67 protein-coding genes and 2 riboswitches (2 of these 69 only partly in view) are annotated in these 56221 nt (G+C 46.7%); of the genes, 8 read left to right on the top strand and 59 right to left on the bottom strand.

What is annotated here, in order from left to right:
- The 8 genes from gudB to ACNFN4_RS04145 all read right to left on the bottom strand — a co-directional run.
- Positions 1–1008, bottom strand: partial view of an NAD-specific glutamate dehydrogenase gene (gene gudB, locus ACNFN4_RS04180; RefSeq protein ID WP_003153413.1) — the 5' portion only. It extends 267 nt beyond the left edge of the window; 1008 of the gene's 1275 nt are visible here — the first part of the coding sequence; it begins with the start codon at positions 1006–1008; its stop codon lies off the left edge, out of view.
- A 160-nt stretch (positions 1009–1168) separates the two neighbouring features.
- Complete coding sequence (locus ACNFN4_RS04175) at positions 1169–1753, bottom strand: genetic competence negative regulator (RefSeq protein ID WP_003153412.1); 585 nt, start codon at positions 1751–1753, stop codon at positions 1169–1171.
- Between the two features lie 151 nt (positions 1754–1904).
- A complete protein-coding gene (locus ACNFN4_RS04170) occupies positions 1905–2693 on the bottom strand; it encodes a metallophosphoesterase (RefSeq protein ID WP_151140298.1) in 789 nt (262 codons plus the stop codon).
- A gap of 86 nt (positions 2694–2779) precedes the next feature.
- Positions 2780–3238: a YpbF family protein gene (locus ACNFN4_RS04165; RefSeq protein WP_007409443.1), complete on the bottom strand. Its 459-nt coding sequence runs from the start codon at positions 3236–3238 to the stop codon at positions 2780–2782.
- A gap of 68 nt (positions 3239–3306) precedes the next feature.
- A complete protein-coding gene (locus tag ACNFN4_RS04160) occupies positions 3307–4077 on the bottom strand; it encodes a LysM peptidoglycan-binding domain-containing protein (RefSeq protein WP_448200010.1) in 771 nt (256 codons plus the stop codon).
- Positions 4055–4642, bottom strand: coding sequence for a CPBP family intramembrane glutamic endopeptidase (locus ACNFN4_RS04155; RefSeq protein ID WP_007409441.1), 588 nt, complete (start codon positions 4640–4642; stop codon positions 4055–4057). The genes ACNFN4_RS04160 and ACNFN4_RS04155 overlap by 23 nt, the downstream gene beginning before the upstream one ends.
- Before the next feature lie 14 nt (positions 4643–4656).
- Positions 4657–6147 carry a RecQ family ATP-dependent DNA helicase gene (locus ACNFN4_RS04150; protein WP_014418273.1) on the bottom strand — a complete coding sequence of 497 codons (1491 nt, stop codon included), beginning with the start codon at positions 6145–6147 and terminating at the stop codon, positions 4657–4659.
- Complete coding sequence (locus ACNFN4_RS04145; protein WP_280156970.1) at positions 6140–7198, bottom strand: helix-turn-helix domain-containing protein; 1059 nt, start codon at positions 7196–7198, stop codon at positions 6140–6142. Before ACNFN4_RS04145 ends, ACNFN4_RS04150 begins: the two co-directional genes overlap by 8 nt.
- Before the next feature lie 268 nt (positions 7199–7466).
- Between ACNFN4_RS04145 and ACNFN4_RS04140 the strand changes: the two genes are divergently transcribed.
- Positions 7467–7715: a ferredoxin gene (locus tag ACNFN4_RS04140; protein WP_003153403.1), complete on the top strand. Its 249-nt coding sequence runs from the start codon at positions 7467–7469 to the stop codon at positions 7713–7715.
- Positions 7716–7850: 135 nt separating this feature from the next.
- Here the strand turns inward: ACNFN4_RS04140 and ACNFN4_RS04135 are convergent, their stop codons facing one another.
- Positions 7851–8423 (bottom strand): ECF transporter S component, encoded by a 573-nt coding sequence (locus ACNFN4_RS04135; RefSeq protein ID WP_003153402.1) that lies wholly within the window; start codon positions 8421–8423, stop codon positions 7851–7853.
- Between the two features lie 147 nt (positions 8424–8570).
- A riboswitch (FMN riboswitch) is annotated at positions 8571–8705 on the bottom strand.
- A gap of 207 nt (positions 8706–8912) precedes the next feature.
- Here ACNFN4_RS04135 and serA point away from each other — a divergent pair.
- Positions 8913–10490, top strand: a complete 1578-nt coding sequence (gene serA, locus ACNFN4_RS04130) for a phosphoglycerate dehydrogenase (protein WP_003153401.1) — start codon at positions 8913–8915, stop codon at positions 10488–10490.
- Positions 10491–10536: 46 nt separating this feature from the next.
- Here the strand turns inward: serA and ACNFN4_RS04125 are convergent, their stop codons facing one another.
- The 14 genes from ACNFN4_RS04125 to ACNFN4_RS04060 form a co-directional block, all read right to left on the bottom strand.
- Positions 10537–11601 carry a sugar dehydratase gene (locus ACNFN4_RS04125; RefSeq protein WP_448200025.1) on the bottom strand — a complete coding sequence of 355 codons (1065 nt, stop codon included), beginning with the start codon at positions 11599–11601 and terminating at the stop codon, positions 10537–10539.
- On the bottom strand, positions 11576–12160 hold the full coding sequence (gene sigX, locus ACNFN4_RS04120; protein WP_014418276.1) for an RNA polymerase sigma factor SigX: 585 nt from the start codon (positions 12158–12160) through the stop codon (positions 11576–11578). Before sigX ends, ACNFN4_RS04125 begins: the two co-directional genes overlap by 26 nt.
- A gap of 191 nt (positions 12161–12351) precedes the next feature.
- A complete protein-coding gene (locus tag ACNFN4_RS04115) occupies positions 12352–14133 on the bottom strand; it encodes an ATP-binding protein (protein ID WP_007409435.1) in 1782 nt (593 codons plus the stop codon).
- The gene (gene resD / locus ACNFN4_RS04110; protein WP_003153397.1) at positions 14130–14852 is read right to left on the bottom strand and encodes a DNA-binding response regulator ResD; all 723 of its coding nucleotides are present in this window, start codon (positions 14850–14852) and stop codon (positions 14130–14132) included. The genes ACNFN4_RS04115 and resD overlap by 4 nt, the downstream gene beginning before the upstream one ends.
- An 81-nt stretch (positions 14853–14933) precedes the next feature.
- Positions 14934–16109, bottom strand: coding sequence for a c-type cytochrome biogenesis protein CcsB (gene ccsB / locus ACNFN4_RS04105; protein WP_003153395.1), 1176 nt, complete (start codon positions 16107–16109; stop codon positions 14934–14936).
- Between the two features lie 18 nt (positions 16110–16127).
- Positions 16128–17756 carry a cytochrome c biogenesis protein ResB gene (gene resB, locus ACNFN4_RS04100; protein ID WP_448200009.1) on the bottom strand — a complete coding sequence of 543 codons (1629 nt, stop codon included), beginning with the start codon at positions 17754–17756 and terminating at the stop codon, positions 16128–16130.
- Positions 17753–18292 (bottom strand): thiol-disulfide oxidoreductase ResA, encoded by a 540-nt coding sequence (gene resA / locus ACNFN4_RS04095; RefSeq protein ID WP_014418277.1) that lies wholly within the window; start codon positions 18290–18292, stop codon positions 17753–17755. Before resA ends, resB begins: the two co-directional genes overlap by 4 nt.
- An 84-nt stretch (positions 18293–18376) precedes the next feature.
- On the bottom strand, positions 18377–19111 hold the full coding sequence (rluB, locus tag ACNFN4_RS04090) for a 23S rRNA pseudouridine(2605) synthase RluB (RefSeq protein WP_007612296.1): 735 nt from the start codon (positions 19109–19111) through the stop codon (positions 18377–18379).
- A 93-nt stretch (positions 19112–19204) separates the two neighbouring features.
- Positions 19205–19741, bottom strand: coding sequence for a spore maturation protein SpmB (gene spmB / locus ACNFN4_RS04085; protein WP_003153387.1), 537 nt, complete (start codon positions 19739–19741; stop codon positions 19205–19207).
- A 4-nt stretch (positions 19742–19745) separates the two neighbouring features.
- A complete protein-coding gene (locus ACNFN4_RS04080) occupies positions 19746–20336 on the bottom strand; it encodes a nucleoside recognition domain-containing protein (RefSeq protein WP_448200008.1) in 591 nt (196 codons plus the stop codon).
- Positions 20324–21475, bottom strand: coding sequence for a D-alanyl-D-alanine carboxypeptidase family protein (locus ACNFN4_RS04075; protein WP_021494253.1), 1152 nt, complete (start codon positions 21473–21475; stop codon positions 20324–20326). Before ACNFN4_RS04075 ends, ACNFN4_RS04080 begins: the two co-directional genes overlap by 13 nt.
- Positions 21476–21588: 113 nt before the next feature.
- Positions 21589–22074, bottom strand: coding sequence for a DUF3907 family protein (locus ACNFN4_RS04070; RefSeq protein ID WP_003153380.1), 486 nt, complete (start codon positions 22072–22074; stop codon positions 21589–21591).
- Between the two features lie 89 nt (positions 22075–22163).
- Entirely contained in the window at positions 22164–22757 is a 594-nt protein-coding gene (gene scpB, locus ACNFN4_RS04065; protein ID WP_007409428.1) for an SMC-Scp complex subunit ScpB, read from the bottom strand.
- Positions 22747–23502, bottom strand: coding sequence for a segregation/condensation protein A (locus ACNFN4_RS04060; protein WP_007409427.1), 756 nt, complete (start codon positions 23500–23502; stop codon positions 22747–22749). Before ACNFN4_RS04060 ends, scpB begins: the two co-directional genes overlap by 11 nt.
- Positions 23503–23709: 207 nt before the next feature.
- Here ACNFN4_RS04060 and ACNFN4_RS04055 point away from each other — a divergent pair, with 207 nt between their 5' ends.
- A complete protein-coding gene (locus ACNFN4_RS04055) occupies positions 23710–23799 on the top strand; it encodes a YjcZ family sporulation protein (RefSeq protein WP_003153376.1) in 90 nt (29 codons plus the stop codon).
- Positions 23800–23886: 87 nt separating this feature from the next.
- Entirely contained in the window at positions 23887–24408 is a 522-nt protein-coding gene (locus ACNFN4_RS04050) for a DUF309 domain-containing protein (protein ID WP_110124232.1), read from the top strand.
- A gap of 65 nt (positions 24409–24473) precedes the next feature.
- On the opposite strand, the gene ribT is transcribed toward ACNFN4_RS04050, so the two are convergent.
- The 9 genes from ribT to ACNFN4_RS04005 all read right to left on the bottom strand — a co-directional run bounded on the left by ribT (position 24474) and on the right by ACNFN4_RS04005 (position 31132).
- Positions 24474–24848, bottom strand: coding sequence for a GNAT family N-acetyltransferase RibT (gene ribT / locus ACNFN4_RS04045; RefSeq protein ID WP_003153373.1), 375 nt, complete (start codon positions 24846–24848; stop codon positions 24474–24476).
- 116 nt (positions 24849–24964) lie between these two features.
- A complete protein-coding gene (gene ribH / locus ACNFN4_RS04040; protein WP_003153372.1) occupies positions 24965–25429 on the bottom strand; it encodes a 6,7-dimethyl-8-ribityllumazine synthase in 465 nt (154 codons plus the stop codon).
- 32 nt (positions 25430–25461) lie between these two features.
- Complete coding sequence (locus tag ACNFN4_RS04035; RefSeq protein WP_014418281.1) at positions 25462–26658, bottom strand: bifunctional 3,4-dihydroxy-2-butanone-4-phosphate synthase/GTP cyclohydrolase II; 1197 nt, start codon at positions 26656–26658, stop codon at positions 25462–25464.
- A 14-nt stretch (positions 26659–26672) separates the two neighbouring features.
- The gene (gene ribE / locus ACNFN4_RS04030; protein WP_007409425.1) at positions 26673–27320 is read right to left on the bottom strand and encodes a riboflavin synthase; all 648 of its coding nucleotides are present in this window, start codon (positions 27318–27320) and stop codon (positions 26673–26675) included.
- Entirely contained in the window at positions 27301–28416 is a 1116-nt protein-coding gene (gene ribD, locus ACNFN4_RS04025) for a bifunctional diaminohydroxyphosphoribosylaminopyrimidine deaminase/5-amino-6-(5-phosphoribosylamino)uracil reductase RibD (RefSeq protein ID WP_448200007.1), read from the bottom strand. Before ribD ends, ribE begins: the two co-directional genes overlap by 20 nt.
- 131 nt (positions 28417–28547) lie before the next feature.
- Positions 28548–28694: riboswitch (FMN riboswitch) on the bottom strand.
- Positions 28695–28813: 119 nt separating this feature from the next.
- Complete coding sequence (locus tag ACNFN4_RS04020) at positions 28814–29158, bottom strand: hypothetical protein (RefSeq protein ID WP_448200006.1); 345 nt, start codon at positions 29156–29158, stop codon at positions 28814–28816.
- A gap of 245 nt (positions 29159–29403) precedes the next feature.
- The gene (gene lepB / locus ACNFN4_RS04015; protein ID WP_014721447.1) at positions 29404–29979 is read right to left on the bottom strand and encodes a signal peptidase I; all 576 of its coding nucleotides are present in this window, start codon (positions 29977–29979) and stop codon (positions 29404–29406) included.
- A gap of 80 nt (positions 29980–30059) precedes the next feature.
- The gene (locus ACNFN4_RS04010) at positions 30060–30551 is read right to left on the bottom strand and encodes a CcdC protein domain-containing protein (RefSeq protein ID WP_014418284.1); all 492 of its coding nucleotides are present in this window, start codon (positions 30549–30551) and stop codon (positions 30060–30062) included.
- Between the two features lie 149 nt (positions 30552–30700).
- Positions 30701–31132 (bottom strand): peptidylprolyl isomerase, encoded by a 432-nt coding sequence (locus ACNFN4_RS04005; protein ID WP_003153363.1) that lies wholly within the window; start codon positions 31130–31132, stop codon positions 30701–30703.
- 284 nt (positions 31133–31416) lie between these two features.
- Between ACNFN4_RS04005 and ACNFN4_RS04000 the strand changes: the two genes are divergently transcribed.
- Positions 31417–32316, top strand: coding sequence for a DUF1002 domain-containing protein (locus ACNFN4_RS04000; protein ID WP_022553018.1), 900 nt, complete (start codon positions 31417–31419; stop codon positions 32314–32316).
- A gap of 44 nt (positions 32317–32360) precedes the next feature.
- Here the strand turns inward: ACNFN4_RS04000 and lysA are convergent, their stop codons facing one another.
- The 24 genes from lysA to ACNFN4_RS03880 all read right to left on the bottom strand — a co-directional run bounded on the left by lysA (position 32361) and on the right by ACNFN4_RS03880 (position 52548).
- Positions 32361–33680: a diaminopimelate decarboxylase gene (gene lysA, locus ACNFN4_RS03995; RefSeq protein WP_012117893.1), complete on the bottom strand. Its 1320-nt coding sequence runs from the start codon at positions 33678–33680 to the stop codon at positions 32361–32363.
- 124 nt (positions 33681–33804) lie between these two features.
- Positions 33805–35286, bottom strand: a complete 1482-nt coding sequence (locus tag ACNFN4_RS03990; protein ID WP_280145288.1) for a spore germination protein — start codon at positions 35284–35286, stop codon at positions 33805–33807.
- Positions 35240–35848 carry a stage V sporulation protein AE gene (locus ACNFN4_RS03985; RefSeq protein WP_448200024.1) on the bottom strand — a complete coding sequence of 203 codons (609 nt, stop codon included), beginning with the start codon at positions 35846–35848 and terminating at the stop codon, positions 35240–35242. Before ACNFN4_RS03985 ends, ACNFN4_RS03990 begins: the two co-directional genes overlap by 47 nt.
- Positions 35849–35851: 3 nt before the next feature.
- A complete protein-coding gene (spoVAE, locus tag ACNFN4_RS03980) occupies positions 35852–36202 on the bottom strand; it encodes a stage V sporulation protein AE (RefSeq protein ID WP_007409415.1) in 351 nt (116 codons plus the stop codon).
- Positions 36203–37219, bottom strand: a complete 1017-nt coding sequence (gene spoVAD / locus ACNFN4_RS03975) for a stage V sporulation protein AD (RefSeq protein ID WP_015240132.1) — start codon at positions 37217–37219, stop codon at positions 36203–36205.
- An 11-nt stretch (positions 37220–37230) separates the two neighbouring features.
- Positions 37231–37683 carry a stage V sporulation protein AC gene (gene spoVAC, locus ACNFN4_RS03970; RefSeq protein WP_053284901.1) on the bottom strand — a complete coding sequence of 151 codons (453 nt, stop codon included), beginning with the start codon at positions 37681–37683 and terminating at the stop codon, positions 37231–37233.
- Positions 37684–37695: 12 nt separating this feature from the next.
- Positions 37696–38121 (bottom strand): stage V sporulation protein AB, encoded by a 426-nt coding sequence (locus tag ACNFN4_RS03965; protein ID WP_095272915.1) that lies wholly within the window; start codon positions 38119–38121, stop codon positions 37696–37698.
- Positions 38111–38731, bottom strand: coding sequence for a stage V sporulation protein AA (locus ACNFN4_RS03960; RefSeq protein WP_007409412.1), 621 nt, complete (start codon positions 38729–38731; stop codon positions 38111–38113). The genes ACNFN4_RS03965 and ACNFN4_RS03960 overlap by 11 nt, the downstream gene beginning before the upstream one ends.
- 126 nt (positions 38732–38857) lie before the next feature.
- Positions 38858–39625, bottom strand: a complete 768-nt coding sequence (gene sigF / locus ACNFN4_RS03955) for an RNA polymerase sporulation sigma factor SigF (RefSeq protein WP_003153348.1) — start codon at positions 39623–39625, stop codon at positions 38858–38860.
- 11 nt (positions 39626–39636) lie between these two features.
- Complete coding sequence (gene spoIIAB / locus ACNFN4_RS03950) at positions 39637–40077, bottom strand: anti-sigma F factor (protein WP_003153347.1); 441 nt, start codon at positions 40075–40077, stop codon at positions 39637–39639.
- Positions 40074–40427 (bottom strand): anti-sigma F factor antagonist, encoded by a 354-nt coding sequence (gene spoIIAA, locus ACNFN4_RS03945; RefSeq protein ID WP_007409411.1) that lies wholly within the window; start codon positions 40425–40427, stop codon positions 40074–40076. Before spoIIAA ends, spoIIAB begins: the two co-directional genes overlap by 4 nt.
- 95 nt (positions 40428–40522) lie before the next feature.
- A complete protein-coding gene (locus ACNFN4_RS03940; RefSeq protein WP_021494259.1) occupies positions 40523–41692 on the bottom strand; it encodes a D-alanyl-D-alanine carboxypeptidase family protein in 1170 nt (389 codons plus the stop codon).
- 136 nt (positions 41693–41828) lie between these two features.
- Positions 41829–42647, bottom strand: coding sequence for a purine-nucleoside phosphorylase (locus tag ACNFN4_RS03935; RefSeq protein ID WP_007612343.1), 819 nt, complete (start codon positions 42645–42647; stop codon positions 41829–41831).
- An 11-nt stretch (positions 42648–42658) separates the two neighbouring features.
- Positions 42659–43843, bottom strand: coding sequence for a phosphopentomutase (deoB, locus tag ACNFN4_RS03930; protein ID WP_015417748.1), 1185 nt, complete (start codon positions 43841–43843; stop codon positions 42659–42661).
- Between the two features lie 168 nt (positions 43844–44011).
- Positions 44012–44902 (bottom strand): site-specific tyrosine recombinase XerD, encoded by an 891-nt coding sequence (xerD, locus tag ACNFN4_RS03925; RefSeq protein WP_007612347.1) that lies wholly within the window; start codon positions 44900–44902, stop codon positions 44012–44014.
- Between the two features lie 7 nt (positions 44903–44909).
- A complete protein-coding gene (locus ACNFN4_RS03920; protein ID WP_003153331.1) occupies positions 44910–45137 on the bottom strand; it encodes a YqzK family protein in 228 nt (75 codons plus the stop codon).
- Positions 45138–45251: 114 nt separating this feature from the next.
- The gene (fur, locus tag ACNFN4_RS03915) at positions 45252–45701 is read right to left on the bottom strand and encodes a ferric iron uptake transcriptional regulator (protein WP_003153330.1); all 450 of its coding nucleotides are present in this window, start codon (positions 45699–45701) and stop codon (positions 45252–45254) included.
- A gap of 112 nt (positions 45702–45813) precedes the next feature.
- A complete protein-coding gene (gene spoIIM, locus ACNFN4_RS03910; RefSeq protein ID WP_007409404.1) occupies positions 45814–46458 on the bottom strand; it encodes a stage II sporulation protein M in 645 nt (214 codons plus the stop codon).
- Positions 46459–46534: 76 nt separating this feature from the next.
- Entirely contained in the window at positions 46535–46762 is a 228-nt protein-coding gene (locus tag ACNFN4_RS03905; RefSeq protein ID WP_012117898.1) for a hypothetical protein, read from the bottom strand.
- A 56-nt stretch (positions 46763–46818) separates the two neighbouring features.
- Positions 46819–47109 carry a hypothetical protein gene (locus tag ACNFN4_RS03900; protein ID WP_003153325.1) on the bottom strand — a complete coding sequence of 97 codons (291 nt, stop codon included), beginning with the start codon at positions 47107–47109 and terminating at the stop codon, positions 46819–46821.
- A 110-nt stretch (positions 47110–47219) separates the two neighbouring features.
- Positions 47220–48533, bottom strand: coding sequence for an NAD-dependent malic enzyme (locus tag ACNFN4_RS03895; protein WP_007409402.1), 1314 nt, complete (start codon positions 48531–48533; stop codon positions 47220–47222).
- Positions 48534–48545: 12 nt separating this feature from the next.
- On the bottom strand, positions 48546–49952 hold the full coding sequence (gene nhaC / locus ACNFN4_RS03890; RefSeq protein ID WP_007612350.1) for a Na+/H+ antiporter NhaC: 1407 nt from the start codon (positions 49950–49952) through the stop codon (positions 48546–48548).
- Positions 49953–50093: 141 nt separating this feature from the next.
- A complete protein-coding gene (gene aspA, locus ACNFN4_RS03885; RefSeq protein WP_003153322.1) occupies positions 50094–51521 on the bottom strand; it encodes an aspartate ammonia-lyase in 1428 nt (475 codons plus the stop codon).
- A 37-nt stretch (positions 51522–51558) separates the two neighbouring features.
- On the bottom strand, positions 51559–52548 hold the full coding sequence (locus ACNFN4_RS03880) for a type I asparaginase (protein WP_003153321.1): 990 nt from the start codon (positions 52546–52548) through the stop codon (positions 51559–51561).
- 176 nt (positions 52549–52724) lie between these two features.
- Between ACNFN4_RS03880 and ACNFN4_RS03875 the strand changes: the two genes are divergently transcribed.
- The gene (locus ACNFN4_RS03875) at positions 52725–53078 is read left to right on the top strand and encodes a helix-turn-helix domain-containing protein (protein WP_003153320.1); all 354 of its coding nucleotides are present in this window, start codon (positions 52725–52727) and stop codon (positions 53076–53078) included.
- Between the two features lie 10 nt (positions 53079–53088).
- Here ACNFN4_RS03875 and ACNFN4_RS03870 read toward each other — a convergent pair whose 3' ends face one another.
- Together ACNFN4_RS03870 and ACNFN4_RS03865 are read right to left on the bottom strand one after the other, a co-directional pair.
- A complete protein-coding gene (locus tag ACNFN4_RS03870) occupies positions 53089–54252 on the bottom strand; it encodes a TIGR00375 family protein (RefSeq protein ID WP_215797147.1) in 1164 nt (387 codons plus the stop codon).
- Positions 54252–54806: an NUDIX hydrolase gene (locus ACNFN4_RS03865; protein ID WP_003153317.1), complete on the bottom strand. Its 555-nt coding sequence runs from the start codon at positions 54804–54806 to the stop codon at positions 54252–54254. The genes ACNFN4_RS03870 and ACNFN4_RS03865 overlap by 1 nt, the downstream gene beginning before the upstream one ends.
- 78 nt (positions 54807–54884) lie before the next feature.
- Here ACNFN4_RS03865 and mciZ point away from each other — a divergent pair, with 78 nt between their 5' ends.
- Complete coding sequence (gene mciZ, locus ACNFN4_RS03860; protein ID WP_003153315.1) at positions 54885–55007, top strand: Z-ring formation inhibitor MciZ; 123 nt, start codon at positions 54885–54887, stop codon at positions 55005–55007.
- A 62-nt stretch (positions 55008–55069) separates the two neighbouring features.
- The gene (locus ACNFN4_RS03855) at positions 55070–55990 is read left to right on the top strand and encodes an aldo/keto reductase (RefSeq protein WP_021494264.1); all 921 of its coding nucleotides are present in this window, start codon (positions 55070–55072) and stop codon (positions 55988–55990) included.
- Positions 55991–56022: 32 nt separating this feature from the next.
- Here ACNFN4_RS03855 and ACNFN4_RS03850 read toward each other — a convergent pair whose 3' ends face one another.
- Positions 56023–56221, bottom strand: the 3' portion of a protein-coding gene (locus ACNFN4_RS03850) for a YqkE family protein (protein WP_007409396.1). The gene runs 26 nt beyond the window's last position; only the last 199 of its 225 coding nucleotides appear in the window; the start codon falls outside the window, past its right edge — the gene reads right to left on this strand; its stop codon occupies positions 56023–56025.

The raw sequence follows: 56221 nt of genomic DNA, 5'->3' as shown, positions 1-56221 counted from the left end.
GATTTTCGTTCCTTCCAGTGTCGTCGGTCCGTTTGCCGCTTCTACAACGATTTTCGCTTTGATGCGGTCAGCATTTTCTTCTGTAATTTGGTTTTCGATCGCCGCCGGGACAAGTATATCACAGTCCAGCTCAAGCAGCTCCTGATTCGTAATGGTGTCATTGAACAGCTTCGTCACCGTTCCGAAGCTGTCTCTGCGGTCAAGCAGATAATCAATATCAAGACCGTCCGGATCGTAAAGACCTCCGTACGCGTCAGAAATTCCGACAACTTTCGCGCCGGCGTCATGCATAAACTTGGCCAGATAGCTGCCCGCATTTCCGAAACCTTGTACGACGACGCGCGCGTTCTGAATATCGAGACCTTTTTTCTTGGCCGCTTCTTTTATGCAGATGGTGACGCCTTTTGCCGTCGCTGATTCCCTGCCGTGGGACCCGCCGAGTACAAGCGGTTTTCCCGTAATAAAGCCGGGTGAGTTAAATTCATCAATTCTTGAATATTCATCCATCATCCAAGCCATAATCTGCGAGTTTGTAAATACGTCAGGTGCCGGGACGTCTTTAGTCGGTCCGACAATCTGACTGATTGCTCTGACATATCCCCTGCTCAGCCTTTCAAGCTCTCTGAATGACATATTTCTCGGATCACAAACAATTCCGCCTTTACCACCGCCATAAGGAAGATCAATAATTCCGCATTTTAAACTCATCCAGATGGAAAGTGCTTTCACCTCTTTTTCAGTTACATTCGGGTGAAAACGAATGCCGCCTTTTGTCGGACCTACGGAATCATTGTGCTGCGCACGATAGCCTGTAAATATTTTCACAGACCCGTCATCCATCCGAACAGGAATTTTAACCGTTAATAATCTGAGCGGCTCTTTCAGCAGTTCATACACTTCTTCTGGATACCCCAATTTTTCCAGAGCTTTATGTATTACGGTTTGGGTTGATTTTAATACATCATGTTTGTCTTCTTCATTATGACCGGTGAATCGATCGGCTGCCATTTGAGTTAACCTCCTAAAATCTTCTGTTTCTCTCATGCTCCCTTTCAGTGACTAGTATACACCTTCAATATCTCCGTGCATAGAAGAAAGACAATGATTTTTCCATTATTTCGCTTAAAAAAAGACGGCCGCTGAAAACAGCAGCCGTTTCAAATCTTTTTTATGAAAAATGTTTCTGGATGGTCTCCACAGCATTGCCGTCCATGATGAGTTTTCCGTACTCATGGAGCCTGTAAATCGTAATCGTCGCCGGGTGTCCGTATTCAGCCAGCACCGCGATGACGCCTTCGGCGGAACGGGAGCCGAGGTCTTCAAGGCTTACATAGTATTGGTTCTCATAGTGGTAGACGGTGCCGCCGGTAATCCCGATTCGGTGAAGGCTTCCGGCAAGCTGAATGATATCTTCAAACGAATGGAACTGATAAATAATATCCGGGCTTTCGTCAAGTTTGACCTGCATCTCGATATAATCATCGTCATATTCGTCATCTTCTGCGTCCGCGTCATGATTTTTCGTTACAATCACAACCATGCCTTGTGCCTGAAGAGAATATACTTCCACCGCGATCGGACCATTCGCTTCAAAGCCGAGCTCTGTATTTGCTTCATTCATCATATCTTTAAATAACTGGTGGACTTTAAACGAGTCCTTCCAGAGGTCTTCTTTTGTCAGTCCCCGATCAGTCAGATCGTCGAGGGTTAAAAAGATTTTAATCTTATTATAGTTCAGACGCTCAAGCCGCATAATGTTCCCTCCTGCCTCTTCTTGCACACAAATCATATAACACAGTATATGAATAAATGAGTCATAGGTTCTTAATTTGTTATCAGTTTACACCGTGTACAGCGGGAAGACAAGCAGAATGCCGTTTTTTATCACAGCGGCCGGGTTTGTTTCAGGAAGACGGCTCATCCGGTCCGCACAGCGTAATCATATGCGTCTCCGGTTTCGCCCCGAGCCTCAGCGGAACTTTTGTCGTCCCGTAGCCGTTGCTGATCAGGTAATGCGCTTTTTTTACCGTTCCCGTCCCGCCCAATTCGTACGGCCCGAACCGGCCGAAACGGATTTGGCCGCCATGCGTATGGCCGCTGAACACAGCGTCAATCCCGTCTGACTCCCTCATCTGCTCATGGATGTCGGGGTTATGGCAAAGCAGGAGGTTTACTTTGTCAGCATCCGTATATCTGATTGCAGAATCGTAATCATCCATCATCATCCTGATATCATCCACCCCGCATATTGTAACGGTTTCCCCTTTATAAGCAAACTGAACCGATTCATTTCTCAGCGGGATCACTTTATATGCCCGTAAAAGAGAGAGCAGTTTTTGCTGGCTGACCTCGTAATCGTTATTTCCCCACACATACATGACAGGCGCAAGAGCCGTCAGACGTTTGATGTTTTCTTCAATTCTGGCGTAAGGAACTCCGCCCTCCGCCAAATCACCGCCGAGCAAAACGGCATCCGGCTTATGAACTGCCGCTTCGCGGAGAAGCTTTTCATCAATTAAACGGCGATGCACGTCAGATATAAAGAAGATGGTGAGCGGCTTCATCCCCTTCATTTTATCAAGCGTAAATGTATGTGTTTTCAGATGGCTGCCGTTTGCCGTTTTGTACATAACGGCCGCCATAACCGCAGCCGCTCCCGCCAATGAGCCGAGAATTCCCGCTGTAAGCTTCATAAACGCACTCTCCATTCTGTCATTGTCTTATATTAGACGGACAAACAAAAAAAGACGTTTCTATCCTTTCCGGAAAACGCCTCATTTTATTTGCTTTCAAAATAAAGATTGATATCATACCGATGTTTCATCAAGTGAAAAACAGATTCTCTCGCCCTCCATTTTTCAGGCTGGGGCCATAAATCCGTGCTTTTTTGGATAATTTCACATCTCAGTTTATGAAATTCACCCTCAGCTTTTTCTTCCTTTTTTTTAAAATAATAAGAAGTGCAATACGCAAAAGCGGAAGCCATAATCCAGCACAAGTAAACCGTATGGCCTAATATTTCCTGCAGAATCAGCTGCGGAGAGGCTTGGGGGGCATTAAAGCTTTTAAACATCAGCAGTATGCACATCAGGGAAAAACAAACGAGGGACGCCCACTGCCATCTTCGGCATTGTGCGGCATAATTTTCGTATTTTAATTTCCGTTTCACCAGCGCCTGAAGCATTTGTTTCGTCGGTCCGTCAGCAAATCGGTCTAATTGCTTCCATAAAGAATCCATGCGCTTCACACCTTGTCCGTTTTCATTGGTACACTATATGAAAAACGCGGTGAAAACATGCATTTATTTTAATCAGACAGCGGAATGTTCAGAACCTGGCCGGTGTACACGTCGTTTCCGTTTAATCCGTTGTAGCTGCGGATTTTTTCTTCGCCCGCCCGGCTTTTATAATATTTCATTGAAATGCGGTAAAGCGTTTCTTTCGGCTGTACAGTATGCTGTACGGTCCGCACTTTTTTTGGGACAGTCCCGGCTTGATCACTCGCGGCAGCCGGAGCCGCTTTTTCACGGACAGCCGGCGGAGACTGCTGTTTTGTCTCCGCGTATTCGGTGTCTGTCGGCTTTACTTGTTTTTCTGAGGGCGTTTCCGTTTTTTCACTTGTTTTTTCACTTGGTTTTTCTTTCGTTTTTTCAGATGCAGCCGCTTCTTTCTTATCTTTGTCGTCAGACTTTTTTTTCGGTTGTTCTAAAAGAGCGGTTTCTGACGTTTCTTTCTGAGCGCCTTTCGGAATAACGGCAGGCGCGCTTTCACTGTGGTCTATGAAGACATCTTCATAGTCCTTCGGGTCAAATCTGCTGCTGTTCGTCATATAAAGAAGACCGAAAAAGACACCGATTGTTACGATAATGAACAGGACGGTCAGAAAAGTGAACAGCGGCGTTTTTGTTTTGGTTTTTTCCTTTACCTGCTCTTCCTTTTTTTTACGCTCCTCTTTTACAGATTGTCTTGTCGGGAGGCTGTCTTCAAGATATTCAATTTGTTCATCCGCGGCCGCGGCAACCTGCTGCTCGGCACGCAGCTGAGCTTTTCTTCTTTCAACTCTTGACATTTCCGTCATGCAAACCCCTCCTAACATATTGAAAACGGATCTGACAGGCAAATACCGCATCAATAATAAAATGCGCTGTAACCGGAACGAATAAATTGCCGGTCCATTCATAGATAAGCCCCAGCAAAAGACTGATGCCCGCAACCATCATAAACAGAAGCCACTTCGCCAAGTATCTGAAATGAAGCACGGTAAAAATGAAGCTGGCGGCCCATAAGCCGATATGTGTCTGCAGAACACCTCTGAACAAAATCTCTTCGCTGAACGAAATGAGAAGCGTCAAAAACAAAATGTGCAAAACCGGCCTGTTCTTAAAAAGCAATACATTAATGCCGCCGTCATCATATAAATGCGAAGGACACCATTTCATCACCGCAAGATCGGCAAAAATGACAAGGACGGCAAGAGTTACACCGTACCATATGATATTATCGTCACGTATATGCCACAGCTTTAAAAAATCGTGAATGTCGGTGAAAAAGAAAAAGCCAATAACAGCTGAAACCGCCAATATGAGCAATTGGGTGGCATACAGCTGCATCACAATCTCCCGGTCTGAGAGCTGCCGGATCAATTCGCTTTGCCGTCTCAGCTGAACTCACCCGCAGACTCTGAACCGAAAATCCGGCCTAATTCCAGCTTCCAATCTTCAAACCGTTCCATGTTTTTACGTTCTCCTTTTTGCTCGTACGGAGCCAAATCAAGTCCGCAGCTGCTGCAGCATTGTCCGGTTTGACCATCAGGCTCATACGGTTCATCAAAATAAGACAGCAGCGCTTCTCTTATACATTCTTTCCGCTCTAATAACGCCGAAAAACGATTCATTTTACGCAGCTTTTTTTCCACGCGGTATGTCAGTTCTTCCTGCAGCTGCTCTTTTGTGGTTTTTCCTTGCAGATACAGATGGACGGCCGTTCGCGCCTGTGTTTCCTGGACGCCCTTATTGATCAGAACGTCCCGAAGCTTTCGCTCATCACCCGTACCGGCATCCCGTATGACGGCCAGAATGGCTTCCAGGTCATAATCAGACAGGCTTTCTGTCTGAATAATCTGCTGCTGAAGCTCGGTATCGCCGGGCGCCCTCAGCAAAATACTGACACTCGGGCTGCCGTCGCGTCCCGCTCTGCCGATTTCCTGCATAAAGGCCTCGGCCGTTTGGGGAGGATAAAAGTGAATGACAAAGCGGATATCTGACTTATCCACACCCATGCCGAACGCATTGGTGCAGCAGATGCAATCAAGCTGGTTATGGATAAATTGCTGCTGGATCAAGATTCTGTCCCCTGTATCCATTCCGCCGTGATAATAATCCGTCCGCTTTCCCGTTTTTTCATTCAGCTCAGCCGCAAGCTCTTCCGCCCATTTTCTGGTCGGACAATATATGATACCCGGGCCTTCAAGCTTTTCGGCAAGCTCCGTGAGCCTGCTTATTTTCTCGGCATTATCCGCCAAATGTTCTGCCGCCAGGAGAATATTCGGCCGGTTGACTGAATAAAGATGACGCACCGCATGCTCAAGGCCGAGCACATCCGTCACGTCTCTGAGCGTTTCTTTTGTCGCTGTTGCGGTCAGCGCCAATACAGGCGGCTTTCCGAGTGCCTGCCTGAAAGGTCCGAGCTTCGAATAATCAGGCCTGAAATCATGTCCCCATTCTGATATGCAATGAGCCTCATCAATAACAAATAAACTGACCGGGACATTTTTCAAACGGTTCAGCACATAAGGTGAAGAAAGGGCTTCAGGAGACATATAGAGAAATTTATACCGGCTGATGTTGCTGAGGATAAAATGCCGCTCTGCGGAATTCAGCATGCTGTTTAATGCCGCAACCCGCTTTTCCCCTTTCGCTTTCAGCTGCTGCACCTGATCTTCCATTAATGAAAGAAGCGGTGAAATAATCAGCACCAGCCCGTCCATCATGTAACCCGGGAGCTGATAGCATAATGATTTTCCCCCGCCGGTCGGAAGCATGGCGATCGTATCTTTTTTTTGGAGCACGCTAGTCATAATCTCTTCCTGCCCTTTTTTAAAGGAATGCAAACCAAAATACCTGGATAAAGCTTTATGCAGCTCAGTCATGCTGATTCACCGTCTTTGCCAGCGCCAGCCTGATCTGAAAATAGCTGAAGCGCATCTGCATTCCTTCGCGAATCCGTTTAATTTTATTCGTTTGATGCTGTTTTGCAAATGCCGTTATCATACGCTGTTCCTCTTCAGAAAGATACTGTTCTATAAAAAATGCAGGCTGGTGCAATGATATTTCTACGATATGATCTTCGATTGTGGCGGTTTTTAAATTTCTGACCGCGGCGATCCGTTCAATCGGAAACCCTTTTTCCAACAGCTCAAAGGTTTTTCTGGCAGACTGTGTCAGCGCGCTTTCCGCCTGCAGATCGGACAGCAGCTCGCGCAGAGCGGGATATGCACATTGCGAAAGCGATTGAATAACATAATGTACCGCTCCCCAAAACTGGACGGACACATACCATTCATCTTCGTTCAGCTGGAGAGCGAGCTGCTTATTCGTTTTGCCGATTCTGTTGAATGAAGTTAAAGAATAGACAAAAATAAGCGCCTGCCGTTCACTTACGCCTTGCAGAAGCTGAAACAGCGCGTCATGCATTTGGACGGAAAGCTCTTTAGCATCTCTGTTTTTCCGCATGAACCGTTTGACCCATCTCAGCGTCTGCACATCGTTGGTAACCGGGATATATTGACTGCATTGATGCTCTTTGTTTGACAGGACTTGAATGAGCAGGGAAAGCCGCCTCCACAGGGTGCCAGCAGGCGTTTGATAATTCGCGCCGTGGCAGTGCTTCGGCCAAGGCCGCTCGGCAAACGCCCGTTCAAGCCTTTGAACGCCGCGCGCAGTCACTTTCCACGTTCCCTCTTCTTTTCCGGCTGTAATGTATGAGTTCTCGGTGAGTTTATGCAAAGAAGCCGTAATATCGCCGCGTTCACACTGTGAAGCCATGCCGAAATATTTAGCGATCTGAAATAAGCCGGCATCCTGAATGGTTTGAGACGACTTTTTTCCTTTTAATAAATGAAACACAGCACTCGGAGTCCGTTCGCCGTCTATTTTGTCCAGACAGTCGAGAACCACGGTATCAAAGTAGTTTATCGCCAATCTAAACACACCTACATTTCTTCTGTGACAAGTTTCGTTTTTTGGTTCTTTTTATTTTAACAGATTTTCATATAAATTTGACGTTTAAAGTCATCTTTTAGGGGGAAGTGCTAAAGAGAATCCCTTATGTGATAAGCATTCTCAATCATTTTTCTGTTGAAATTTGACACTAACATCATTACAATAAGTAAGAGGAATAGGTGTTATATTTAAAAATATATAAGGTAAACCATTTGTTCCAACACGAACAATCTGGGAGGTTTTATTCATGGCAAAGTACACAATTGTAGATAAAGATACGTGTATTGCATGCGGCGCCTGCGGAGCTGCGGCACCAGACATTTATGATTATGATGATGAAGGCATTGCGTTCGTTACGCTTGACGAAAATAAAGGCGTCGTCGAAGTTCCGGAAGTTCTGGAAGAAGATATGATTGACGCATTTGAAGGATGCCCTACTGATTCAATCAAAGTTGCGGATGAACCGTTCGAAGGCGACCCGCTGAAATACGAATAAAAAAGCCCTCCCCGTGAGAGGAGCTTTTTCGTCCTGAATAAGACTCCGGCTGTTATCGGCCGGAGTCTTATTTTTTGCGATCAGCACAAACAAAAAAGCGTCCGGCTGTTTTCACAGAGCGGACGCTTTCAGTCTTTATTGTGTTTGGATGCTGCGTTTTTGTTCAATCCAAGGTTTCAGCTTCGTAAAGATGAACGTAAAGACGATGGTGATGATAATGCCTTTTACAATGTTAAACGGCAGAATTCCTGCGACAACCGCCGTTTTTAACTGGCTGTTTGACAGTGCCGGTGAATGTAAAAACCAAGTATACGCGGGCAGGATAAGAATATAGTTCAAAATACTCATCAGCACGGTCATCGCCGCGGTTCCGGCCAGCAGGCTCACTGCAAGACCTTTTGCAGAATTGAGCTTTTTAAACATAAACGCTGTCGGCAGAATAAACAGCGTTCCCGCGATAAAATTGGCTGCCTGCCCGACAGGCACGCCGGCCATGCTTCCTTGAATGATATACTGCAGAATATTTTTAATCGCTTCAACCGCAATCCCCGCCGCAGGCCCGTAAACCAAAATGGCGATAATTGCAGGAACGTCACTGAAATCAATTTTCAAGTAATCCGGCAGACCCGGAAACGGGAAATTTAACAGCATAAGCACAAAAGCAATACTGCTAAGCATACTGATGACAACTAATTTTTTTACTTTCACAATGCTCTCTCCTTTTCGATCAAATCTCTCGAAAAGAGGAAAGGTTCTTTTGCGCCCCAATAAAAAAACCGCTTTTGTTAAAAAGCGGGAGCTTACTAAGGCTTGGCAAAGAAACGTTTGATATAAGCATCAAAACGTCTGCTGAACCTCCATCTTCTCCCATCCAGACTATACTGTCGGCTCCGGAATCTCACCGGATCCTGCCGCCGAAGCAGCTCGCGGGCTTAGAGCGTGATGCTCATCACCGCCGGTAGGGAATTTCACCCTGCCCCGAAGATTGATCTTATGAATTTATTCACATTATATATGATCAAATTGCAATTGTATAGAGAACTGCTCAAATTTAAATAAAATATTGGGGAAACCCCATTTTCAGATGATTCAGCGGTTTCCTTTTCTCCTTTACTGCGTCAATACACATTGACACTCTATTGAGAATATGATAAATTATCAGATATTTAGTCAGCTAAACTAGGAGGAAATCTAACAATGTTTCGAGTTTTGGTCTCAGATAAGATGAGCAATGACGGCTTAAAGCCGCTGATGGAATCAGATTTTATAGAAATTGTTCAAAAAAACGTTGCGGATGCAGAAGATGAATTACATACCTTTGATGCCCTGTTAGTCCGCAGTGCCACGAAAGTAACCGAAGAATTGTTTAAAAAAATGACCTCTTTAAAAATCGTCGGCAGAGCCGGTGTCGGCGTAGACAACATCGACATTGATGAGGCCACAAAACATGGGGTTATCGTGATAAACGCGCCGAATGGAAACACCATTTCAACGGCAGAGCATACATTCGCGATGATTTCTTCATTAATGAGACACATTCCGCAAGCCAATATCTCAGTAAAATCAAGAGAATGGAACCGGACGGCTTTTGTCGGGGCGGAGCTCTACGGAAAAACTTTAGGCATTGTCGGCCTGGGCCGGATCGGAAGCGAGATTGCCCAGCGCGCCAGAGCGTTCGGTATGACGGTTCATGTATTCGATCCTTTCTTAACCGAAGAGAGAGCCGGCAAAATCGGCGTAAACAGCCGGACATTCGAAGAAGTGCTTGAAAGCGCGGATATCATTACCGTCCACACGCCTTTAACAAAGGAAACAAAAGGACTGCTTAACAGAGAAACCATTGCCAAAACGAAAAAAGGCGTCCGTCTTATCAACTGCGCAAGAGGCGGTATTATTGATGAAGCGGCGCTTTTGGAAGCGCTGGAAAGCGGCCATGTCGCAGGCGCTGCCCTTGACGTGTTTGAAGTGGAACCGCCAGTTGAATCAAAGCTTCCCGACCATCCGCTGGTGATCGCCACACCTCACTTAGGCGCTTCAACGAAAGAAGCACAGCTGAATGTCGCGGCACAGGTTTCTGAAGAAGTGCTGCAGTTTGCAAAAGGTCTGCCTGTCATGTCAGCGATCAATCTGCCTGCGATGACGAAAGATGAATTCAAAAAAATCCAGCCTTATCACCAAATTGCCGATAAAATCGGAAGTCTCGTGTCACAATGTATGAAGGAACCCGTCAAAGATGTTGCGATTCAATATGAAGGCACCATCGCCAAACTTGAAACATCATTTATTACAAAAAGCCTGCTGTCCGGTTTCTTAAAACCGCGTGTAGACTCAACGGTCAATGAAGTGAACGCCGGCGGTGTAGCAAAAGAACGCGGAATCAGCTTCAGCGAGAAGATTTCCTCCAATGAATCAGGATATGATAACTGCATCAGCGTAAAAGTAACCGGAGACCGGAGCACATTTACGTTAACGGCTACGTATATCCCTCACTTCGGTGAACGAATCGTTGAACTGAACGGCTTTAATATTGACTTAAATCCTGCCGGCCACCTCGTTTATATCCAGCACCAGGATACGACTGGTGTAATCGGACGCGTCGGACGCATCCTCGGCGATAACGATATCAATATCGCTACCATGCAGGTAGGCCGTAAAGAAAAAGGCGGAGAAGCCATTATGATGCTTTCTTTTGATAAACATTTAGATGATAAAGTCGTCAATGAGCTGACTTCAGTTCAGGATATTGTTTCCGTTAAACTGATTGACCTTCCGTAACCAACAAAAAACCCAAAACATTCATATGTTTTGGGTTTTTTTACGTTTAATGGCTTGGAAGCGGATTAGGCGCGGCAGGCACAGCGATAGGTTTTGTCACATCATAATTACCGATTTTCTTTGTATGCGCATGTGTGAACAGCACCTCAGAATAACCGAATTCCTTCGCGGTTAACAGAAGCCCTTCGATCATTAAAATCCCTTCCAGCGAATCTTCAACCTTATGTTTTTCGGACAATTGAATCCGCAGCTGCTCGCCGTCTTCCCTTTCCGATACCGATGCAATCGCATCTGCTTCTATAATGCTCGCGGTCTGTGAGCCTCCGTCTGTTGTCTTCATCCCGTCAATAGCCTGATATACTGAATAATAGGTTTGTTCAGACGGGATGAGATACTCTTGTCCCAGACTGTCGCTGTAAGAAAAATACGCCCGGTTTGTCTGTTTATGTACGGACATCTCAGCGGAAATGCCGTAAGATTTATAAAAATCCTGTCCGGCTCCGTTTTGAACCTTTTTCAATTTAATCCGCTCGTAAGGACTCCATGTCAAAGTCTCTTTCAGCATCTTTTTCAATAAGTCAGCATCGGCAACTGATTCGATAGAAAGCCGTCCGTTTACCTGCACAAGCAAATCCTTCTTATCCGCCGTTACCTGCACACCGTCCAAAAGGTTCGGCACAGACAGGAAGGATTCGGGCACTTCTAGGTTTTCCGCTTCGGATAAAGCCTCTGAAACCGATTCACCCGGCTTCTTTTTTTCAAAACTGACCGGAATGACGGCGGATGTTTCTGAATCGGCAAATGCCAAAGTAATGTAATTGTTTTTGTTTTGGTTTGAGACGACGAACGTCTTCTGATCCGGCGGCTTAACAGAAGCTGACTGACTGGCTTTTTCAGTCTGACGGCTGTCAGCGGTCAGATCACCGGAAGATTTGTTTGTCATCAGGTGAGGAGATATAATCAGAGCGATGCACAATGCGCAGACGCCGGCTGCGGCGGGGCCGATCCAGCTTCGGGCCGGCTTTTTCCTGTACGGTTTACCTGTTTCAATATTCCGGTAAATGGCCTCGGGTGAACGATGATCTCTAACCGCCGGAAGTTGTCTTAACAACTCCTCTACTCTTTCTTCGTTCCAATATGACTTCATCATCCATTAGCTCCTCCCTCAAAAGCTCCATCTGTTTCCGAAGTATTTTGAGCCCTCTGTGTTGGGTCGTTTTGACTTTGCTTTCCGAGAAGCGGAGAGCGGCGGCTGTTTCCTGAATGGAATATCCCTGAATAAATCTCAAGATAATAACAGCTCTTTGATCAATGGTGCAATGATCAAGCGCGGTATAAATTTCCCGGACGTTTTCATGCTGTACGGCGAGTTCGTCCGGAAGCAAATGCTGATCTCTGACATCTTGTGTATCCCAATCAAACGTACCCATAATACGCTGTCTGATCGTCTGCTGCTTGCGGAACCAGTCAATCGCCACATGGCGTGCGATGGACAACAGCCATGTTTTTTCACTGCTTCTTCCTTCAAATGTATGATAGGAATTCAAGACGCGGATATACACTTCCTGCGCCAAATCTTCAGCCTGCGACTTATCTTTTACCATATAAAATAAAAATTGATATAAATCTTGATGGTATGCATCATATAATATCTGAAAGGTTTCTTCCATGGGAAACCCCTCCGTTCACTTTTTTGTCGTAAAAATGCGTTGAAAAGTTACATTACAACTATATTACGAGAAACTGGAATTTGGAAGGGAATTTATATTAACATATTCTTAAATTTTTAAAGGAGAAACAAATAAAAAAACACCCGCAGAACATGCGGGTGTTTCGTATGGAACAAGATTGTTCGTCAATTTCAGACGTCATCCTGCACTTTTGTCGGAATATAAAATGTAAACGTCGTCCCTTTGTCGATGCTGCTGTGAACCGCAATTGAGCCGCCGTGGGCTTCCACGATATTTTTTACGATGGCGAGCCCGAGCCCGGTCCCCGCCCTGCCTCTTGTTCTTGCTTTGTCCGCTTTATAAAAACGTTCAAAAATAAAAGGCAGGTCCTCTTCCGGTATTCCAGAGCCGGAATCTTTGATATCGATTTTCAGTCCGTCTTTTACGGTCTGAGCCGCGATATGAACGCTTCCGCCTGACTCCGTGTGGCGCAGCGCATTATCTATAAGGTTGGTAAACACCTGTTCCATTTTGTCTTCGTCAAAGACACACTCCGGCTGAGACACCGAGATGTCTTCTGTGAGCGAAACGCCTTTTTCCTTCGCTACCCCGGAAAATTTGCGGGAGATCTTCTCCAGAAATTCATGCAGGTTTACCGTTTCATAGTGCAGGCCCGTATGTCCGGATTCCATTCTGGCCAAATCCAGCAAATCATTGACGAGCCGGCCCATGCGAAGAGATTCATCATAAATGATCTGCGCGATTTCTTTTTTCTCCTCTTCAGTGCTTGCAATGTCGTCCACTATTGCTTCGCTGTATCCCTGCAGCATAGAAATCGGGGTTCTGAGCTCATGACTGACATTGGCAATGAAGTCTTCACGCAATTTATCGAGCCTGCGCTCTTCGGTCATATCACGGAGCACGGCCACGGCGCCGCGGACGTGTGATTCCGCATAAAGAGGTGACATCAATAAAACCCATGACCTTCCTTGAAGCGTCATTTCAATCATTTGCTCTTTTTCCGTGTTCACTGCATTTTGAAATAGCTCTTTTGCTTCAGGGGGAAGGTTGTCTCCTTCTTTAATGTTCATGTTCTGCTCATAATACCATGCCTGCAGAAAACGTTCGGCCGGCGGGTTGGTCACCAAAATGGTGCCGTCGATATTAATGGTAATGACCCCGTCTGCCATACTGCTTAAAATATTGGACAGCTGTTCTTTTTCCTGATTCAGCGCGTTAATATGGAAATTGAGCTGCCGTCCCATCTGATTAAAGGCAATAGCCAGTTCCCCGATTTCATCTTGGGTCAGAATCGGAATTTTTGTATCAAACTTTCCTTTCGCCAAGTCTTGGGCGCCTTCCCGCATTTTCCGAAGGGGATATGTCACCCTGCTGGATAAAAAGAACGCGAAAAACGTTGTCAGGACGATGGCAATGCCCGCCGCAAGAAAAATATAGCGTGTTGTATGTTTCGTCGTATCTTTGACGGCAAGCAGCGATTGGGATAAAAAGACCATGCCTTTTTTGCCGTCTTTTTCATACGGCACTCCGACGATCAGCCGTTCGTTATCCGAACCGGCATTGTTGGGGACCGCGCGTTTACTTACTTTTTTGCGGTCTGTCAGCGCCTTGTGCAGATCCCGGTCATGTTTGATCTGCTCTAATGTAATAGAGGATAAATGATTATCGTCATTGGGCGAATACCAGACATGCTTATCATCCTGAATGATCGCGATGCTCGTTAAATTGTCCGCCAGTTCCCACGTGATGGATCTGGCAAGCGGCTGGTCTTCATGATTTTCTATTATGACCGCAATTTTATCGGCAAGCTGCGTTAAATCTTTTTCCGCTTCTTCAACGTGGTAATTTTCTATAAATTCCAGAAGCAGCACCGTTAAAATAAATAAAACAATTAACACGAGTGAAAGAATGGTAAACCAAAGCTTTCCTACTACGCTTTTCCAAAACTTCATTCAGCGCCTACCTCAAATTTGTATCCGACTCCCCATACGGTGACGATTTTTTTCGCCGCTCCCGGGGATACTTTATTTAATTTTTCACGGAGCCGTTTGACATGGGTGTCCACCGTTCTGAGGTCTCCGAAAAATTCATACTGCCACACTTCTTTTAAAAGCTTTTCCCTGTCGTATACTTTGTCCGGTGTTTTCGCCAGGAAGTACAGCAGTTCATATTCCTTCGGCGTCAGGCTCACCTCTGTGCCGTCCGCAGTCACCCTGTGAGCATCGTGATCAATAGATAGATGTGAAAAGACGAGCACATTTTTTGTCGGGGTATTGGCTGTCAGATAAGATGTTTGGGAAGCCCTTCTTAAAAGCGCCTTTACCCGAAGCACCACTTCCCTCGGGCTGAAAGGCTTGACGATATAATCGTCCGTACCCGCTTCAAACCCCTGGACGCGGTTGGCTTCTTCCCCTTTTGCCGTCAGCATGATAATCGGCGTCGCTTTTTTTTCTCTGAGCTGCCGGCATACTTCTATTCCGTCCGTTCCCGGCATCATTAAATCCAAGAGCACCAGATCATAATCTGATGCCAGCCCCATTTTAATGGCCTCGTCGCCGTTTTCCGCTTCTTCAATCACATAGTTTTCCCGTTCAAGGTACATTCTTAAAAGGCGTCGAATTCTGGCTTCATCATCTACTACTAATATTTTAGTTTCATTTGTTTGATCCATCGTTTTCCCCCTGCTTTCCTTCTGTTACTTTCATTTTAACAAACTGTGCGGCAGCTTGAGAACTGTATCGGCTTTTTGCATCTATGCGTACGAATGAAGTCCGGCAAGCACGAGATTCACAAAAATTAAGTTAAACATAATAATGGCGAAGCCGATGACGGCAAGCCACGCGGACTTTTCGCCATGCCAGCCTCTTGACAGCCGCAAGTGCAAATACGCTGCGTAAAATAAAAAGGTGATCAGCGCCCATACTTCCTTCGGGTCCCAGCCCCAAAAACGCGTCCATGCAAGCTGCGCCCAAATCATCGCAAACACAAGCGCGCCGAGTGTGAATACCGGAAAACCGATGGAAACAGCGCGGTAGCCGACTTCATCGACCAAGTCCAGATTCACATTTTTGACGAGCGGGCTTATAAGAGCGCTGATTCTCTTTCTGAATATCAGCCTGAGCGCACCGTATAAAACGAGACCTGCGCCAAACGACCAGATCACCGTATTGACCTTTCTGCCTGAAAAAATGGCCGGAAGCTCAATAAGCGGCTTCATTGCGCCTTCCGTAAGCAGTTCTCCATCATGCGGGCCGACAAGCGCAGGCATATCATATATCATGACGCTTTTGGCCTCTTTTTTATCCACCCAATTAAATTCAGCTTTGTAGTCCGCCAGCCGGAATGCCGACGTGACGGCGATAAATGCCACGGTCGTCACGAGTATAAACATGATGACTTCAAGCCAGAACGTTTTTTTGCCCGGTCTGGATTGGTCGACATGCTTTAACAGGAAAATGACGCCGGCTACAAAACTGATCGCAAGAATCGCCTGCCCGAGCGCCGCCGTTGTGACGTGAATGTACAGCCAATTGCTCTGCAGTGACGGAATAAGCGGCGTGATGTCTGTCGGAAACATGCTTGCATATGCGATAAGCAAAAGCGCGATAGACAATGTGAACATGCCTAATGAAGGCAGTCTGTAAATAAAGTAAATAATAATAAAAGCGAGAACAAGCATCATGCCGAATGACGTCGTAAATTCAAACATATTGCTGACAGGCGCATGTCCGCTTGCCGACCATCTCGCAATGAAGTAGCCGAGATGACAAAGAAATCCGAAAATGGTTAACGTGATTCCGATAGCCGACCAGCGGCCCTTACCGTCCTTAGCACCTTTTGTTCCCCGGATGGCGCCGCCGAAAACCGGGACGGCAATTAAATAAATCAAAAAGGCAGCATAAAGAAAATTTGCGCTCAGCTCCGCCATGACACCACTCCTTTTTCACTAGGCCTGATTTTTGGCCAATTCTTTTTGATCGGCCGGCTCTTGAATCCCGGTCCCGCTAAGAACAAAATCGATATCTTTTTTCAGACCGAACCAGTTTTTGTTCGTATGTCCCGCCACAAGCACTTCATGATCACCTGTTTTGATCCAGATCCTTCTGTGCTGCCAGTACATTCCTTGAATGACGCCGATCATAAAGATCGCGCCGCCGACGGCAAGCACCCATAAGGTTAAGTCTTTTCTGACGGTGAGTCCTGTAATGTTTTTCGTTTCCACATGGTCGAATTTTAATTTGTACTTGTTACTTTCGGAACCTTCAACAGTCTGCTGAATCGCAACAAAACTTTTCTCCCCTTTCGGCTTGTCAGGAGCCGTGATTTTAAAGACAAAAGCCGGATTGTTAGGAACCTTCGTTTTCGTGCTCGGTTCTCCGTCCTTGTTAAAATAAAAATCAGGAAGATAACTGGCGATCTGCACTTTGTAACCGTTACCAAGATCATAGTCCGTGTCGGGATCAAGAAGATTGATCTTCAGTTTGCCGAATGACTGTTTTGTTTTTTGGTCGATCAGCTGAAATACCATCTGATCGAGCTGGTTTTCTTTATAGTCCACCTGATACACAGAATAGGAGTCAAAGCGCAGCGGTTCATTGACGCGGATATTGTTTTCTTTGACTCTTTTAAGCTTCGGCTTTTCACCGAATACAATGTCGCCTTCCCTTTTGTACAAAACCGCGTCCGTTGTGAAGGATTTGGCGACTTTGCCGTTTCCGGCTCTGTCAATGGCGTCGGCGAATACTTTTTTCTCAGTGTCTTTGTTATATGTCTGCATCGTAAACCGGTTGTTTTTTAAGTAATATTTGCCGTCAGTGCCGGGGATCTGGGCGGTTTCGCCTTCACGGACCCAGAGCGTTTCATCGACATACATACCGGGTACAAATCTCAGCATGGCTCCGATCAGAAAAATGATCAGGCCGATATGATTGACGTAGGGCCCCCACCTTGAAAAACGGCCTTTTTCCGCCAGAATGCTACCCTCTTGTTCTCGCACTCTATAATGCTTTTTTTTCAATCGTGTTCTGAGGCTATCAGCCGCATCCCCGCTCAGCTCGGTTTCTGTCCGGCTGTATAGACGCTGCCTCTTCAAAAAGACCGGATTCCGCCGTACTCCTTGATTTTTCAGCGCCCTGTACAAAGGAATCACCCGATCCAGACTGCAGATGACCAGTGATATGCCAATGGATGCGATCAGGAGCATATACCACCATGAGCCGTACAGGTGATGAAATCCCAGCAGATAATACAGTTGACCGATTATGCCGTACTGCTGTTCATAATATGTATCCGGCTGGGCGCCCGGCGGCAGATAAGCTTCCTGCGGAAAAACCGTGCCGAAAGCAGACGCCGCCAGAGTAATGACGATCAGCCATATTCCGACTTTTACGGAAGAAAAGAAGTTCCATACCTTATCTACGATTGTTTTGTTATATGTTTGCGAACGCCTTGCGCTGCCGTCGTACCGCATATCCGCAAGCGGCGATTTTTGATCATCAAGCGGCTTCCCGCACGACTCGCACAAAACCGTCCCGGCTGGATTCACGTGCCCGCATTCACATTTGACCTTTTTCATGAAGACGCCTCCGGCTTAATTAAATTCATATAGTCATGAACCATGCGTTCTGTCATCGTGCCGGTCACCACTTTCACGACGTTTCCGTCGGGATTGATCAAAAATGTCGTCGGAATAGGTGATACGCCGTACGCGTCCAGCACTTGCCGGTCAGTATCGAGCGCAACCGGGAAATTGACGCCGTATGTTTTCATAAAATTATGTACTGCAATTTTTGATTCGCCGACATTTACCGCAACCACCTCGACACCGAGGTCTTTAAAATGCTTGTATTGATTCTCCATGTAGGGAAATTCCTGCTTGCACGGCTCGCACCACGTTCCCCAGAAATTCAGAAAAACACCTTTTCCTTTTAACTGACTCAGTTCTATGAGTCTGCCCTCTGTATCTTTCAGCGCGAAATTCGGGGCTTTGGACCCCTCAGATATACGCTCTCCGTTTGTGTATACGGCATTATAGATGGTATATCCGAGCGCGCAGAGTAAGATGAGAAGGATGCCGGTCCGAATGAATAAACGCCGCCGTTTTTTGTTCATTGTACACTGCTCCCCTCCCCTGCCTGCAAATCCATTCAATTATATCATCAACACGTTTTGTAATTTTTGAAGGTTATGTGAAAATTAGAAAGCGTTTTTACCGTGTTCAGCTAAAGCCCGCAGCCTTTTCACCTCATGCGGCGACAATTCTCTTGCGTCTCCTGTGCGCAGGCCTCTTAAATCTAAAAATGCGTATTCTTCACGTTTTAGTTTCAGCACGTCATGACCGATCGCCTCGAACATGCGGCGGACCTGTCTGTTCCGGCCTTCATGAATCGTCAGCTGAATGATGCTCGTCTGCTTTCTTTTGTCCAGGGAAAGCATTTTCGCTCTGGCCGGCGCCGTCTTGCCTTCTTCAAGCTGAATGCCGCGCTCAAGCTTTCTCAGAAGTTCCTTGGAAGGAATCCCCTTCACTTTGGCGACGTATGTCTTATCAATTTCGTATTTCGGATGCATGAGTTTGTTGGCAAACTCGCCGTCATTTGTCAGCAATAAAAGTCCGCTCGTATCATAATCAAGCCTGCCGATCGGATAAATGCGCTGCGGCACTTCTTTGAAAAAGTCGGTCACCACTTTCCGCCCTTTGTCGTCATCAGCTGCTGAGATCACTCCTCTCGGTTTATAAAGCAGAAAGTACACGGGTTCTTCCCGCTCCACCTTTAATCCGTTTACTTCAATCTGATCAGAACCGGTCACTTTTACGCCGAGCTCTGTTATTACTTTTCCATTCACCTTTACTTTTCCTTCTTTTATCAGCTCTTCCGCCTTTCTGCGTGATGCCACGCCGGCATGAGCAATAACTTTTTGCAGTCTTTCCATGTCGTTCACCTCAAGTATAATCTTACTTTTTTCCCCTTGAACAAACAAGCTTTTTCAGGGAGAGTTATTCTGATATATAAAAAGCGCCTGATTTCAGGCGCTTCCAAATAATAACGTAACTATGATGATTGATGCAACCACCCCGATCAAATCAGCAAGAAGACCAACCTTTAAAGCATCCCCCATTTTTTTGATGCCGACCGCCCCGAAATACACCGTCAGGACATACAGCGTCGTGTCAGTCGATCCCTGCATGACCGAGGCCAGTCTGCCGATAAATGAATCAGGCCCGTACACGGCGATCAGATCTGTCGTCATGCCGAGCGCCGCCGTTCCCGAAATCGGGCGGATCAGAGCAAGCGGCACGACTTCTGCGGGAATGCCGAGCGCTGTAAAGAAAGGCTTGCACAGCCCCATGACAAAATCCAGCGCGCCTGAGGCCCGGAATACGGTAATCGCCACCAGCATCCCGACCAAATACGGAATGATGGAAAACGCAATCTCAATTCCTTCTTTTCCGCCTTCAACGAATGATTCATACGTCGGCACTTTTTTGATCGTGCCGTATATCAATATACCGGCGATAATAATCGGAATCATGGCTAAAGACAGCCAATTCACCATTTCCATTCGCTTACCTCCCTTTTCTTTTGCGGCGGTACCAGAAGTAGCGGTCAATGAAAATCGCGCCGATCCCCGAAATTAAAGTCGCTAAGATGGTCGGCCCGACGATATCGGTCGGTGATTTCGCCGAGTAAGCCATGCGCACGGCAATGACGGTTGTCGGTATCAATGTAATACTCGAAGTATTTACCGCCAAAAAGGTAATCATGGAACGGCTGGCCTCAGACTTAGCTCCATTCAGCTTTTTCATCTGCTCCATGGCTTTAATGCCGAGCGGTGTCGCCGCATTTCCCAGTCCGAAAAAGTTTGCCATGAGATTTGATAAGATGTATCCCATCGCCGGATGATCAGGGGGAATATCGGGAAACAGCTTAGAAATAAACGGGCGGCACATTCTGCTGAATATATCCAAAAGGCCGGACTGCTCGGCTATTTTCATCAGGCCGAGCCAGAACACGAGAACGCTCATTAATCCGAACGAGATCGTAACCGCTTCTTTCGCTCCTTTAAAAACGGCTTCATTCACATCCTGCAAGGTACCGTTAAACATCGCAAAGACAAGTCCGATTACCGTCAGACATACCCAGATTAAATTGACCATGACGAACCGCCCGCCGCGCTCATAAACAGGCTCGTAAACGTCTCAATGAAATGCTTTTTCGGTTTTTTATGGCGCTCATTTTCATAATAGACTGGGATCTTGGCGATCACTTTCCCATCATGCATAACAGTCATCCGGCCGACGACATCAGGAATGAGAGAGGCGTCCTTTTTCCAGGCTTTTTTCGGTTTTATTAAGGTTGTGCTGATTTTTACATCGTCGATTTCATCCTCTTTTAACAAATATTTGACATCCCGGGCAATAAAAGCGCGCTTTCCGTAAAACGTCTTTTTCAGCTTCGGAATGCCGCCTTTTTTAGCGACGACATAGGTTTTATAGTGATCAAAGACATAATTAAACATATTCATATGGTCATCCCAGTCATCCGGATCATTTATGGTGACCGCGATGAGATCCGTACCGTCTTTTGAGGCCGTCGAGACGAGCGTCCGTTTCGCGATTTTTGTGTAACCCGTTTTTCCGCCTGTGCTGTAACGGTAGAGCCCAGTCAGAAGCTTGTTTTTATTTTTCCATACCCGGTCCATCGTTTCCGCCTTATACACTTTTGTGCCTGAAACGGTCCGGTATTCCTTGATTTTCATCGCATATTTAGTCAAAAGCGCCATGTCATACGCCGTTGAATATAAATTTTCATGGTCGTCCAGCCCGTGCGGATTTTGAAATTTTGTATTTTCCATCCCGATTTGCTCGGCTTTTTTGTTCATCATAAATACAAAACCGTCAAGGCTTCCGCCGACATATTCCGCTATTGCCGCAGCGGCGTCATTTCCTGATCTCAGCATAAGCCCGTATACGAGATCTTTCAGCTTTACTTTTTGTCCCGGCTGAAGATAAATGGCTGAACCTTCCGTTTTTACGGCATTCGGGGAAACCGTCACGGTCTCTTCCATTTTCCCTGATTCAATCGCCAGCACCGCCGTCATGATTTTCGTAATGCTTGCAATCCGCCGCTTATGATGTTCATCCTTGGCGAATAACACCCGGCCAGATGCTCCGTCGATTATAATCGCGCTTTTTGCGCTGACATGTATTTGGGCATGTGCCGTATTGCCGTCTGTAATGGAAAAAAGAATAACAAAAGTCAAAAGAAATACGGCAGCTTTTTTGAGAAAGCGCATGAATGCTCACGTCCTTGTTGTGGGTTTGTACAAGTTTATGCGCATGTCCATGACTTATGAATACCAATTGCATCACTTTCACATAAAAAAAACTCTTCCAAAAGGAAGAGTTTTTATCTGACTGATGCCATATTTGAGCCTGATGCTTCATATTGCGCCAATTCTTCCCGCATGCGCAGAAATTCACTGCTGAGCGAAAGCAGAAGGCTCCGCAGCGAATCCGGCACTTGCTGGTAGAATTCAATCGCGCTTTGGCCTGTATAAGCGGCGCGGCTGTTTTCGTACCATGTATCCTTTTTCGGCATGAAAAATTCTTCCACGCACTGATGATACACTTTATACAGCGTTTTTTCCGCTCTCACCTCATGAAACGGCTCCTGCATTAAGAGCCGGCGGCAGGCTTCCTGGGCGCCTTCGCAAAAGACGGTCATCCTCCTCAGCACACTGAGCACGTCGCGGCAGTATGCCTCATCCGCCTCTCCTTGAGCCCGCATCTCCGGCAATGTTGTATGATTTAAATAGCTGCTGACCATCGTGACAACCTCGGCTAAAAATTCACCAGTTTCTTCAGTATGGGCCCTCACAATCGAATTTCCCATTTCCGTCCGTTTCCTTCCTCTCTTTTACTTCGTCATTTGCGTCATTCATCAATGGCCTTTCCCTACTATCGTATGATGAAAAACGATTATTATTTAATATCCTCAAAAGTTTGGTTGAAGTTTTCAAAGAATAAATCGGCTTCCTCCTGGAGAACGTCTTCCTCCGCATTTTCAGGAAGCGGCGGGAGCTCCTCCAATGTTTTCAAGCCGAATTGTTCAAGAAATACCGGTGTCGTGCCGTATAAAATCGCCCGGCCGGGACCGTCGGCGCGGCCCACCTCACACAGCAGCGCTTTTGACACGAGGCTGTGCAGAATCCGCTCAGACTTCACGCCCCGGATATCTTCAATTTCCGCCCGTGTGATCGGCTGCTTGTACGAAACGATCGCCAGCACTTCCAAAGAAGCCTGTGACAGCCCTTTTGACGGCACTTCAATTAGTTTTTTCAAATAAGGCACGAATTCTTTTTTCGTTCCAAGCATATACGTATCCGCATATTCGGTAAGCTCGATGCCCCTGTCATCTTCCTTGTACTGAGCGGCCACTTCTTCCATGATTCCGGCCAGTTCCGCTTCTTCTATTTCAAGCACCGTCACCAATTGCTTTTTGGTCAGCCCTTCATCACCCGCCGCATACAGCAGGGCTTCCACAATTGCTTTCCAATTCACGATATCAAGCGCCATGAATGGATTCACTCCCCGTAATGTATATATCTGAAAAGTTTTCTTCCTGTTCAATGATAATCTGCTGATTTTTCATCAGCTCCAGGACTGCTAAAAACGTCACGACGAGATGGTCCTTTTGCCGAGAAGGAAAAAGCTCCGTGAAGTTTATTCTTCTCCCCGCCGTTTTTAAGCTTTTTACGATTTCGTTCATTCTGTCTTCAATCGGTATTTCCTGCCTTGTAATGGTCGTTTCTTTCGGCCGCGTGATTTTTTTACGCTGAAGCACCTTTTGAAACGCGCCGATCATGTCATAAACGGTCACCGACAGCTTTTGCTCGGTCTGTTTGATTTCTTTTGCATACTCACTTAAATCACTCGGCGGCTTGGTAAATGACTTTTGTCTTTCTTCTTCCCGCTCTTTTAAATCCTTCGCAGCGGTTTTATACTTTCTATACTCAATCAGTTTTTCAATCAGCTCGTCCCTAGGGTCTTCTTCTTCAAGCATTTCGTCTTCAAACAGCTCTTCCTCTTGTTTCGGAAGCAGCATTCTGCTTTTAATGCTGAGAAGCGTCGCCGCCATGACCAGATATTCACTGGCGACATCAAGTTCAAGCTCTTGCATTGTATGTACATATAATAAATATTGTTCAGTAATGGTTGCCACGGGTATGTCGTATATGTCGATTTCAAGACGGTTAATCAGATGAAGCAGCAGGTCCAATGGGCCTTCAAACGTATCAATTTTCACTTGATATTCTACCATTATCTCACCATTTTCAATATCACTCTCATTGCCGGAAAAACTGGCTACCCTTTAGTATAATCCACCGAAATGCTCTCGTCCAATACTTTTATACACGTCCTCCGTTATTTAGAAAATACTGAAAAAGAAGATATACGCCTATACCTTTAAAGGCGGATGCACATATGATAGCCGTGTAAACTTGAAACAAAGGGAGGCTGATTTCACATGAGCGGAGCTTGTTTCGGCGGGGGTTTTGCATTAATTGTCGTTCTGTTTATTTTGCTCGTTGTCGTAGGAGCATCTTACATCTGCTAGTTCCTCAGGCTTCGGACACCAAGCCGCTCTTTTTTCCTTTTCATAGCGCTGTGGTACACTGGTTTTAGCATAAAAGGAGGAAGCGGCTTGTATCCTAAAGCTTATATCGGCTTTTTGGCCGAATTTCACGCATCAAGAGATTATTTTGAGTGTCATGAACTGTTAGAGGAATATTGGAAAGAAAGCCCGGCTGAAAAGCGGAGCATTCATTGGGTCGGCCTGATTCAGCTTGCCGTCGCTCTGTATCACCAGCGCAGGGGAAATGAAGCCGGGGCGAAACGCCTGATTGCCAACAGCTTACGTATTCTCCGGTCTGAAAAGCAGGCGGTCTGTTCTCTCGGTCTCAGCCATCCGAAGCTGATTGAGCTGATAGAAACGCTGGCAGACGATATAGAAGCGGGCCTGCCTTATAAAAGTGTTATGCTGCCGATTACAGATGAAGCCCTGAAAGAAGCATGTCTTGCCGAATGCCGCCGAAAGGGCTATACATGGGGGCAAGACGGCGTATCAGATACCTTTCTTATTCATAAACACCGCCTGCGGGACAGGACGGATGTCATTAAGGAACGCGAACGGGAATTTGAGAGAAGAAAAAAAAGCAGAGGCTGACGGTCAGCCCTGCTTTTTCTATATCAAAACAGCTCCCGAAACCGTGAAGATTCCGGGAGCATTTGTCAGTTATTATATGAGATATCCTGATCTTTTTGATGTTGACAGCGTTCAAAAAAGCTTTGCGTTAATTCATTCGGAACGAGTGCCTCCGTTTTGAACAGACGTTTTAAGGCGTCCATCATTTGCTTTCCGATCCCTTGATGGCGGTGAGAAGGATTCACGCTGATATGCCGGATTTCAACTTCTGAGTCCTTTTTTTCGACTCCGATCGCTCCGACGATATCTTCATCCTCTTTCCAAAGAAAGAGCTGGCGGCCAGTATCCGTTTCATAGTCCTTTATTGTCTGCTGAAGCTGCTTGAGATCTTTTTCATTCGGCATAAATGACAGAAGACCCATCGCAATCTTTTCAAACGATTTTTTATAACGAATTAACATAAAAACCCCTCTATATCCAAAATGTCCATTCATGTCCTATCAAACGGATACATAAAGGCGATCCGTTTCCTCACATTATATCATTTTCGCCGCTGTTTTAAACGCTTTTCAACAAATTATTCAAATGAACGGTTTAAATTTGCCATTTCAATGGCAGATACTGCGCAATCCGCTCCCTTATTTCCGGCTTTTGTTCCGGCTCGTTCGATGGCCTGCTCAATGGTTTCAGTCGTCACAATGCCGAAGATAACCGGGACGCCCGTCGCCGTTCCCGCCTGGGCAATGCCTTTTGCCGCTTCATTGCAGACATAGTCATAATGCGTTGTCGCTCCTCTGATAACCGTGCCGAGCGTAATAACGGCATCGTATTTTTTCGTTTCCGCCATTTTCTTTGCCGCAAACGGGATTTCAAACGCTCCCGGCACCCAAGCGACGTCAATGTCGTTTGATTCTACACCGTGGCGAAGCAACGTGTCTTCCGCTCCGCTTAACAGCTTGCTCGTAATAAATTCATTAAATCTGCCGACGACGATTCCGATTTTAAGTCCTGTTCCTACTAGGTTTCCTTGTATGATATTCATATGTTATCCATCCTTTTTTGTGAGATTTGTTTTTAGAAATGAAGCAGATGTCCAAGTTTTTTCATTTTGGTCTGTAAATACTGCTTGTTATGCTCACTCGCTTCCATTTGAAGCGGCACCCGTTCTGAAATGCTGAGACCGTATCCTTCGAGGCCGGCGATTTTCCGGGGGTTGTTGGTTAAAAGTTTCATATGCTGAACCCCTAAGTCGCGGAGAATCTGGGCGCCGATGCCGTAGTTGCGCAGATCAGGCAGAAAGCCGAGCGCTTCGTTCGCTTCAACCGTGTCATACCCTTGTTCCTGCAATCGGTACGCCTTCAGCTTATTGATTAAACCGATTCCTCTGCCTTCCTGGCGCAAATACAATAGAACGCCGCGGCCTTCTTCAGCAATTTGCGCAAGCGCGGCATGAAGCTGAGGTCCGCAATCACAGCGATGGGATGCAAATACATCGCCCGTCAGGCATTCTGAGTGCACTCTGACAAGAACGGGTTCGCTGTTAAACGGGACATCCCCCATGACAAAGGCGAGATGTTCTTTTCCGTCAACCTCGTTTGTATATCCGTAAACTCTAAACGTGCCGAAGTCAGTCGGCAGCGTAATATCAACTTCTCTGTTCACAAGTGTCGTAATGTTGTAACGGTACTCTATTAAGTCTTTTATCGTAATCATTTTCAGCTGGTGGCGTTCGGCGATTTCGGCTAACTCCGGCACTCTGGCCATTGTGCCGTCTTCATTCATAATTTCACAAATGACGCCCGCTCCCTGAGATCCGCAGGCTTTTGCAAGGTCAACGGCTGCTTCCGTATGGCCGGCCCGCTTCAGGACGCCTCCTTTTTTTGCAATTAAGGGGAAAATGTGGCCCGGACGCTGAAAATCGTCAGACACAGATTCTTCGTTCAACAGCGCCTGAATGGTAAAGGATCGTTCCTGCGCGCTGATGCCCGTTTTTGTCAGCCTGTGGTCAATACTGACCGTAAACGCGGTCTCATGTGAGTCCGTATTATGATCGACCATCGGATGAAGATCCAGCCGGCCGGCGATGTCTTCAGACAGCGGCGTGCAGATCAGGCCTCTCCCATGGGTCGCCATAAAATTAACTACTTCCGGCGTGGCATGCTCAGCCAGCGCTATGAAATCTCCTTCGTTTTCTCTGTCTTCATCATCGACAACAATGATGACTTCACCTTTTTTCAGCGCCTCTAACGCCTCTTCTATCGGATGAAACATATCGATCTTCCTTTCTAAAAGCCGTTCTCGCTTAAAAAGGCTTCCGTGATAGTTTGATTGCTTTTCGTTTGTTCTGTTTTGTGCAAAAAGCGGTATAAGTATTTGCCGATCATGTCACACTCAATATTTACGGTCGATCCGACTGTTTTCGTCTGAAAAATCGTTTCTGAGATGGTATGCGGAATGATGGATACCGTCACGCTTTCGTCTGATAGACCGAAAATCGTCAGGCTCACGCCGTCTACCGTAATTGAACCTTTCAATACGAGCGTTTTTGTCAATTCCGGCGAAAGTTTTAAATCGTAATAGACCGCGTTGCTTTTTTTCTCGATCCGCGTAATTTCCGCCGTTCCGTCCACATGCCCTGATACAAAGTGGCCGCCGAACCGTCCGTTGGCGGACATCGCTCTTTCCAGGTTTACTTTACTGCCTTTTGACAAGCCGTTCAGCGAAGTGGCTTTCACTGTTTCCGGCATGACATCAACCGTAAATTGATTGTCAGAAAATCCGGTTACGGTCAGGCAGATGCCGTTTACCGCAATGCTGTCGCCAAGCTTCACATCACTTGTCACTTTTGAAGCGGCGATGGTTAATGCCATGGAAAGGCCTGTCTTTTTGATTGCTTGGATCGTGCCTGTTTCTTCAACGATTCCTGTAAACATCGTCACCATCCTTTCCATCTTTAGGTATGGCCGTCAGTTTTATATCCGGCCCGATTTGGGTGATTTGTGTGAATTGTAAATGGGGGACATCTTTCATTGATTGAAAACCTTCACCGGAGATCAAGCTGGGAGCAAGCGTTCCTCCGATTAATTTAGGGGCGAAATAGAAATGAAGCTCTTGAAAACAGCCTTCCTTGACAAAACTTCCGTGTACGGATGCTCCGCCTTCCACATAAACGGACATTATGCCGTTTTCAGCGAGAATGCTGAGCACCTCAGGGACGTGAATGCGGTCTGTTTCCAGCGGAATAACTTTTATTCCGAGTGCGGTCAGCCGGTCTTTCTTTTGCACGTCTGCATCTTTGGCCGTAAATATCCATGTCGGCGCAGCGCCGTCAGTGAGCACATTTGCCGTTTCAGGAATGGTCAGCTTTGTATCGAGAATCACTCTGACCGGCTGCTTCACTGCATCAGGAAGCCTGCAGGTCAGGCTCGGATTATCGGCTTTGACTGTGCCTGCTCCGACAAGAATGCTTTGATGCGATTTCCTGTATTGCTGGGCATCAAGCCTTGCCGCCTCTGATGTAATCCATTTGCTGTCACCGGTTTCAGTCGCTGTTTTCCCGTCAAGGCTCGCAGCCGCTTTCAAGGTGACATACGGAAGTCCGGTCCGCATGAAGTGAAGAAACATTTTATTCAGCTCTTCTGCCTGCTGCCTGAGAAGTCCGGTTTTCACTTCGATGCCCGCTGCTTCCAGCATTCCGATGCCTTTTCCGGCTACAAGCGGATTCGGATCTTTCACAGCAATGAACACCCTTTTTATCCCCGACTTTATTATCAGTTCGGCGCATGGCGGTGTTTTTCCGTAATGGCTGCAAGGCTCCAGCGTCACATACAAATCGGCGCCTTTTGCGTGTCTGCCGGCCATATGAATCGCGTGAACCTCGGCATGCGCTTCTCCGTATTGCAAATGGGCGCCCATTCCGACGACCTGTCCGTTTTTGACGACGACAGCGCCGACAAGAGGATTGGACTGTGTCTGTCCTTCACCGCGTCTGGCAAGTTCTATTGCCGTATTCATATAATATTCTTCCATCGTTATCCCTCCCTTCTTCCACGCAATTTGGCGTCAAAAAAGCCCCGAATGTTTACACAGTTCGGGGCTTTGCCAGTTTTAATCCATAGGAAATAAGACTATACAGTAAGTTTATTTTTTGCATAGCTTCTCTCATCCTTCTCCCATCCAGACTTTCACTGTCGGCTTCAGCTTTTCACTGAATCCACCGTATACAGATGCATACGGGTCACGGGCTGTAAAGCGCAAAGCGCCTTATTACCGCCGGTCGGGATTTTCACCCAGCCCCGAAGGATACAATCAATATTTTTTTGTCCTTATCCGCTATTATAACATCCTTTGCGGCAGGCGCAATGAATTTGCACCTAATTATTCAGAAAAATAAAAAGCGCCCTTTTCCCATAAAAGGCGCCTTTATTTATTCGTTCACTTTGACGACCTTCAATAAGCCGTCAATCCGGTTTGATTTGCTGAAATACGCTTTAATTTTATCTCCCTTTTTCACATCGGAGAGACCCTGCTTCAGCTTGTCGCCGTTAAAAATAATTTTTGTGCCGTTTGCTGCCGTACCGTGGTACTCAGTTCCTTCGATTTTCGTAATTTTATATGTCTTGACTGTATATTCTTCTTTTTCCTGGGACAGGGTTTGTCCGATTGCAGTCGGCACGTCTTTCAGTTCAATATCGTTTATGACCATATAACCGCCCGCCAATAACAGCAGCAGTACAAGTAAAATGGCTGCTTTTGTTTTAATTCTTCCCATTTTTCTACCTCCAGCCCGTATCAATCTATTCATTACTATGTCATATTCCTTTTGTTCATGAATAGAAACCCGTTCTTCCCTGCGTGAGTTATTCATATAACGTTTCATAAAGGGAAGATGTTTCATGTATCTGTAAAACTTTCTATCTATTAAATAGATATACGAATTTATGTTCTGTTTTTGAGGGTGGAAAGATAAATTTATATAAAAAAGCAGTTTTCTTATAAGAAAACTGCTTGTACGGTTTATTTCGTCTTGCGAATTTCGTTAAACGGGAAGAAGACGAATTTTGATGTGCCCGCTATTTGTTTTTTCGTAAAAAGACCGAGGCCGTTGCGGCTGTCCATAGATTCTCTGCGGTTATCACCCATGACGAAATATTTGTCGTCCGGCACTTTCACCGGGCCGAAGTCTTCCGTCAGCCGGTCATAGCCGTCTTGCTTCGCTTTTTTCTTGTTTGCCGCTAAATACGGTTCGGACACTTTTTTGCCGTTGATATACAGCTGATCGTTTTTCATTTGCACCGTGTCGCCGGGAAGTCCGATAATCCGTTTGACATAGTGTTCATTTTCTCCGTTCAGAACGACGATCTGGCCGCGTTTGAAGTCGCTTATGTATTTGACCGTCATATTGACAAAGATTCTCTCGCGGTCATGCAGCGTCGGATCCATTGATCTTCCATCAACGAGATAAGGGGCAAATAAAAAGTTTCGGATGAGCAGTGCCAGAACGACAGCGATGATAATGGCTTTCGCCCAATCAAGTACGGCGCTTTTTTTAGAAGTTTTTTCTTTTTCTGATTTCAAGTGATTTCCTCCCATTAGCCATGGTCGTTTTTATTTTACCATGAATCCCTGCACAGAGGGCAAATAAGCCCCGCACCCCATCCATTTTTTTCATTTTATAAGCCGGATTTGCTGATTTTACGGTATTTCACGAAGCTTCCGATCCGCCAAATGCACAAATACACAAAAGCAAGTTCCATCGTTAAAACGGCGAATTCCGCCGCGTCAATGTTTTTGAAATATTGGCTGAGCACGATGCGGATCGCAATAATCGCGATAATGACATATTTAAAGTTTTTATTCCGCTTGGAGTAGACAAAGCCGTCTTCCCGGATTTCATAGGCGGTTTGCGACAGCATGATGACACCGAATACCGCGCCTAACAGTCCGGCGATGGCGAGCTCCCAAAGAGCGGGAAAATGAAACGGCTTTCCCGGGATATTCATGAGCTGGCTGATGCTGAATGTAAAAATGACGGCGATAATCAAAAGCGGGAGAATGATGCCGAAGCCGCCGCCTTTAATCGGCCTGTTTCCCTTTTTCACCCTGAACCAAATCATAAGTGCGAGAATGATAATGACAAATAAAACGGTTGCCAATTGAACCAACGTTTCTACCTCTTTTCATTGTTGTAATCGGTCTTTTTCACTATACCAGAATGATCGCTGATGTTCATATATGTATTTTTTCATGATTTACACATGAGAATTTTCATATACATAAAAAAACCCGCCTGAAAAAGGCGGGTTTTATGTCATTATCCTTCTACACGGATTTCTTTCATTTTGTCTCCGTTAGACATGTTTTTCGCATGCTCTAAACCGCTTGTCACTTTTCCGAATACAGTATGAACGCCGTTTAAATGCGGCTGCGGCTCATGTACGATGAAGAATTGGCTTGAACCCGTGTCTTTACCGGCATGCGCCATTGATAAAGAACCGGCTTCGTGCTTATGCGGATTGCCTTCTGTTTCACATTTGATCGTTTTTCCGCTTCCGCCCATGCCTGTCCCAGTCGGATCTCCGCCTTGGCTGACAAAGCCCGGAATCACGCGGTGGAAAATAACGCCGTCATAAAAGCCCGTATTCGCCAGGTTTTCAAAGTTAGCGACTGTATTAGGCGCTTCATTCGGATAAAGTTCAAATTCGATTCTGCTGCCGTTTTCCATTTCGATGTAACCAGTTTTCATTCTCATTCCTACTTCCGTATTGTTTTTTGTCAAAGCCTTCTTCAATATGAATTTCAATTGTAAGCCGGCTTTCTTTTTGATATTCTTTTGAAGGAAGAGGCCTCTGCTCTTCTTTTCGCGGCTATTATACCACACCTTCAGCCGGAAAACGAATCTCCCCGCTTCCGCAGAAAGAATATGAAACCAGAACAGCTTCACAGCCGTCTATGTATCGGAACTGCTTCACGCAGGCCCTCACAAACCGCTTCAAAACGGCATTTGTGAAAAGAAGGAGGTTAACCGCTTTGAAAAAAATGTGGATTGGATTGCTGGCGGCGGCCGTTGTATTGTGCACAATACCGAAAATCAGCCTGGCCGATGCCGCAGTCGGAGATGTCATCGTCACACTGGGGGCGGATCTGTCAAACGAAAACCGTCAGAAAGTGCTTGACGAATTAAATGTCCCTGATAACGCGACAAAAGTGACGGTCACGAATAAAGAAGAACATGAATATCTGGGAAAATATATATCGAATGCCCAAATCGGCACAAGAGCCATCTCTTCATCATCCATCACGGTGGCAAAGAAAGGGTCCGGGCTTGACGTTAAGACCCATAATATCGATTCCATCACGGATGAAATGTACTTAAACGCCCTGATGACAGCAGGCGTGAAAGATGCAAAAGTATACGTGACGGCGCCGTTTGAGGTATCAGGCACCGCAGCATTAACGGGAATCATCAAGGCATATGAAGTCTCATCAGACAAAGCGATTTCAGAAGATGTAAAACAAGTCGCCAACCAAGAGCTTGTTACGACATCAGATCTCGGGGATAAAATCGGGGATAAAAACGCCTCCGCGCTCATCGCAAACATTAAAGATGATTTCGCGAAAAACGGTGTGCCCGATACAAAAGAAGGAATCGAGAAAAAGGTCGATGATGCGGCTTCAAACCTTAACATTACACTGACTGACGCTCAAAAAGACCAGCTCGTTTCATTGTTTAATAAAATGAAAAACGCCAAGATTGATTGGGGCCAAGTCGGCAGCCAGCTCGATAAGGCAAAAGACAAAATCACGAAGTTCATTCAATCCGATGAAGGCAAAAGCTTTGTTCAAAAAGTCATTGATTTCTTCGCTTCGATTTGGAATGCGATCGTGTCTGTATTCACAGGAGACAGCGGATCAAGTTCTAACAGCTGAATGCAAAAAGAGACCGGACGCCATTGTTCCGGTCTCTTTTTTATTTATTGTTTGACCCCCGTCTTAAATGGCAGATCCAGTTTTACAATGTCTTCATAAGTTTCCCTTCTAATGACAAGATGCGCTTCGCCGTCTTCCACAAAAACGACGGCGGGACGCGGAATGCGGTTGTAGTTGTTAGCCATGCTGTATCCGTATGCTCCCGTGCAGAAAACGGCTAGAAGATCGCCTTCTTTCACTTCCGGAAGGTCTATATCCCAAATGAGCATATCCCCGCTTTCACAGCACTTGCCCGCGATGGATACCGTTTTATCGTGGTGTTCTCCGATTCTGTTTGCCGATACGGCTTCATATTTCGCCTGATACAGCGCAGGACGGATATTATCGCTCATGCCCCCGTCAACCGCTGCATATTTACGGGTGCCGGGCACTTCTTTTTGCGAACCGATGGTATAAAGCGTCGTTCCGGCGTCTCCGACGAGCGAGCGTCCCGGTTCAATCCAGATCTCCGGAATGTCAAAAGCGTGCAGCGCTGCGTTTTCTTTTACCGCTTCGATAATTTTTTCCACATAAACGGCGGGATGAAGAGGTTCATCCTCCTCCGTGTAGCGGATGCCGAAGCCTCCCCCTAAATTCAGCACTTCAGAGACAAAGCCGAATGATTCTCTCCATTCATTCAGTTTTGCGAAGATTTTTTCTGCGGCCAGCACAAAGCCCGCCGTATCAAAAATTTGCGATCCGATGTGGCAGTGAACGCCGAGAAGGCGGATATGGTCCGACTGTAATACTTGTTCAATCGCCTTTTCTATTTGCCCGTTATGCAGATCAAAACCGAATTTGGAATCTTCCTGTCCCGTCGTAATATAATCATGCGTATGCGCCTCTACCCCCGGAGTGATCCGGAGAAGAACATCCATTGTGCGCCCTGATTTGCGGCACAGTTCCGCGAGTAAGGAGATTTCATAAAAATTATCAACGACGATGCAGCCGATTTGATGATCGAGCGCCATTTTCAACTCTTCTTCGCTTTTGTTATTGCCGTGAAAATGAATCCTGTCAGCCGGAAAACCAGCCGCAACCGCCGTAAACAGCTCTCCGCCGGATACAACGTCCAATGAGAGCCCCTCCTGCTCAGCGAGCTGTATCATCGCAACGGAAGAAAACGCCTTGCTCGCGTACGCGACCTGCGCCTTTAAATCCGCGTCAATGAATGCCTGTTTAAAGCTTTTAGCGCGCTCACGTATTAAAGCCACATCGTAAACATAAAGAGGCGTGCCGTAATGCTCCGCTAAATACAGCGCGTCCACACCTCCGATTTCCAAATGACCTAGTTTGTTTTGTCTGCTTGTGCCATGTAAGAACAATGCTCATTCCCTCTTTCTGATCCGCATATGGGTGAAAAGGACAGCTTCTTTTGAGCTGTCCTTATACAAGTCCCGTATAAGTTAAGACATACAATATCATAATCTTCTGTCGGTTTCAATGCGATTATGAACCGCTTGGCTGTCTTTGACGGTCTTTCGGGTGAACAATGCTCGGTCTGACTTTCGCTCCCGGCACTGTCGTCCGGACGAGCACCTGCCACAGCGCCTTACCGTTAAACGGTAAAAACGGCCATAAATACGGCGTATGAAACGAGCGGATATTCGCCATTATGATCAGCAGCAATGTAAAACCTATCACAAAGCCTTTCACTTGGAAAATGGCCACGAGCACCATTAAGATGAGGCGTATCATTTTATTGGCGAGGCTGAGCTCATAGCTCGGCGTCGTAAATGATCCGATGGCGGCGATCGATACGTACAGAATCACTTCTGCTGAAAACAGCCCCACCGCTATGGCGATTTGACCGATCAGCACCGCCGCAATCAGACCCATGGCGGTGGATAAAGCGGTCGGCGTATGGATCGCGGCCATCCTGAGAAACTCAATCCCCAAATCGGCCAAAAAGATTTGCAGAATGATCGGGATATGCGTATTTTTATTTAAACCGATAAAATCCAATCTTTCAGGCAGAAGAGACGGTTCGAGAACAAAGAGGAACCAGATCGGAAGCAGAACAGTTGAAGCGATAATACCGAAGAACCTGATCCATCTTAAAAATGTTCCCACTGAAGGCGCCTGCCTGTATTCTTCCGCATGCTGAACATGGTGAAAAATCGTTGTCGGCGTTATGATCACGCTCGGTGACGTATCAACGACGATGATGACGTGCCCTTCCAAAATGTGATTGGCGGCCACATCCGGCCGCTCCGTGTATCTGACCATCGGAAACGGGTTGTAGCCCTGTTTGACGATGAATTCCTCCACCGTTTTATCAGCCATCGTCAATCCGTCAATGTCAATCGCATTCACTTCGTTTTCGACGATGCTGACAAGGTCCGGGTCCGCGATGTCTTCTATATACACAATGGCAAGATCGGTCTTAGAGCGCTCACCGACTTTCGTAATTTTGACGCGGAGCCTTTCGTCCCTGATTCGTCTTCTGATCAATGCTGTATTAATGACGATATTTTCGATAAAACCGTCTCTTGCCCCGCGGACGACCTTTTCCGTATCCGGTTCTTCAGGTGTGCGTCCGGGGTAACTTCTGACGTCGACGACGAAAGCGAAGCCCGCGTCTTCAACGATAACGGCGACAAGTCCGGAAAGCACCTGATCCGTTGCTTCGTCGAGCGTTTTGACTTTTTGGACCTGCTGATTGACAAGCCTGTTTTCAACAACGTCAATCGCTTCATCCGCATTCTCGTCATAATTATTGACGTCGACGAGCTGTTCCATTAAATGAATGATAAATAAAGTATCGGTTAATCCGTTGACAAAGTAAATCTGGACTTCCCGGTCTAATACTCGAACTTTGCGGACGCCGACATCATAGCTCGTTCCCATACCGACGCGGTCTTTAAAAAATTGTTCATTTTTTCTAGGATCCCGGTACACCTTGATCATGTTTTCCGGTTTTTCCGGCATGGCTTTCGCTCCTTTCTAAAATGAATTCGACCGCCTTCATCGTAATCGGCGAGCCTTTGGATATGTCATCTTTTCTCCCCATCTTTCCTATGTCGCCGATGCCCACAATGAGGGGAACGTCCAAATTATCCAGACAATACACCGTATCTCCGTTCATTCTGTGCTCGTCCATTTCTCTCATTCCGGTTTTATCGACGCCAAACTCCGTCACTTCTCCATCACGGTCAATGGAGACATCGACTTTCGTCCATTCAGCCTGATGGGTCTTAGAAGCGACCGCAATCACCCCCAGCACTTCAATGTCCTGATGTGAGGCGACATATTTCAGCGCCGTTTCGCCCGGCCCTTCCCCTTGCAGGCCTGAATCGTCAAACATGACAAACACCGGGTCATTCGGCGCGGCTTTAATCAGCTGAACAAGTTCGGGGCCGCTTCTCGTTGACGGATTGCCTTTTGATTGGGAAATACACCGTCCGCCTGCTTGTTCCGCGGCATATTCAATTGTTTTGGCGGCGTATACGTCCCCGTCTGTCACAAGAATGACCTTCCGTTTCGTCATCAGGCATTATCCTTTCGGTTTAAAAATAACGGCTACAAGAAATGCGAATAAAATCGCTGAAGATATACCGGCGGAAGTAAGTTCAAAAATCCCCATGGCGATCCCGATAAATCCATGCTCGTGAGCTTGATGCATGGCGCCGTGCAATAAGCTGTGACCGAAGCTGACGATGGGAACCGTCGCGCCCGCGCCCGCGAATTCGATAAATTTGTCATATATTCCGAACCCATCTAACAAGGCGCCGATGACGACAAAAGTTGTCATTACATGGGCGGGTGTCAGTTTAAAAATGTCAAGCAGCAGCTGACCGATAATGCATATGATTCCCCCGCAAACAAAAGCCAACAGATATTCCATTTATGATGCACCTCCCGCCCGCTCAAATACCACACCGTGCGCGATGGTCGGAATGGTTTCCTTCTGCTGGATCATTGTCGGACTTAAAAGCGCTCCTGTCGCGACAACGAGTACCCTGTTTAGAGTCCCTGCTTTTAATTGATTAAAAATATGTGTGTACGTAACAAGCGCGGAGCAGGCGCAGCCGCTTCCTCCCGCAAACACCTGCTGGTCCGGCGTATAGATGAGAAGACCGCAGTCATCGTGTTTCGTTCCCACGGGATAGCCTTCTTCTTTGAGCAAATCTTTCACGATCGGCGAGCCAACGCCTGAAAGGTCACCCGTTAAAATCAGATCATAATCATCCGCCGTGCGGTTTAAGTCCTGCAGGTGCTGTTTGATTGTGTCGGCAGCGGCGGGCGCCATGGCCGACCCCATATCGAATGGGTCTGTAATTCCGAGGTCGCTTACTTTTCCCACTGTTGCGCTTGTAATCTTGATGTCAGAAGGGTTTTGGCTGATGATGACCGCCCCGCCCCCCGTGACTGTTGAAGTGGCGGTATCCGGTTTTTGCCCGCCATACTCCGTCGGATTGCGGAATTGCCGTTCTGCCGTCGCGTTATGGCTGCTCGTGGCTGCGATCGCCCGGTTCGCAAAACCGCCGTCAATGAGCGCGGATGCGACCGCAATCGTTTCCATTGATGTCGAACAGGCGCCGAACAGACAGAGGAACGGAATTTTCAGATGTCTGGCGACGTAGTTGGCGGTCACATTTTGATTTAAAAGATCCCCCGCGAGTAACAAATCAATATCGCTCTTTTTCAAATTCTGTTTTTGCAAAGCGGAGTTGATGGCATCTTCCATTAACTGACGTTCCGCCATTTCCCAGTTTTTCTGATTGCAATGCATTTCATCGTATGTCTTATCAAACAGCGAACCGAGCGGGCCGTCTTTTTCTTTCGGCCCGGCTGCCGTCCCCGCCGCATTTACAAATAACGGGTTTTCAAACACCCAGGTTTGCTTTCCGGTCAATTTCATTTTTTCTCCTCCTACGAAAACAGTTTTTCAAAAGCAAACCGTATCAGGCCTACGATATAGGCTGCCACGACGCCGAATACAATGACGTTTCCCGCCAATTTAAACATGTTTGTCGCTACTCCGAGCACGAGTCCTTCACTTCTGTGTTCCAGAGCCGCGCTTGTCATACTGTTTGCAAAACCCGTCACCGGCACGGCTGAACCCGCTCCGGCAAACTGCCCGAGTCTGTCATAAATGCCGAATCCGGTCAAAAGGGCGGAAATTAAAATAAGAGTGGCGGACGTCGGGTTGCCCGCTGTTTTTTCATTAAAATTAAAAAAGTGGATGTAAAAGTCTTGAAGAGCCTGCCCGATCAGACAGATCAAACCGCCGATCAGAAAGGCTTTGACGCAATTCCAAACATATGGCGGTTTCGGCTGATAGTCTTTCACTTTTGTTTTGTAATTTTCTTTTAAGTTTGTCACGTCGGTTCCTCCTTATGAATGATGGATAAAATACAGCCAATGAAATAAAGAGCCGGCTATTTTGCCGAACACAATGGCCATCAGCAATATGATGATTTTGCTGCCGAAGCCGATCCGTTTGGCAAGAATGGGAAGCACATTCAGCACTTCTGTAAGCGCGGCGGCCAGCATGCCGACAAACATGCCGGCCAAAAGCCCGACCGGAACGGCCAGCCATTCAGATAAAAAAAAATGATTCATATTTAAGGTTTCCCAGCCGCCGAACACAGCCCCTGAAATAACAGCTCCTTCGTAGGCCTGTACAAAGCGCATTGTTTTTGTCAGCTGCATAAGGCGGGGGACGATTCCCATAACGGTTAAAAAAGCCACAAAGCCCGCACCCACGGTCAGCCCTCCGCCAAGCCCGACAAACATAACGAAAAGAATGCTACCGATCATGCAGATCTTTCATCGTCTCTTCATTTTCGTGCATTGCGACATAATGATCGAGATCAAGCTGATAATTAAACATCTCGACTTCCAGCGGGCTTGGCTCTTCATTCAGGCGTTTTTTGAAGATGTGATTAAAAAAGACGATCATACCGAGACCGAGGCCGATGCTGTATGGAATCTGAAGCAGATACGGGTATTCATTCCGTTCGCCCGTTATGATTTCATATAAGGCGATATGAACTTCTCTCATACTGACATCTTCATGAAAATTCATAATGGCAAGACATGAACCGATAAAAAGCAGGAGCCAGACACCGACGAACAAAACGGCTGACAGCTGCTTTTTCTGGTAATGGATTTCCACTATCGTTTCAGCGCCGCCGACGGTCTGTACATCAAGCGCAGGAAAAGCGGTATGAATGGTTTTCAGCACTTTTATAATGTCCAGCACGACGATATTTTTGTCTTTTTTCGTGACCTTATACAGCGGCAGTGCCGACAGTTTTTTTTTCAGCTTTTGCTGTCCCGCGATCTGCGCGGCGTCGCCGATTGTGATGATATCTCCGGTATGAGCCTTCACGCGGTGGCGAAGTCTGAGAAATATTCGTCTTTCCATCTTGCATCACCATCTTTCGGGTGGTTATATATGTAGTATGTGGTTCACTTTTGTTCTCATTCATCAGCGGCAAAAGACCATAAATTACCACCGATGCACAAATAAAAAAAGCCGGCCCGTAAAAGGTCAGCTTTCCGTATGATCCATCTGCACTTTAATCTGCTTTAATATTTTTTTCTCCAGCCTCGATACCTGGACTTGGGAAATCCCGAGCCGTTCGGCTACCTCCGACTGTGTCTGATCTTTATAATATCTCAGATAGACAATGAGTTTTTCCCGTTCTTCCAAATCACTGATCGCTTCCTTGAGGGCGATTTTGTCAAACCACTTCTCTTCTGAATGATCGGCGATCTGATCAAGCAGGGTGATCGGGTCTCCGTCATTTTCATACACGGTCTCATGAATGGATGAAGGCGCCCGCACCGCTTCCTGCGCAAGCACCACATCCTCCGCATCAATTTCTAAATGGTCCGCGATTTCCTGAACGGTCGGCACTCTTCCGTATGTTTTTGACAGTTCATCTTTCGCCCGGCGTATTTTATTGCCGAGCTCTTTTAAAGATCTTGATACTTTGACGGTTCCGTCATCGCGGATGAAGCGCTGGATTTCTCCGATAATCATCGGCACGGCATAAGTTGAAAAACGGACATCATAGGACAAATCGAATTTATCAACGGATTTTAACAATCCGATACAGCCGATCTGAAACAGATCGTCCGGCTCATAGCCTCTGTTTAAGAACCTTTGAACGACGGACCACACAAGACGCATGTTTTTTTCTATGAGGAGGTCTCTTGCCTGCTGGTCGCCCTCTTGGCTCTTTTTGATCAATTCTTTGACTTCATGGTCCTTGAGCTGCGCGTTTTTGCTGTTTTTCTTAACCTCCACATCCATAACAAATCTCCTTAATTACAAAGCGCTTTGCTTTTTGATAGGTGTTTTGTTAAGCGTATCGTCGTTCCCATCTCCGGCGAGGAATCAATCGTGACATCATCCATGAAGTTTTCCATAATGGTAAAGCCCATTCCGGAGCGCTCAAGCTCGGGTTTTGTCGTAAAGAGCGGCTGGCGCGCTTCCTCAAGATCCGTGATCCCGAGGCCTTCGTCACGTATGGTCAGATAGACGACATGATCCTCCAGCGTAACGGAGATGTACACCTTTCCGTCGCAGTTTTCTTCATAGCCGTGGATGATCGCGTTTGTTACCGCTTCTGATACGACGGTCTTGATTTCCGTCAGCTCATCCATCGTCGGGTCGAGCTGTGCGATAAAAGAAGCAACTGTTACGCGCGCAAACGATTCGTTCTGACTGAGGGCTGAAAATTCAAGATGCATCTCGTTTTTCATGATGCCACCCCCAACGTTAAAAGCGCTTTTTGTTCTGATTGTTCAAACCTGATGATTTTAAACAGGCCGGACATGTCAAACAGACGTCTCACCGCGGGCGAAATCGCGCACACGACCATTTCTCCGCCGAGCTGTTTAATTTGTTTATAACGCCCTAAAATCACGCCGAGGCCGGAGCTGTCCATGAAGGTAAGATCTTCAAGGTTCAGCACGATGTGACGGATGCCGTCAGCCTCCAGCGATTCAGTAACCTTTTGTTTTAATGATTCTGCCGTATGATGGTCGAGTTCACCTGTTAATCGAATACAAAGCACGGATTCTTTGACATGAAAGTCAATTCCAAGGCTCATGCTCATTCCTCCTTGATATGATCGGATAATGAGTGTTTCGATTTTCGGGAAAGCAATTCCTTCACTATGACAAAACTAGTGCCCGTTCGCCACGATTATTTAAATTTTGTCCAATCCCCCATCGTGCGCTTCAGAAAAGTGAGAAAACCCGCTTTTTCCATGTCGTCTTTTGCCGTGACCGGGCTTTCAACGAGCACCTTTCCGTCTTTTTTCAGAACGAGGCTGCCGAGCACCTCTCCTTTTTTAACCGGAGCTGTTACATTGCCGTTGATTTTCACTTCTTTTTTTACTTTGTCCATGTTCTCTCCCTTTTTGGCCAGAAGAGAAATCGGCTCAGATGTGGTCAGCTTAACCAGTTTCTGTTTTCCTTTTTTTACTTTTACCGTTCCGACGATTTGATCCCGTTTGTACAGCGGGTGTGTTTTGAACTGGCTGAAGGCGTAATCAAGCATTTTGGTCACTTGGGCGTTTCTTTCTTTCGGAGTGCTGGCTCCGAAAACGACAGCAATGACCCTCATATTTCCTTTTTTAGCGGTGGCGGTTAAACAATACTTCGCTTCGCCTGTAAAGCCCGTCTTCACGCCGTCTACACCCGGATAAAATTTGATCAGCCGGTTTGTATTGACGAGCCAGAACTTTTTGTCTGTATTTTCTCTTAAATAATCCTCATACGTTCCCGTAAATTGAGTAATTTTATCATACTTTAATAATTCCTTCGCCATTTTCGCCATGTCATAAGCAGAGCTGTAATGGTCTTTTTCAGGCAGTCCCGTCGGGTTTTTGAAGGAGGTATCTTTCAATCCCAATTCTTTTGCTTTTTTGTTCATCCGGCTGACGAAATCCTCTTCTGAACCGGCGATATACTCCGCCATTGCGACGGATGCGTCATTTCCGGAAGCTATCGCAATTCCTTTGAGCATTTCTTTTACCGTCATTTCTTCTCCGGGTTCAAGGAAAATCTGTGATCCGCCCATGGACGCGGCATGTTCACTCGTCCTGACTTTATCGCTCATCTTTATTTTCCCTTTGTCAAGCGCTTCCATGATTAAAAGCATGGTCATAATTTTTGTCATGCTTGCCGGCGCCAGACGCTCCCGGCTGTTCTTGTTATAAAGAATGCTTCCCGTATCGCGTTCAATCAGCACGGCGCTTTTGGCTTCATGAGCGAGCTCCGATGTATGTTTTCCGTCCGGCTTTGCAAAAGCGGACGGTGCTGATGCCGTTAATAAAATGCCAATCAACAAAGTGGATATAAGACGTTTCATCTCCAAAGCCCTCCATTTCATAATCCTTTTTATTTTTTCCAAATCCGGTGGTTTTATACGCCTTATCTGGAAAATGTTTCGTGTTGAGGGCATAAAAAAACAGCTGCTTCCGAAGAAACAGCTGACTTATGCTGACTTATTTTTGAGATCGTGCGACTACGGCTTTTACAAGCTTCAAAAAGCCGCCTTTTACTTTTTCCGTCATTTCCATTACTTCTTCATGGGATAACGGCTGGTCAAGAATACCTGCCGCTGCGTTGGAAATGCATGAGATGCCGAGCACGCGCATCCCCGCGTGGTTGGCGACGATGACTTCCGGCACGGTCGACATGCCGACAGCGTCAGAACCCATCGTTCTTAAAAACCGAACCTCAGCAGGCGTTTCGTAAGACGGCCCCGTAACAGCTGTATACACCCCTTTTTGAACAGGAATGCCCAGCTCATCGGCCGTTTTTTCAGCCAAGCTTGACAGCTCTTTGTCATAGGCTTCTGACATGTCCGGGAATCTCGGTCCGAATTCAGCTTCGTTCGGCCCGATTAACGGGTTGGTGCCCGTAAAGTTGATGTGGTCTGTAATGATCATCAGATCGCCGGCGCGGAATTCAGTGTTGATACCGCCGGCTGCGTTCGTCACGACAAGAGATTCAACGCCGAGCGCCTTCATCACGCGGACGGGAAATGTGACCTGATCCATTGAGTAGCCTTCATAGTAATGAAAGCGGCCCTGCATCGCGATGACCTGCACGCCTTCAAGCGTTCCCATCACAAGCTGGCCGGCATGGCCTTCTACCGTTGAGACCGGAAAATCAGGGATCGTTTCATATGTAAGCTTGACAGCTCCTTCAATTTCATCGGCCAATACGCCGAGCCCTGACCCTAAAATCAGACCGATCTTTGGTGTTTCTTTCACGTGTTCTTTAATAAATGCAGCAGCACGTTCGATCTTTTGTTTCAAAAAAAGTCCCCCTACTGTAATCTTGATAAAAAGCTTTTTCCGTATTCCGGCTTTTCCGTTTTGAAATTATCCGCAATGGTTGCGCCGATATCGGCAAATGTATCCGCAAGCGGCAGCTGTTCAGTGTGTTTGTGCTTTTTGCTGTAAACAAGAAGCGGCACATACTCCCGCGTGTGATCCGTGCCGTGATGGACAGGATCATTGCCGTGATCCGCAGTGATGATAAGCAGATCGTCTTCTTTCATTTTTTCAAACACTTCCGGAAGCCTCGCGTCGAATTCCTCGAGCGCTTTTCCGTACCCTTCCGGATCGCGGCGGTGTCCGTACAGCGCGTCAAAATCAACGAGGTTGGCAAAGCTCAGGCCCGTAAACTCTTCACCGAGCGTTTCAATCACTTTGTCCATGCCGTCCATATTAGATACCGTGCGGCGGGAAGATGTAATGCCTTCTCCGTCATAAATATCAGAAATTTTGCCGATGGAAATGACGTCTAATCCGCTGTCTTTCATTCCGTTCATTACCGTGCGGCCGAACGGTTTGAGCGCATAATCATGACGGTTCGGCGTGCGTTTGAAGCTGCCCGGTTCTCCGACGAACGGTCTTGCGATAATCCGGCCGACCATGTACTTCGGATCAAGCGTCAGTTCTCTTGCCGTTTCACAGATGCTGTACAGCTCGTCAAGCGGAACGACATCTTCGTGAGCCGCAATCTGCAGTACGGAATCTGCTGATGTATAAACGATCAGCGCACCCGTTTCCATATGTTCTTTTCCGAGCTCGTCCAGAATCGCCGTGCCTGAAGCCGGCTTATTGCCGATGATTTTCCGTCCTGAACGCCGCTCAAGTTCCTGAAGAAGTTCATCCGGAAATCCTTCCGGGAACACTTTAAACGGTTTTTCAATGTAGAGGCCCATAATCTCCCAGTGCCCCGTCATCGTATCTTTCCCGTTTGACGCCTCCTGCATTTTTCCGTAGTACGCAAGAGGGTGCTCCGTTTTTTCCACGCCCTTAATGTCTCCGATCAGTCCGAGACCGAGCTGCGCCATATGGGGCATATGTAAGCCGTTCATGTGCTCTGCGATGTGTCCGAGCGTATTTGCGCCTATATCATTAAAATCGGCGGCGTCCGGCGCTTCACCGATTCCGACAGAATCCATTACGATCAAAAATACCCGGTTATATTTGTATTCAGACATCATAAAAGCCTCCTTTTCTTCCATCTGTCCATTGTAGCTTACAGAGGTCAGACAACTCAAGTATAAACCGTTTACATTCTTGTTGACAATGCCGATTCAAATAATTAGAACCTTCTCTGTATTCCGCCAATCCGGCAAAAAAAGCCGCGGCCCCTCTGGCAGCGGCTCCTAAGCGCGCGGATGATACTGTTTGTACACGTCCTTCAGCCTTGTTTTCGTCACATGCGTATAAATTTGCGTCGTGGAAATATCGGCATGTCCGAGCATCTCCTGCACGGCGCGCAGATCCGCGCCGTTTTCGAGCAGGTGCGTTGCAAAGGAGTGCCGGAGCGTGTGCGGTGTCAGCTCTTTTTTAATCCCCGCTTCAAGGGCGATTTTTTTCAGGTTTTTCCAGAATCCCTGACGGCTGATCTGCCTGCCGTGATGATTCAGAAAAAGCGCTTCGGTTACGTTTTTCTTTAATAATTTCCCTCTGGCTTTTTCAATGTATGCTTCTATCGCATGAGAAGCGGCTTCACCAATCGGCACAATCCGCTCTTTCCGCCCTTTTCCGAAGCAGCGGACAAATCCCATCGTCAAATGGACGTCGGATAATTTCAGCTCGATCATCTCGCTGACCCTGATGCCGGTTGCGTACAGCAGTTCAAGCATGGCTTTATCCCTGAGACCGAACGGGCTGTCAAGCTTAGGCGTGTCCAATAACCGCTCAACTTCGTGAAGCGCCAATACTTTCGGAAGCGTCCGCTCTGTTTTTTGTGTTTCAATATGTACCGAAGGATCTTTATCCGCGGCTTTTTCCCTTAACAGAAATTGATGAAAAGACCGGATCGACGCCAAATGCCTGGCAGACGTCTTGCCGGATTTCCCGGAGTCCTTTATATGCTTTAAATATTGAATAATATGAAGACGGGTCACATCATTCCATGAAGTGATCTGAAGGCTTTCAGTTAAGAAGAGAGAATAACTTTTCAGATCACGCTCATAGGACATCATCGTATTTTGGGACAGCCCTCTTTCAACCCTCACGTAATGGATGAAATCCTTAATTTGATCCTTCACTCTCGATCTACTCCCCGTTTTGGTAAAAAAAGATCAATCGGCCGAACCAGCCGTCTTTCTCCTCATGTTCCGTTTTGGCCACTTTGACGGCGGAGCCTTCCGGTTTATCGTACCGATGATAGTTTTCATACTCTGAATTCACCCATATCATAGCATAATAGAACAGCGCGGTAAAACCTGTGAACAGTATAAACACTTTGATCGTATCCGCGGCTGTTTTTAAGAATCTGCCCATCTTTCGATCGACCCTTTCTTTGGCGGCTGTTAGTACACCTTATGCCAATTTCAAAGGCTTTTATACATAAAAACAGCAAAAAACCCTTTCCTGGCAGAAAAGGTTCGTAGGCTTTTACTCTGTTTCATCCCCGCGGCAGCGGTGGCAGATTCCGTGAAAAGTCAATCTATGATCTTTAATTTTAAATTTCCAATCACGTTCAATCACTTCTTCAACGTCTTCAAGCAGATCTTCTTCAATTTCATCGACGGCTCCGCACTCCATGCACACCAAATGGTGATGAAAGTGAGCCGCGCCTTCTTTGCGAAGGTCGTAGCGGGATACGCCGTCCCCGAAGTTAATTTTATCAACGACTTTTAATTCTGTTAATAATTCTAATGTACGGTATACTGTAGCGAGACCAATTTCAGGAGATTTCTCTTTTACGAGGAGGTATACATCTTCTGCGCTTAAATGGTCTTCTTCGTTTTCAAGCAGCACTCTTACCGTTGCTTCCCGCTGTGGCGTAAGCTTGTAGCTTGACGAGTGCAGCTGCTTTTTAATTCGATCAATACGGTTTTCCATGTCTTTCCCTCCTACGCCGCATTCCATGACTCATTATAACAAAATACGCGCAGAGTTCCAACTATAATTATTATAAACTGATAAATAAAAGTATTATTTTGTGATAATCATTCTAAAATATGCGTGATGACAGCTTTTCCATAAACAGCGGAGACACGTACGCCTCGAGCAGCGAGGCGATGACCGAGAAGAAAACGATGAGAATCAGCACGAAGGCGTAGCGTCCGAACCATTGGATCGGCGCGTCATGAAGGCTGCGTTTGACAAACAGCTGCCGGATCAATTTCAGGGAAAAAGCGATGGAGCATGTCCCCATGATAAGGTATGCCGGAATGAGAACGATGTTTTGCGGCAGAACCGAAATAAATGACAGGAAAAACCCGTTCATCCCCATTTGATTCACTAAAAAACCGACCGTGAAGCCGACGACGATTCCTTTTAAGAACACCATAATGAAAATAACCGGAAGACCGATCACGGAAATACCGAGAATCCACATCAGCCCCAAATATTTTACATCATGAAAGACGGCCTGCCAAAACATTTCTGAAGCGCCGGCATGTTTTCCGTCAGACAGCTGTCCGAAAAACTTGCTTAAATAGTAATACAGATCTTCTTTCTGCGTGATGGTCATGCTGTTGACGATGATTGCCCCGAAAATGACCCCCATCAAAAACAAGACGAACACAAATATATAAAGTGACAGATGATCCTTTACATGGCGAAAAAACAGTTCTTTGTACGATTGTTTTCTCATACCGCTTTCCTCCCGCTAATCTATTGACTTGATTTAGTAGATTGTATGAAAGAAAAGAGAAAACATGACAGAGAAATCATAGAAAGGCGCGAGATTCCGGCATAAAAAAAGAACCCCCGTCATCACTCCGGTGATCATAGGGGTTCCTTTTTTTATGCTTTATTCTTTCAAGCCTGTCTTTTTTGGTTTTCGTCACTCTTTCATGGGTGCTGAAAGACGGCGCCGTCCCCCTTGACAGGACTGCGTCACGCATCCCGTTTCTTTTGAGATGCTCCCGCATTTTTTTCGTTTTGCTCTTCGCCATGTGCCAATCGCTCCTTTTTCCCTTTTCTTTATCATAACAAAAAAATCCAGATGTGTTCATGAATACGGCTCATGTTTCGACCGGTAAGCGCGCAGAGACGTTTTGGCAGATGAATAGCTCCCCATTGCGGCGTATCCGTAAAAAAACCCCATAAAAATCCCCGCATACACGTGTTCATGATGACCGAAAACGATAGACACAACATTTCCGGCAGCAAGGGCAATCGTGGGAACGAATATGCCCGGAACCCGGCAGAACACTTTGATCAGCTGTGTGACGCATAAGACGACCGGCACGCCGATCACAGCATCCCAAATATTTGTATGGATCAGCGGAAAATAATCCACATCGACACCTCTTTATTCCGTCTTTTGCTATCTGTTAGCCTGCCTAAGAATTCCGCTTCCTATTCATGAAAAAAACAGCACCGGCACATGTCCGGTACTGTAAGAGTTGTTTATTTTCCTGCCGCAGCCCGTTCTACGGCTGCTGATACGGCCTGATGCACGTCCGCATCCAAAGGCTGAGGCACGAGATCGCCGTGTTTTGTGCAAGAGGCGATGGCTTCTGCGGCCGCCACAAGCATTTCATGGTCGATTTTCTTGCTTTTGGCGTTCAGCGCGCCGCGGAAAATCCCCGGGAAGCCGAGAACATTATTGACCGAACGGCCGTCAGCTGCATAAGCGGCTCCGGCTTGTAATGCCTCTTCCGGTTCAATCTCCGGCTTCGGATTAGATAAAGCCAGAATGACGTGTCCTTTTCTGACATCCTCTTTTTTAATGAGACCCGGAACTCCTGTGGTGCTGATCACAATGTCACACGTGTCCATTAATTCTTTGATGCTTCCAAGCGGCTGACCTCCGTACTGAGCGAGGCGGTTCATTGCGTCTTCTGACTTGTCCGTTCCGCAGACCGCTTTGACTCCGTATGCCATAAACATGCGGCAGATGGCGACGCCTGCCGCGCCGAGACCGATCTGACCGACCTTCGCTTCTTTTAAATCAAGACCGGCGCTTTTACAAGCGGAAATGGCGGCGGCGAGCGTGACGACCGCCGTGCCGTGCTGGTCATCGTGCATAACCGGAATGTCCAGTTCTTCTTTCAGGCGGTCTTCAATGTCAAAGCAGTGAGGCGAACCGATATCTTCAAGCAGAATTCCGCTGAACCCCGGAGAAATATGTTTTACCGTGCGAATGATTTCTTCCGGATCAGAGGTATCGAGCAAAATCGGAATTCCGCTGATACCCGCCAGCTGGTCAAAAAGCGCGGCTTTCCCTTCCATTACGGGCATTCCGGCGACAGAGCCGATATTGCCGAGGCCGAGAATCGCCGTGCCGTCGGTGACAATGGCGACAGAATTGCTGATTGTCGTATAGATGGACGCTTTTTCAGGCTCGTTTTCAATCAGTCTGCACACATCGGCGACACCCGGCGTATAAACACGGCCAAGCTCAGCCAATGTCCGGATCGGCATTTTGCTTTTCATCTGAATTTTGCCGCCTTCATGAGCAGAGAGCACTTCATCTGAGACTGTATGAAGACGGATGCCTTCACCGAGAGCTTCAATGGCTTGAATGATTTCCTGCAGCTGCTCTTCATTTTCAGCCTGCACCGTAATGTTGCGCATTGTGTAGTTCGGGCCGACTTTAACGGTTTCAACTTCCCCGATATCTCCGCCCATCACTCCGATGGCGGTTGCCACTTTTCCGAGATTTCCGGGAACAGTCGGCGTTTCAATCATTAACGTCCGAATCATATGCTTTGTAATCATGAAATGAACCTCCTAACCCAATTTTTGAGATTGTAAGGATTTTTCTTTCGTGTACCAAATGAATTTCCCCGTGTATCCGTACAATATTGCCAGTCCGATAGATACAAAACTGAGCCACATGAACGGCAGATAAGAAAATGTGGATACGCCGAGAATGCCGGCCATATAGATGCCGTTATCAGACCACGGCACCATCCCTGAAGTAAGCGTGCCGCCCACCTCTGCGTTCCGGGATAAAACTCTTCTGTCAAGTTTCAGTTTATCATAACTGTTCTCCATGATTTTCGGCGTCAGAATCAATGACACGTACATCGCACAGCCGAAAATGTTTCCTAAAAGGGCGACGATCAATGTCGAAAGCGTCACATTTCCCGGTGTGGTCAGCTTTTTCTCAAAAGTTGAGACAATCACTTTTAATACGCCGAGCTTCTCAAGAATTCCTCCAAAACCAAGACCGAACAGGATAACGACTAACGTATCCAGCATACCGGTAATGCCTCCGCGGTTTAACAGGCCGTTTAAAAATTCGACGTCCGTTTTAATAGAAAAACCATTATAAGCAGTCGCGATGGCACTGGCAAAATTCATTCCCTGAAAGACGGAAGCCCAGATTGCGCCAAGCAAAGCACCGATGATAATAACGGGCATAGACGGCTTTTTCAAAATCAGAAGGACAACGACGACAACAGCCGGAATGAGCATCCATATATGAATGTCAAACGTTTTCTGCAATGAAGATTTTAAAAATTCCACTTTGTCGAGATCAATATTTTTTCCGCCGTATATAAATCCCGTTACGGTAAACAGAATGGCCGTAATAATATAGGACGGAATTGACAGATACATCATCGCTCTGACGTGTGACAGCACATCCACCTTAGAAAGCGTGGAGGCAAGCACCGTACTGTCAGACAGCGGTGAAAGCTTGTCTCCGAAGTAAGCGCCGGACAAAACGGCTCCCGCTACGATCGGAAGCGGTATACCCATTCCCTCTCCGATGGCAATCATGGCGATCCCCGCTGTACCCACGGTTCCCCACGACGTTCCGGTCGCAACGGACATAACGGAACAAATAACCAGTGTAGCAAGCAGGAAAACATGAGGATTAATAAACTCTAAACCATAATAAATTAACGTCGGCACAACGCCGCCGGCAATCCATGTCCCGATGAGCGCACCGACCGAAACAAGAATCAACACCGCTTCAAGACCGTTTGATATCCCGGTGACAATCGAATCCTGCAAGTCTTTATATGAATATCCCAGCCTGACTCCGAGAATAATAGCGAAAAACCAGGATATTAATAGAGCTAGCTGGATCGGCAGGTCTAAAAACACTGTGAACGATAAGACAAGTGCTAAAAACCCGAATAATAAGATAATTATTTCCAATAAATTTGGCAATCTGACCTCTTTCACAAGAAAATCCCCCTAGAAGAAAAAAGCTAAAACGCTTTCATCAAATGATATAACAAATTATACTATACTGCCTCATCCCTTTGTATGGCAACCGCCTATTCACTAAAAAACGTGAAAAGGCGGCTGTTGTTGCTTTAAAATTTATTTTTCTAATAGATCTTTTCCGGCAATTCCCGGTTTTGTCATTTCATACGGATTCAAAATGATATCCAATTCTTCTTCTGTCAGTACATCATTTTGAAGGCAAAGATCTCTTACAGATTGCCCCGTCATGATGGCTTCACGGGCAATTCGCGCAGCCGCTTCATACCCGAGGTGCGGATTGACCGCTGTAATGACGCCGACGCTTTTTTCCACGTATTGCTTCAGACGTTTTTCGTTGGCTTCAATTCCCGCCAGACAATGATCGGTGAATGAGCGGAAACCGTTATTCATGATGCTGATGGATTGAAGCAGGTTAAATACAAGTACCGGCTCCATTACGTTAAGCTCCAGCTGGCCCGCTTCTGAAGCGAGGCAGATCGTATTGTCATTCCCGATGACCTGAAAGGCGATTTGGTTGATCAGCTCTGCCATTACAGGGTTGACTTTCCCAGGCATAATGGATGATCCCGGCTGACGGGCTGGCAGTGAAATTTCCGCAAGTCCCGCGCGCGGACCTGAAGCCATTAAGCGCAGATCGTTGGCGATTTTAGACATGTTCATCATGCATACTTTCAACGCGGCTGAAACTTCCGTATACGCATCAGTGTTTTGTGTGGCGTCAACCAAATGGCCGGCGCCGACAAGCGGCAGTCCGCTGATGTCAGCCAGGTGCTTCACAACCTGTTCTATGTAGCGCGGATCGGCGTTAAGCCCCGTACCTACGGCCGTTGCCCCCATGTTTACTTCATATAGATGCTGGCGGGATTGTTTAATTCGCTTTATGTCACGCTCAAGCACGCGGCTGTATGCTTCAAATTCCTGTCCGAGACGGATCGGCACAGCATCCTGAAGGTGTGTGCGCCCCATTTTAATGACAGAATCAAATTGTTTCGCTTTATCTTTAAAGACACTGAGCATATGCGCCATCGTATCAAGGAGCTTATCCAAAAGTTTCAAGGTTGAAATATGGATTGCCGTCGGGAACACGTCGTTCGTCGATTGTGACATGTTGACGTGTGTGTTCGGGCTGAGGTGAATGTATTCACCTTTTTTATGCCCCATGATTTCAAGAGCCCTGTTGCCGATTACTTCGTTGGCATTCATGTTCATGGACGTTCCGGCTCCCCCTTGGATCGGATCGACGATAAATTGGTCATGCCATTTTCCCTCAAGAATTTCATCTGCGGCCTGTACAATCGCATTTCCGATTCCTTCATACAGCCGTTTTACATCCATGTTGGCAAGCGCCGCCGCTTTTTTGACGATGGCGAGCGCATTAATCATTTCTTCGTGGATGCGGTAGCCGGTAATCGGAAAGTTTTCTTTCGCGCGCAGCGTTTGTATTCCGTAATACACATCAGCTTCAATTTGTTTTTCTCCGAGGAAATCTTTTTCCTGACGATATTCTTTTTGCGCGTTTGTCATGCTAAAACCCTACTTTCTCTTTGTGGTAGTCATGTTTTTACAGTACAACGTCGTCTGCGATCGGTGTCTCCATAATGTTTTTGACTTCAGCCAAGTTGTGAGACTGGCCGAGCGCCCACATTAATTTCGGCACGATGGCTTCCGTGTTCATATTTCTGGAGCGGATAATGAGATCTTGATTGACTCTTCGGCCGACTTCATAGACGCTCATGTCCTCTCCTTCTTCAAGACATTGTGTCGTAATGACGACGACAATGCCGCTTTCAATCATTTCATTGACTTTGGCGAGAATGTCTCTTCCTTCAAACGGCACGCCGCCGCTGCCGTAGCTTTCAATGACGATTCCTTTGTACATGCCCTTTAATGCGTCAAACATTTCCGGTTTCAGCCCCGGGTGGAGCTTGAGCAGGCACACGTCCGTGCAAAGTGAAGTATTGACCGTAAAAGCATCGTCTTTTGGCATGTGCACTTGTTTGTTGTATTCAATTCCGTTTTCGGTAATAAACGCGATATACGGATAGTTAATGCTCTCAAATGCATCATAGCTTTTCGTTCTCAATTTAATGGCGCGTGTGCCTTGAATGACTCTGCCGTCAAATACGACGTATACGCCGCCCACCCCTTCACATGCGAAGCGGATCGCGTCCGTGATATTTTTTTTGGCATCGGTTTTTTGAAATGTAATCGGGATTTGCGAACCCGTAATGACGATCGGTTTATCAGCATGCTGAAGCATATAAGACAGTGCCGCTGATGTATAAGCCATTGTGTCTGTCCCGTGCGTAATGACGAACCCGTCATATGCGTCATATTTTTCTTTGACAGCATTTGCGATTTCGGCCCAGTATTCAGGCTGCATATTTGTGCTGTCGATGTTCATTAACGAATGGGTTTCCATCGTGTAATCGTTATCAAGTTTTGATACGTAGGTTAACAATTCGTCTGCTTTCACCCCGGGTGCAAGCCCGTTTTCTCCTTCGACTGAGGCGATTGTTCCTCCGGTTGTTAACAGCAATAATTTTTTCATACCCTGCACCTCTTCATCCATTTCTCAAGATGTGTTAAGCATTCGCTTTTCGCATACTTTTAATCAAATTATAGACAGACGAATGAAATTAATCAAGTGATTATTATTCAATTCGCGTACACTTTTGCATATCGATATGATATAATTTGCTCAAGTGAAAAGGAGCGGTTTTGAATATGAATTTAGATCGTTTAACTGAACTGAGAAAAAAGAAAAATTGGTCTCTTCAATATACGGCTGATCGTCTCGGCATCGCCAAAAGCACGTACGCCGGGTATGAATCAGGATACCGGCGTCCGTCATTCGAGGCGCTGGGCACGCTTGCCGATCTGTTTGACACGACGTGCGACGATTTACTGGGGCGCACTGAAAAAAAAGCGGAGCCGTTTACCCAGACCATCGAATTAACAAACGCCGCACAAGGCCGCGGCACACTGACCGTTGACGGACAGCCGCTGAATCAGGATGAAATCATCGAATTGATTGCGTTTGTCCGCACGAAAAAGAAGGTGCAGGAGGAGCTCCGCTAAAAACCGGCTTTTACGGCTTGATTCGGCCGTACGTCCCTCCGCCCCCGGCCTCAAGGACAAGCTGCCCGGTGCGCGCTTTATGAATGACAGCCGCTATTTTAGGCTGGACGACACTCGCCAATTCCTCTTCTTGCGCCTGATGTAGAATCGCCATCTCCGTCCCGAAAGCCCGCTTCAGTTTTTCTAACGTTTTCGGCCCGACGCCGGGAATGAACTGCAGCGGGATTTGATGAATATACGGCGGCCGCGGCACGCGGCTTTTTTTCGGGCCGCTCAGTTCCTCCAGCCGTTCACTGACCCCTTTTGTCATTGTTTTCCCCCCGCACTCCGGACATGCGGAAGCTCCTTTTTCAACCGGGCTGCCGCAGCGGTCGCAAGCCGTCCGGTAATACTTCCCGAGCTTCGGGTTCAGCCCGTAATTCGCCGTGATTTTTCTTCCGTCCTTCCCTTTTAAAGCCAGCGAAAATTCCGTGAAATTCGCTTCTTTAAGAAGCATTTCATTATATTCTCTGCCGATTTTTCCTAAGGAATGCGCATCAGAATTTGTTAAAAATGTATACGGATCAAGTTCTGTTACCCGCGAAGCCATGTCGGTGTCGCAGCTTAATCCGAGTTCCGCCGCATCAATGAGCGCCGGGTCGAAAACCTCTGTCAAAGAAGATATGACCCCTTTTCCGTACAGGCTTTTATGCGGGGTGAACATATGGGCGGGAATAAACAGCCCGCCCAATTCCTTTGTTTTCCTCTGAAGATTCAAACCGGTTTCATAAATGCGCTGGGAACTGAGATGGATATTTTTAAGCCTTTTTGCGAGCCACTCAGAAAACATCTTCATTTCGGCAAGAGACGGCATAAAGACGAGAACGTGAATCGGCCCGCGGCATGTGTGATCATAGATTTCAAGCTCACTGCCCAACAGAAGCGTCGTATTCCGATACCGGATGCCGCCTTCCTTCAGCTCACGGTATCTGCCTTCATCAATTCCGCGCTCGATTTCTTCTATGACTTCCGGGGAATGGCAGTCGATGATGCCCAATAGTTCAATTCCCTTCCCCTCACTGGCTTCTTCTAAAATCCGGTGCAGCGTCAACGTTTTGGCCCCGGTGATTTTGACCGGTTTTCCCGTATAGGTGCGGCCGATATGAATATGCAGATCCGCATAGATGGTTTTCATCATTTTTCCTTCAGCGCTTCTTTCAGCTGGAGATACTGAATCGCGTACGCCGTTTTTGCGTCATACACCCTGCGGGATTCAATCAGCTTCACGGCCTCTTCAAGCGTGACCTGCATGACTTCGACAAATTCATCCTCATCCAGCTCTCGTTTTTCTTCCAGCGGCGAAAGCCCTTCCGCAAGAAAGAGATGCACGATTTCATCAGCAAACCCGGGTGATGTATAAAAAGCGGTGATTTTCGTCAAGGTTTCCGCCGTATATCCCGTTTCTTCCTCGAGCTCTCTTAACGCCGTATGTTCCGGCTCTTCTCCCTTTTCAAGCTTCCCGGCCGGAATTTCAACGATTGTCCGTTCCAGCGGCTTTCTGAACTGGTTCACCAAAATGATTTTTCCTTCCTCGGTCACCGCAAGTACGGCCACCGCTCCCGGATGTTTGACGATTTCCCGCTTGCTTGTTTTTCCGTTCGGGAGCTCTACATCCTCTAAGTAAAGATCTATGACTTTCCCGTCATACAGCTTTTTTTTCGCAAGTGTTTTTTCTTCTAAATGTTTCATCATGTCATCTCCCGTTCTGTCTCTCTATTATGCCTCATATATTTTATCATACATGCATGAGAGGGAGGTGCTTTTCGATTGAAGGTGTACCGGAAGGATAAGAGTATCGTATTGGTCGGAAAGGCGTGGGAAGTGCGGGCTAAACTGAAAGAATACGGACGGACATTCCGCTATGTCGGAGATTGGATCACCGGGCCTTAACAGTTGAAAACTTCGCGCCTTTATATTACGGTCAATAAAAGACTATAAAAAGGAGCGAAACGATGAGAAAACGCACACTGGGACATTCTGATTTAGAAATAAGCGAAATCGGGCTCGGCTGTATGTCGCTGGGTACGGATAAAGCTAAAGCGCTGTCTATTTTGGATGAAGCGATCGAGCTTGGAATCAATTATTTAGATACCGCTGATCTTTATGATTTCGGCAGAAATGAGGAAATTGTCGGGGAGGCCGTCAAAAACCGCAGGCACGACATCATTTTAGCCACGAAAGCCGGAAACCGCTGGAATGATGATAAAGACGGCTGGCATTGGGACGCTTCCAAAGGATACATAAAAGAAGCGGTCAAAAACAGCCTGCGCCGGCTGAAAACGGACTATATCGACCTTTATCAGCTGCATGGCGGCACGATGGAAGACCATATTGACGAAACGATCGAAGCATTTGAGGACTTAAAACAGGAAGGTGTCATCCGGTATTACGGCATTTCCTCGATTCGTCCGAATGTTATTAAAGAATATGTGAAAAAATCAAATATCACCAGCATTATGATGCAATACAGCCTGCTGGACCGGCGTCCCGAGGAGTGGCTTCCCCTTTTAGAGGAGAACGGAATCAGCGTAGTCGCAAGAGGGCCTGTCGCTAAAGGGCTTCTTACGGAAAAACCGCTTGATCAAGCGGCCGCAAGCGTAAAAGAGAACGGCTATTTAACATATTCTTTTGCAGAACTGGCAGAAACCAAAAAAGCGATCAGCGCTGCCGCACCTGACTTGAGCATGACGGAGCTTTCTCTTCAATACTTGCTGTCACAGCCGGCCGTCGCTTCTGTCATCACCGGAGCCAGCTCACTTGAGCAGCTGAGAGAAAACTGTTCGGCTGCAGAGGCCCGTCGTTTAAGCAGCCAGGAAATCAAAGCCCTGCAATATCATACAAAACGGGACGTATACGAAGCCCATCGTTCTTAAACAATAAAACCGGCACCTTTTCAGATGCCGGTTTATTTATATTTGTGCCAATCGAGACTGCTTTCATTCAGCAGCTCTTCAAAGCTTTTATGTTTTTCTTTTTCTTTTCGTTTTCTGATTTGTTCCGCCTTTTGCTGCGCCTGCTTTTTCTCGTCTTCTTCCTTCAGCTCACTTTTCATTTGCAAAAGCCTGGCCTTCAGATCTTCCTCCAGATCGTCTTTTAAGCTGTGT

It is taken from the genome of Bacillus sp. N1(2025) (assembly GCF_053470005.1).
This window is presented reverse-complemented; position numbering and strand designations above follow the sequence as displayed.

Coding starts and splice junctions, on each gene's coding strand:
- ACNFN4_RS04175 (WP_003153412.1), bottom strand. CDS start 1,753: ATGCGGCTTGAGCGTCTGAACTATAATAAGATTAAAATCTTTTTAACC.
- ACNFN4_RS04170 (WP_151140298.1), bottom strand. CDS start 2,693: ATGAAGCTTACAGCGGGAATTCTCGGCTCATTGGCGGGAGCGGCTGCG.
- ACNFN4_RS04165 (WP_007409443.1), bottom strand. CDS start 3,238: ATGGATTCTTTATGGAAGCAATTAGACCGATTTGCTGACGGACCGACG.
- ACNFN4_RS04160 (WP_448200010.1), bottom strand. CDS start 4,077: ATGACGGAAATGTCAAGAGTTGAAAGAAGAAAAGCTCAGCTGCGTGCC.
- ACNFN4_RS04150 (WP_014418273.1), bottom strand. CDS start 6,147: ATGACTGAGCTGCATAAAGCTTTATCCAGGTATTTTGGTTTGCATTCC.
- ACNFN4_RS04140 (WP_003153403.1), top strand. CDS start 7,467: ATGGCAAAGTACACAATTGTAGATAAAGATACGTGTATTGCATGCGGC.
- serA (WP_003153401.1), top strand. CDS start 8,913: ATGTTTCGAGTTTTGGTCTCAGATAAGATGAGCAATGACGGCTTAAAG.
- sigX (WP_014418276.1), bottom strand. CDS start 12,160: ATGGAAGAAACCTTTCAGATATTATATGATGCATACCATCAAGATTTA.
- ACNFN4_RS04115 (WP_007409435.1), bottom strand. CDS start 14,133: ATGAAGTTTTGGAAAAGCGTAGTAGGAAAGCTTTGGTTTACCATTCTT.
- resD (WP_003153397.1), bottom strand. CDS start 14,852: ATGGATCAAACAAATGAAACTAAAATATTAGTAGTAGATGATGAAGCC.
- ccsB (WP_003153395.1), bottom strand. CDS start 16,109: ATGGCGGAGCTGAGCGCAAATTTTCTTTATGCTGCCTTTTTGATTTAT.
- resB (WP_448200009.1), bottom strand. CDS start 17,756: ATGAAAAAGGTCAAATGTGAATGCGGGCACGTGAATCCAGCCGGGACG.
- resA (WP_014418277.1), bottom strand. CDS start 18,292: ATGAACAAAAAACGGCGGCGTTTATTCATTCGGACCGGCATCCTTCTC.
- rluB (WP_007612296.1), bottom strand. CDS start 19,111: ATGGAAAGACTGCAAAAAGTTATTGCTCATGCCGGCGTGGCATCACGC.
- spmB (WP_003153387.1), bottom strand. CDS start 19,741: ATGGAAATGGTGAATTGGCTGTCTTTAGCCATGATTCCGATTATTATC.
- ACNFN4_RS04080 (WP_448200008.1), bottom strand. CDS start 20,336: ATGGTCAATTTAATCTGGGTATGTCTGACGGTAATCGGACTTGTCTTT.
- ACNFN4_RS04075 (WP_021494253.1), bottom strand. CDS start 21,475: ATGCGCTTTCTCAAAAAAGCTGCCGTATTTCTTTTGACTTTTGTTATT.
- ACNFN4_RS04070 (WP_003153380.1), bottom strand. CDS start 22,074: ATGGGAAATTCGATTGTGAGGGCCCATACTGAAGAAACTGGTGAATTT.
- scpB (WP_007409428.1), bottom strand. CDS start 22,757: ATGGCGCTTGATATCGTGAATTGGAAAGCAATTGTGGAAGCCCTGCTG.
- ACNFN4_RS04060 (WP_007409427.1), bottom strand. CDS start 23,502: ATGGTAGAATATCAAGTGAAAATTGATACGTTTGAAGGCCCATTGGAC.
- ACNFN4_RS04055 (WP_003153376.1), top strand. CDS start 23,710: ATGAGCGGAGCTTGTTTCGGCGGGGGTTTTGCATTAATTGTCGTTCTG.
- ribT (WP_003153373.1), bottom strand. CDS start 24,848: ATGTTAATTCGTTATAAAAAATCGTTTGAAAAGATTGCGATGGGTCTT.
- ribH (WP_003153372.1), bottom strand. CDS start 25,429: ATGAATATCATACAAGGAAACCTAGTAGGAACAGGACTTAAAATCGGA.
- ACNFN4_RS04035 (WP_014418281.1), bottom strand. CDS start 26,658: ATGTTTCATCCGATAGAAGAGGCGTTAGAGGCGCTGAAAAAAGGTGAA.
- ribE (WP_007409425.1), bottom strand. CDS start 27,320: ATGTTTACAGGAATCGTTGAAGAAACAGGCACGATCCAAGCAATCAAA.
- ribD (WP_448200007.1), bottom strand. CDS start 28,416: ATGGAAGAATATTATATGAATACGGCAATAGAACTTGCCAGACGCGGT.
- ACNFN4_RS04020 (WP_448200006.1), bottom strand. CDS start 29,158: ATGGGAAGAATTAAAACAAAAGCAGCCATTTTACTTGTACTGCTGCTG.
- lepB (WP_014721447.1), bottom strand. CDS start 29,979: ATGGGAGGAAATCACTTGAAATCAGAAAAAGAAAAAACTTCTAAAAAA.
- ACNFN4_RS04005 (WP_003153363.1), bottom strand. CDS start 31,132: ATGAAAACTGGTTACATCGAAATGGAAAACGGCAGCAGAATCGAATTT.
- ACNFN4_RS03990 (WP_280145288.1), bottom strand. CDS start 35,286: ATGCCGGAAAAACCGGAAAACATGATCAAGGTGTACCGGGATCCTAGA.
- spoVAE (WP_007409415.1), bottom strand. CDS start 36,202: ATGGAATATCTGTTGGCTTTTGTTTGCGGGGGAATCATATGCATTATC.
- spoVAD (WP_015240132.1), bottom strand. CDS start 37,219: ATGAAATTGACCGGAAAGCAAACCTGGGTGTTTGAAAACCCGTTATTT.
- ACNFN4_RS03965 (WP_095272915.1), bottom strand. CDS start 38,121: ATGATCGGTAGCATTCTTTTCGTTATGTTTGTCGGGCTTGGCGGAGGG.
- ACNFN4_RS03960 (WP_007409412.1), bottom strand. CDS start 38,731: ATGGAAAGACGAATATTTCTCAGACTTCGCCACCGCGTGAAGGCTCAT.
- sigF (WP_003153348.1), bottom strand. CDS start 39,625: ATGGATGTGGAGGTTAAGAAAAACAGCAAAAACGCGCAGCTCAAGGAC.
- spoIIAB (WP_003153347.1), bottom strand. CDS start 40,077: ATGAAAAACGAGATGCATCTTGAATTTTCAGCCCTCAGTCAGAACGAA.
- spoIIAA (WP_007409411.1), bottom strand. CDS start 40,427: ATGAGCCTTGGAATTGACTTTCATGTCAAAGAATCCGTGCTTTGTATT.
- ACNFN4_RS03940 (WP_021494259.1), bottom strand. CDS start 41,692: ATGAAACGTCTTATATCCACTTTGTTGATTGGCATTTTATTAACGGCA.
- deoB (WP_015417748.1), bottom strand. CDS start 43,843: ATGTCTGAATACAAATATAACCGGGTATTTTTGATCGTAATGGATTCT.
- ACNFN4_RS03920 (WP_003153331.1), bottom strand. CDS start 45,137: ATGGGCAGATTCTTAAAAACAGCCGCGGATACGATCAAAGTGTTTATA.
- fur (WP_003153330.1), bottom strand. CDS start 45,701: ATGGAAAACCGTATTGATCGAATTAAAAAGCAGCTGCACTCGTCAAGC.
- spoIIM (WP_007409404.1), bottom strand. CDS start 46,458: ATGAGAAAACAATCGTACAAAGAACTGTTTTTTCGCCATGTAAAGGAT.
- ACNFN4_RS03905 (WP_012117898.1), bottom strand. CDS start 46,762: ATGGCGAAGAGCAAAACGAAAAAAATGCGGGAGCATCTCAAAAGAAAC.
- ACNFN4_RS03895 (WP_007409402.1), bottom strand. CDS start 48,533: ATGATTACAAAGCATATGATTCGGACGTTAATGATTGAAACGCCGACT.
- aspA (WP_003153322.1), bottom strand. CDS start 51,521: ATGACAAACGCGCAAAAAGAATATCGTCAGGAAAAAGATTTCCTCGGA.
- ACNFN4_RS03880 (WP_003153321.1), bottom strand. CDS start 52,548: ATGAAAAAATTATTGCTGTTAACAACCGGAGGAACAATCGCCTCAGTC.
- ACNFN4_RS03875 (WP_003153320.1), top strand. CDS start 52,725: ATGAATTTAGATCGTTTAACTGAACTGAGAAAAAAGAAAAATTGGTCT.
- ACNFN4_RS03870 (WP_215797147.1), bottom strand. CDS start 54,252: ATGAAAACCATCTATGCGGATCTGCATATTCATATCGGCCGCACCTAT.
- ACNFN4_RS03865 (WP_003153317.1), bottom strand. CDS start 54,806: ATGAAACATTTAGAAGAAAAAACACTTGCGAAAAAAAAGCTGTATGAC.
- ACNFN4_RS03855 (WP_021494264.1), top strand. CDS start 55,070: ATGAGAAAACGCACACTGGGACATTCTGATTTAGAAATAAGCGAAATC.